Origin of the sequence: Marinobacter sp. DSM 26671 (genome assembly GCF_900112835.1) — a bacterium.
Lineage (GTDB): Bacteria > Pseudomonadota > Gammaproteobacteria > Pseudomonadales > Oleiphilaceae > Marinobacter > Marinobacter flavimaris.
Genome location: NZ_FONF01000002.1, coordinates 1 through 56805, shown reverse-complemented (window position 1 = coordinate 56805; position 56805 = coordinate 1). Strand labels below are relative to the sequence as shown.

General features: G+C 57.3%; 56 protein-coding genes (1 of these 56 only partly in view). 34 read left to right on the top strand and 22 right to left on the bottom strand.

Annotated features, from left to right (window positions below; translation table 11 throughout):
* From BM035_RS02330 to BM035_RS02270, 13 genes are all read left to right on the top strand, one after another.
* On the top strand, positions 1-2086 hold the 3' portion of the coding sequence (locus tag BM035_RS02330) for a LysM peptidoglycan-binding domain-containing protein (protein ID WP_092030163.1). It extends 32 nt beyond the left edge of the window; the window shows 2086 of its 2118 coding nt (coding positions 33-2118); the start codon falls outside the window, past its left edge; it ends in the stop codon at positions 2084-2086.
* 12 nt (positions 2087-2098) lie between these two features.
* Complete coding sequence (locus tag BM035_RS02325; protein WP_092030161.1) at positions 2099-3052, top strand: formylglycine-generating enzyme family protein; 954 nt, start codon at positions 2099-2101, stop codon at positions 3050-3052.
* A gap of 196 nt (positions 3053-3248) precedes the next feature.
* Entirely contained in the window at positions 3249-4352 is a 1104-nt protein-coding gene (locus tag BM035_RS02320) for an AI-2E family transporter (protein WP_092030379.1), read from the top strand.
* 100 nt (positions 4353-4452) lie between these two features.
* Positions 4453-5595, top strand: coding sequence for a zinc-binding dehydrogenase (locus BM035_RS02315; protein ID WP_092030159.1), 1143 nt, complete (start codon positions 4453-4455; stop codon positions 5593-5595).
* A complete protein-coding gene (locus tag BM035_RS02310) occupies positions 5595-6656 on the top strand; it encodes a proline racemase family protein (RefSeq protein WP_008175927.1) in 1062 nt (353 codons plus the stop codon). Before BM035_RS02315 ends, BM035_RS02310 begins: the two co-directional genes overlap by 1 nt.
* Before the next feature lie 172 nt (positions 6657-6828).
* A complete protein-coding gene (locus BM035_RS02305) occupies positions 6829-8478 on the top strand; it encodes an AMP-binding protein (RefSeq protein WP_008175924.1) in 1650 nt (549 codons plus the stop codon).
* A complete protein-coding gene (locus tag BM035_RS02300; RefSeq protein ID WP_008175922.1) occupies positions 8475-8891 on the top strand; it encodes a PaaI family thioesterase in 417 nt (138 codons plus the stop codon). The genes BM035_RS02305 and BM035_RS02300 overlap by 4 nt, the downstream gene beginning before the upstream one ends.
* Before the next feature lie 4 nt (positions 8892-8895).
* Positions 8896-9699, top strand: coding sequence for an alpha/beta fold hydrolase (locus BM035_RS02295; protein WP_092030157.1), 804 nt, complete (start codon positions 8896-8898; stop codon positions 9697-9699).
* A gap of 78 nt (positions 9700-9777) precedes the next feature.
* Positions 9778-10581, top strand: coding sequence for an ABC transporter ATP-binding protein (locus tag BM035_RS02290; RefSeq protein WP_008175919.1), 804 nt, complete (start codon positions 9778-9780; stop codon positions 10579-10581).
* Positions 10578-11300: an ABC transporter ATP-binding protein gene (locus BM035_RS02285; RefSeq protein WP_008175916.1), complete on the top strand. Its 723-nt coding sequence runs from the start codon at positions 10578-10580 to the stop codon at positions 11298-11300. Before BM035_RS02290 ends, BM035_RS02285 begins: the two co-directional genes overlap by 4 nt.
* 72 nt (positions 11301-11372) lie before the next feature.
* A complete protein-coding gene (locus BM035_RS02280; RefSeq protein ID WP_092030156.1) occupies positions 11373-12584 on the top strand; it encodes an ABC transporter substrate-binding protein in 1212 nt (403 codons plus the stop codon).
* A gap of 106 nt (positions 12585-12690) precedes the next feature.
* The gene (locus BM035_RS02275) at positions 12691-13578 is read left to right on the top strand and encodes a branched-chain amino acid ABC transporter permease (protein WP_041645051.1); all 888 of its coding nucleotides are present in this window, start codon (positions 12691-12693) and stop codon (positions 13576-13578) included.
* Between the two features lie 2 nt (positions 13579-13580).
* Positions 13581-14576 carry a branched-chain amino acid ABC transporter permease gene (locus BM035_RS02270; protein ID WP_008175909.1) on the top strand — a complete coding sequence of 332 codons (996 nt, stop codon included), beginning with the start codon at positions 13581-13583 and terminating at the stop codon, positions 14574-14576.
* 81 nt (positions 14577-14657) lie between these two features.
* Here BM035_RS02270 and BM035_RS02265 read toward each other — a convergent pair whose 3' ends face one another.
* Positions 14658-15185, bottom strand: coding sequence for a hypothetical protein (locus tag BM035_RS02265; protein ID WP_008175906.1), 528 nt, complete (start codon positions 15183-15185; stop codon positions 14658-14660).
* Between the two features lie 113 nt (positions 15186-15298).
* Between BM035_RS02265 and BM035_RS02260 the strand changes: the two genes are divergently transcribed.
* Complete coding sequence (locus BM035_RS02260) at positions 15299-16468, top strand: efflux RND transporter periplasmic adaptor subunit (RefSeq protein ID WP_092030154.1); 1170 nt, start codon at positions 15299-15301, stop codon at positions 16466-16468.
* The gene (locus tag BM035_RS02255; RefSeq protein WP_092030152.1) at positions 16465-19569 is read left to right on the top strand and encodes an efflux RND transporter permease subunit; all 3105 of its coding nucleotides are present in this window, start codon (positions 16465-16467) and stop codon (positions 19567-19569) included. Before BM035_RS02260 ends, BM035_RS02255 begins: the two co-directional genes overlap by 4 nt.
* 12 nt (positions 19570-19581) lie before the next feature.
* On the opposite strand, the gene BM035_RS02250 is transcribed toward BM035_RS02255, so the two are convergent.
* Both BM035_RS02250 and BM035_RS02245 read right to left on the bottom strand, forming a co-directional pair.
* Positions 19582-20355, bottom strand: coding sequence for a DODA-type extradiol aromatic ring-opening family dioxygenase (locus tag BM035_RS02250; protein WP_092030151.1), 774 nt, complete (start codon positions 20353-20355; stop codon positions 19582-19584).
* Positions 20356-20380: 25 nt separating this feature from the next.
* A complete protein-coding gene (locus BM035_RS02245; protein WP_008175901.1) occupies positions 20381-20821 on the bottom strand; it encodes a DoxX family protein in 441 nt (146 codons plus the stop codon).
* Positions 20822-20925: 104 nt separating this feature from the next.
* On the opposite strand from BM035_RS02245, the gene BM035_RS02240 reads away from it, so the two are divergent.
* Positions 20926-21816: a LysR family transcriptional regulator gene (locus tag BM035_RS02240; protein ID WP_092030149.1), complete on the top strand. Its 891-nt coding sequence runs from the start codon at positions 20926-20928 to the stop codon at positions 21814-21816.
* 24 nt (positions 21817-21840) lie between these two features.
* Here the strand turns inward: BM035_RS02240 and BM035_RS02235 are convergent, their stop codons facing one another.
* The 5 genes from BM035_RS02235 to BM035_RS02215 form a co-directional block, all read right to left on the bottom strand.
* A complete protein-coding gene (locus BM035_RS02235) occupies positions 21841-22668 on the bottom strand; it encodes an ABC transporter permease subunit (RefSeq protein ID WP_062785375.1) in 828 nt (275 codons plus the stop codon).
* Positions 22661-23590 carry an ABC transporter permease subunit gene (locus BM035_RS02230; protein ID WP_053114714.1) on the bottom strand — a complete coding sequence of 310 codons (930 nt, stop codon included), beginning with the start codon at positions 23588-23590 and terminating at the stop codon, positions 22661-22663. Before BM035_RS02230 ends, BM035_RS02235 begins: the two co-directional genes overlap by 8 nt.
* 4 nt (positions 23591-23594) lie before the next feature.
* On the bottom strand, positions 23595-24713 hold the full coding sequence (gene potA, locus BM035_RS02225) for a polyamine ABC transporter ATP-binding protein (protein ID WP_053114715.1): 1119 nt from the start codon (positions 24711-24713) through the stop codon (positions 23595-23597).
* Between the two features lie 3 nt (positions 24714-24716).
* Complete coding sequence (locus BM035_RS02220) at positions 24717-25823, bottom strand: polyamine ABC transporter substrate-binding protein (protein ID WP_092030148.1); 1107 nt, start codon at positions 25821-25823, stop codon at positions 24717-24719.
* 302 nt (positions 25824-26125) lie between these two features.
* Complete coding sequence (locus BM035_RS02215; RefSeq protein ID WP_092030146.1) at positions 26126-26452, bottom strand: hypothetical protein; 327 nt, start codon at positions 26450-26452, stop codon at positions 26126-26128.
* Between the two features lie 255 nt (positions 26453-26707).
* Between BM035_RS02215 and BM035_RS02210 the strand changes: the two genes are divergently transcribed.
* Positions 26708-28072 carry a glutamine synthetase family protein gene (locus BM035_RS02210; protein ID WP_092030145.1) on the top strand — a complete coding sequence of 455 codons (1365 nt, stop codon included), beginning with the start codon at positions 26708-26710 and terminating at the stop codon, positions 28070-28072.
* 74 nt (positions 28073-28146) lie between these two features.
* Here the strand turns inward: BM035_RS02210 and BM035_RS02205 are convergent, their stop codons facing one another.
* The gene (locus BM035_RS02205) at positions 28147-29664 is read right to left on the bottom strand and encodes an aldehyde dehydrogenase (protein WP_092030143.1); all 1518 of its coding nucleotides are present in this window, start codon (positions 29662-29664) and stop codon (positions 28147-28149) included.
* A 181-nt stretch (positions 29665-29845) separates the two neighbouring features.
* On the opposite strand from BM035_RS02205, the gene BM035_RS02200 reads away from it, so the two are divergent.
* The 4 genes from BM035_RS02200 (at position 29846) to BM035_RS02185 (ending at position 34604) form a co-directional block, all read left to right on the top strand.
* The gene (locus tag BM035_RS02200; protein ID WP_092030142.1) at positions 29846-31129 is read left to right on the top strand and encodes an NAD(P)/FAD-dependent oxidoreductase; all 1284 of its coding nucleotides are present in this window, start codon (positions 29846-29848) and stop codon (positions 31127-31129) included.
* A 303-nt stretch (positions 31130-31432) separates the two neighbouring features.
* Positions 31433-32956, top strand: coding sequence for a fibronectin type III domain-containing protein (locus BM035_RS02195; protein WP_092030141.1), 1524 nt, complete (start codon positions 31433-31435; stop codon positions 32954-32956).
* An 89-nt stretch (positions 32957-33045) separates the two neighbouring features.
* Complete coding sequence (locus BM035_RS02190; RefSeq protein WP_008175874.1) at positions 33046-33282, top strand: hypothetical protein; 237 nt, start codon at positions 33046-33048, stop codon at positions 33280-33282.
* Positions 33279-34604, top strand: coding sequence for a sensor domain-containing protein (locus BM035_RS02185; RefSeq protein WP_092030140.1), 1326 nt, complete (start codon positions 33279-33281; stop codon positions 34602-34604). The genes BM035_RS02190 and BM035_RS02185 overlap by 4 nt, the downstream gene beginning before the upstream one ends.
* Positions 34605-34650: 46 nt before the next feature.
* On the opposite strand, the gene BM035_RS02180 is transcribed toward BM035_RS02185, so the two are convergent.
* The 9 genes from BM035_RS02180 to BM035_RS02140 all read right to left on the bottom strand — a co-directional run bounded on the left by BM035_RS02180 (position 34651) and on the right by BM035_RS02140 (position 42193).
* Positions 34651-35079, bottom strand: coding sequence for a DUF7282 domain-containing protein (locus BM035_RS02180; protein WP_092030139.1), 429 nt, complete (start codon positions 35077-35079; stop codon positions 34651-34653).
* A gap of 120 nt (positions 35080-35199) precedes the next feature.
* Positions 35200-35928, bottom strand: a complete 729-nt coding sequence (locus BM035_RS02175; protein ID WP_008175870.1) for an anti-sigma factor — start codon at positions 35926-35928, stop codon at positions 35200-35202.
* Positions 35925-36533: a sigma-70 family RNA polymerase sigma factor gene (locus BM035_RS02170; protein WP_008175868.1), complete on the bottom strand. Its 609-nt coding sequence runs from the start codon at positions 36531-36533 to the stop codon at positions 35925-35927. Before BM035_RS02170 ends, BM035_RS02175 begins: the two co-directional genes overlap by 4 nt.
* Positions 36534-36638: 105 nt before the next feature.
* On the bottom strand, positions 36639-37499 hold the full coding sequence (locus tag BM035_RS02165; RefSeq protein WP_008175867.1) for a LysR family transcriptional regulator: 861 nt from the start codon (positions 37497-37499) through the stop codon (positions 36639-36641).
* Complete coding sequence (locus tag BM035_RS02160) at positions 37493-38503, bottom strand: phosphonate dehydrogenase (RefSeq protein WP_008175866.1); 1011 nt, start codon at positions 38501-38503, stop codon at positions 37493-37495. The genes BM035_RS02165 and BM035_RS02160 overlap by 7 nt, the downstream gene beginning before the upstream one ends.
* 9 nt (positions 38504-38512) lie before the next feature.
* Entirely contained in the window at positions 38513-39343 is an 831-nt protein-coding gene (gene phnE, locus BM035_RS02155; RefSeq protein WP_008175865.1) for a phosphonate ABC transporter, permease protein PhnE, read from the bottom strand.
* A gap of 8 nt (positions 39344-39351) precedes the next feature.
* On the bottom strand, positions 39352-40215 hold the full coding sequence (gene phnD, locus BM035_RS02150) for a phosphate/phosphite/phosphonate ABC transporter substrate-binding protein (protein WP_008175864.1): 864 nt from the start codon (positions 40213-40215) through the stop codon (positions 39352-39354).
* Positions 40212-41051, bottom strand: coding sequence for a phosphonate ABC transporter ATP-binding protein (phnC, locus tag BM035_RS02145; protein WP_008175863.1), 840 nt, complete (start codon positions 41049-41051; stop codon positions 40212-40214). Before phnC ends, phnD begins: the two co-directional genes overlap by 4 nt.
* Positions 41052-41179: 128 nt before the next feature.
* Positions 41180-42193 (bottom strand): AraC family transcriptional regulator, encoded by a 1014-nt coding sequence (locus tag BM035_RS02140; protein ID WP_092030138.1) that lies wholly within the window; start codon positions 42191-42193, stop codon positions 41180-41182.
* A gap of 88 nt (positions 42194-42281) precedes the next feature.
* On the opposite strand from BM035_RS02140, the gene BM035_RS02135 reads away from it, so the two are divergent.
* The 3 genes from BM035_RS02135 to BM035_RS02125 are packed head-to-tail and all read left to right on the top strand — an operon-like array spanning position 42282 to position 46749.
* On the top strand, positions 42282-43895 hold the full coding sequence (locus BM035_RS02135) for an FAD-dependent oxidoreductase (RefSeq protein ID WP_092030137.1): 1614 nt from the start codon (positions 42282-42284) through the stop codon (positions 43893-43895).
* Positions 43896-43900: 5 nt separating this feature from the next.
* A complete protein-coding gene (locus BM035_RS02130; protein WP_175497331.1) occupies positions 43901-45094 on the top strand; it encodes an L-lactate dehydrogenase in 1194 nt (397 codons plus the stop codon).
* Entirely contained in the window at positions 45091-46749 is a 1659-nt protein-coding gene (locus tag BM035_RS02125) for an acetolactate synthase large subunit (RefSeq protein ID WP_092030136.1), read from the top strand. The genes BM035_RS02130 and BM035_RS02125 overlap by 4 nt, the downstream gene beginning before the upstream one ends.
* Positions 46750-46764: 15 nt before the next feature.
* Here the strand turns inward: BM035_RS02125 and BM035_RS02120 are convergent, their stop codons facing one another.
* From BM035_RS02120 to BM035_RS02110, 3 genes are all read right to left on the bottom strand, one after another.
* Positions 46765-47490 carry an SGNH/GDSL hydrolase family protein gene (locus tag BM035_RS02120; protein ID WP_092030135.1) on the bottom strand — a complete coding sequence of 242 codons (726 nt, stop codon included), beginning with the start codon at positions 47488-47490 and terminating at the stop codon, positions 46765-46767.
* Between the two features lie 24 nt (positions 47491-47514).
* Positions 47515-47847, bottom strand: coding sequence for a DMT family transporter (locus BM035_RS02115; RefSeq protein WP_092030134.1), 333 nt, complete (start codon positions 47845-47847; stop codon positions 47515-47517).
* Positions 47848-47944: 97 nt separating this feature from the next.
* Positions 47945-48970: a DUF2235 domain-containing protein gene (locus BM035_RS02110; protein ID WP_092030133.1), complete on the bottom strand. Its 1026-nt coding sequence runs from the start codon at positions 48968-48970 to the stop codon at positions 47945-47947.
* Positions 48971-49440: 470 nt separating this feature from the next.
* Between BM035_RS02110 and BM035_RS02105 the strand changes: the two genes are divergently transcribed.
* The 6 genes from BM035_RS02105 (at position 49441) to BM035_RS02080 (ending at position 53040) form a co-directional block, all read left to right on the top strand.
* A complete protein-coding gene (locus BM035_RS02105) occupies positions 49441-50130 on the top strand; it encodes a VIT1/CCC1 transporter family protein (protein ID WP_092030132.1) in 690 nt (229 codons plus the stop codon).
* Positions 50131-50237: 107 nt separating this feature from the next.
* Positions 50238-50813: a cytochrome b/b6 domain-containing protein gene (locus tag BM035_RS02100; protein ID WP_092030131.1), complete on the top strand. Its 576-nt coding sequence runs from the start codon at positions 50238-50240 to the stop codon at positions 50811-50813.
* 105 nt (positions 50814-50918) lie between these two features.
* Entirely contained in the window at positions 50919-51695 is a 777-nt protein-coding gene (locus tag BM035_RS02095) for a hypothetical protein (RefSeq protein WP_092030129.1), read from the top strand.
* A gap of 100 nt (positions 51696-51795) precedes the next feature.
* Positions 51796-52128, top strand: coding sequence for a hypothetical protein (locus tag BM035_RS02090; RefSeq protein ID WP_092030128.1), 333 nt, complete (start codon positions 51796-51798; stop codon positions 52126-52128).
* 215 nt (positions 52129-52343) lie between these two features.
* A complete protein-coding gene (locus BM035_RS02085; RefSeq protein ID WP_092030126.1) occupies positions 52344-52715 on the top strand; it encodes a hypothetical protein in 372 nt (123 codons plus the stop codon).
* Between the two features lie 76 nt (positions 52716-52791).
* Positions 52792-53040 (top strand): DUF1272 domain-containing protein, encoded by a 249-nt coding sequence (locus BM035_RS02080; protein WP_092030125.1) that lies wholly within the window; start codon positions 52792-52794, stop codon positions 53038-53040.
* Between the two features lie 36 nt (positions 53041-53076).
* Here the strand turns inward: BM035_RS02080 and BM035_RS02075 are convergent, their stop codons facing one another.
* Complete coding sequence (locus BM035_RS02075; protein ID WP_092030123.1) at positions 53077-54273, bottom strand: MFS transporter; 1197 nt, start codon at positions 54271-54273, stop codon at positions 53077-53079.
* A gap of 119 nt (positions 54274-54392) precedes the next feature.
* On the opposite strand from BM035_RS02075, the gene BM035_RS02070 reads away from it, so the two are divergent.
* The 4 genes from BM035_RS02070 to BM035_RS02055 form a co-directional block, all read left to right on the top strand.
* On the top strand, positions 54393-54851 hold the full coding sequence (locus BM035_RS02070; protein ID WP_092030122.1) for a hypothetical protein: 459 nt from the start codon (positions 54393-54395) through the stop codon (positions 54849-54851).
* On the top strand, positions 54832-55257 hold the full coding sequence (locus tag BM035_RS02065; RefSeq protein WP_254775354.1) for a GFA family protein: 426 nt from the start codon (positions 54832-54834) through the stop codon (positions 55255-55257). The genes BM035_RS02070 and BM035_RS02065 overlap by 20 nt, the downstream gene beginning before the upstream one ends.
* Positions 55254-56468, top strand: a complete 1215-nt coding sequence (locus BM035_RS02060) for a serine hydrolase domain-containing protein (protein WP_092030119.1) — start codon at positions 55254-55256, stop codon at positions 56466-56468. Before BM035_RS02065 ends, BM035_RS02060 begins: the two co-directional genes overlap by 4 nt.
* Before the next feature lie 83 nt (positions 56469-56551).
* A partial coding sequence (locus BM035_RS02055) for a transposase (protein WP_139216015.1) occupies positions 56552-56805 on the top strand: 254 nt, incomplete at its 3' end.

Here is a 56805-nt window from a genome sequence, read left to right as displayed (position 1 = left end):
CACCCTCAGTGCGATTGCACAAAGGCATCAAACAACCCTGAGCAGCCTGATGCGGCTGAATCCTGCAATTGAGAACCCGGATCGTATCTTCCCCGGACAGCTGCTCAAGCTGCCAGCGGCCAACGAGGCTGATTTCTCCAACTGCGAAGTGGGATCTATTGCTCAGGAGCCTCCCTGTTCCGAAGAAATCGTGGAAGTTGTTCATGTAACCGGGTCTGACGAACTGATTCTTCTGACTGAGGCAGAATTGGCGGATTGGGTCGAAGAAGAGGAGTTTGTTTGTGGTCCCATCACTGAATTTTACGGGAAGCTTGACGGGCTTGATGAGGGTGAAACCGACTCTGAACTGGGCGTGAGTGAGGGCGAAGGGCGCTTGCTGTCGGAAGTACAGGAGGAGAAAGAACGGCTGATAGACGAACTTGAGGCGCGCTCAGTCCTGACCAACGACATGCAATCCATTCCACCGATTACTGAAATAAAGCGGTTGGCCGGCAATAAGCACGTCACATTTGTTCGCTCTGACAAGATCGCGAACCACCCTCGCCGGTATTCGATGGCATCGCGAGACAGGGAGCGCAGTAAGGGTTGGCTAACCGAGAACGGCGTTGATCCGGCTAAGCTACGAGATGCTATCCGAAGCGAACTTAACATCAAGTTCAACGCAACCCTCTGGGAGCCGGATAAAAATGGCGCGCTGATGACGACGTTGAACAAGTTTTACGATGAGGCATCCTGGTCCATCTGGGGAGACGCGGAAGCCAGGCGGGAAGCGGTCGATGAAATCGGGTTTGATGCCTCCGCAGAAGCACAGTTCATGCGCTTTGCTGCCGGTGCGGCAGCTTCGGGTGAATTTGATCCGCGCAAGGGGAAAGTGCATTTCCAGGCGAAAGCGGAAGCGCAGTATGCCCTGGCGCAGGGCAAGGTTGGTGTTGAGCAGGCGTTTCCGGTGAATAACCGGTCCGAAATCCGGATTCCTTATCGGGTTGGAGGCTGGGATGGCGAGCGCAAGATCGCGTCGCTCGGCCATTTCCAGGCAGCGATCAACGCCTCGCTGACCGGGTTCGCCGGCGCCTCGGCTCTTATTGCTGGAAATGTTCACGTGTCCACCAAGGACGGCCTCCCCACTCTGAAGGGCATTGCTTCGAGGAATAACGGGCAGAAGGCGGGTGCTGAGGCTGGGGTATTCGCAGGCATTCGTGGCGGATGTGAGGTGGCAGGTGAGCTGCGTTGGAAAGACGTACTGACCGAGAAGCGAGAGTGGGAAAGGCTTTGTAGGGTAGGTAAGAAGGTCGAGGCAGCGTTGGGGGCTGGGGCAGAGGCCGAACTCAGGCTGTTATTCAGCCCGGAGACTGGCAAATTTTATTTAAACGCACACGCTGGGCTTGTGCTAGGCGTGGGGCCATCCGGAAGCTTTCTCTTGGAGATCGAGACTCAGAAAGTCATTCGGATGCTCCATTTCGTCTACAACGCACTAATGGACGTGGACTTCAGATATTTAGAACTCTTTGATTCGAATAGCTCCGCCTTTAAGTGGTACCAGCGAATTAGTCTGTATGCCCTTGGTAGGGGACTGTCTGCCGCTGGGGCAGCGGAAGAATTTGCCAACTCCATGGCGACTGAGATCGTTCGATTTGTCGAGTCGTTTTTCGTAAACCGTGCTCGTGAGGAGCGTGGCCATGAATTGGCTTACAACGTGGTCGTCGATTTAGCGTTGGCCGAGGACTCTGTGTTCAGGCATTCCCCTCCTGAAGTAAAAGGGGCTGTATTGGACAATATTCTTTATGACTGGTGGGTGACCCCTAATTTGTGGGGTGCAGATGACATCAAAATTATGGCTGTTAAGCAGATAATGGAAACCTTTCAGGGTTGGCGCGATTTCGAGGAAACCGTTATGCGAATGAACCCTGAAGGTTTTGCGAGGCATGAGGAGTTTGAGTCGAATGTTGATCGACTTTTTGCATTCATTGGAAAAAACAAAGCGGATCAGCGCATGTTCATACTTGGGCTTCAAGGCCAAAGGGCAATTGCGGGAAGGCCCGTGAAAATGGATCCTTTCGACGTCTGCCGTATTTGTAGGATTGGCTAGGGAAAACCGCATATGGTTCTGAATAAAGGTTTGCAGCTGGGGTTGGTGGTGCTCGCAACCTCATTAACTGCTTGTGAGAGGTTTGGTAATGGCTCGGCCGATGCGGTTTCACGAGTCAAGCAAAAAGCGATTGAAAATCTGGTCTTTGTTGAGGGAGGTACTTTTAAGTTGGGTGATGTAGGACACCCGAATGGTTCGCCTTATGTAGTTTTAACGGATCACGCTCGGCCTGCTGTCGATGTCAGCGTCGACAGCTACTCCATATCCAAGTACGAGACAACTTGGGGAGAAATGCGCGTCTATTATGAGAAAGTTGGACACATCTCCTTGTATGAGGGGTCTGGGTATGACGAGAAATTTATCGCCCCACCAAGTGAAGATCCCTTGTCTCCTTATTTTCATCTTAAACCTGCCAGAACACCAAATTACTATGAGGCAGAAGGGTACTGCGCCTGGTTAAGCGATCAAACCGGTTTACCCTTTGCTTTGCCAACGGAAGCTCAATGGGAATACGCTGCCCGAAGCCGTGGCAAGGAAGTGCCTTATGCAACTGGTACTGGGGAAGCGAATCCTGATACGTACTTGCAGAGACCCGTGCAATACATTGATCCGAGCATACCTCCATCTGGAAACATGCTCAGCCACGATTTTAATGTGATGGAGCGTCGTCCCGTAGGCTCCTATCCGCCGAATTCAATTGGTATTCATGATATGACTGGCAACGTCGCTGAATGGACTCAGGATTGGTTTAAACCGGATTTTTATACGGAGGCCAGCTTTGATAACCCAAGAGGGCCAAAGAACCCTCTCGACCCAGCAAAACCTCAGAAGACTGTTCGAGACTGGGCTGGAATGGGGGGGAGCTTTGGCGGGGGCGATACTGTTTTTGCGAGAAGCGGAGGATCTGTTGACTCGGGGAGTATAGGCTTCCGCTGCGTCGTCAATCATCCTGAGCCGATAAACTAGGGAATGACAGGAATCCGTCAAAAAAATCGAAGTGCCGAGCTTACATTTCGTTTTCGAAACTTCGGTTTTTGCTTCAAGTGAACCCCGCGTAACCCTCTCCCGGGTGCGCTCGCGCTATGGTGAAGGTAGACTGACCGTTTTTAACACTGGCCTGGAGTTACCGGGCCAGCTTTTTTCACGGTATACAGGCTTCATCATGGAAGACCAATCCACAAATAAGGAACCGGCGGGTGAGAACAAGCGCCTGCTGATTTCATCGGATCTTGCCACGCCGATATACGGTTTGTTCGGTCTCGGTATTCTGTACACCCTGTACGTTGCTCATCAGATTGTCCTGCCCATTATTCTTGCCGTTATGACGAGCTTGCTGCTCTCGCCCCTGGTCAAGAAGGCGTACGTTAAGTGGCGGGTTCCCCGGATGATCAGCTCCCTGGTGTTTGTGCTTCTGGTGCTCGCCGGCATCGTCGGCATTACACTGGCCGTCGCGACGCCTGCCCTCAAGTGGGTTGAGGAAGTGCCCCAGGGGATATCGAGGCTGCTGGTGGGCGAGAGCGAAATCAGTCGCCAGATCGCCAGGGTCTCCGAGTCTGCGGAACAGGTTGAAAAGTCCGTTGAGGAGCTCTCGGAGTCAGAAAGGCAACAGCCAACGACGGTTGTTCTGCAGACGGATTCATGGCGCAACCAGTTGATGACCAAAGCCCGGAACGGCATCGCTGGCCTGGCTTTGGCACTGGCATTAACCTATTTCCTGTTGGTGAGCGGTGATCGTCTGATCAAGAACTTTGTCCGTCAGTTGCCCATTGATCAGCGGAAAACCGTGCTTAGGATTACCCACGATTCTCAGCATCAGATTGCCCAGTACCTGGGCGTTCTCGGCCTGAGTAATCTGGCCGTCGGCACCACAACGGGTCTGATCTGCTGGGCCGTCGGGCTGCCGGATCCGGCTGTGTGGGGGCTGGTCGCCGGGCTGGCGCGGTTCATTCCCTATTTGGGCAATATTCTCTCGATCTCGTTGCTGACCATCGTGTCTGTGGTCAGTCTGGACGAGCTCTGGATGATGGCTGTCGCGCCCCTGGGATTCCTGGGGCTGACCACGCTTGTCGGACTGTTTATTGAGCCCTGGATTCATGGCTTTCGTATGGCCATCAATCCGGTGATCATCTTCGTCTCGATCTTCTTCTGGGGCTGGCTCTGGGGGCCGGTGGGCGTGCTACTGGCGGTGCCTCTGATGACGGTCATCCAGGTGGTACTCAAACAGATTCCCAAGCTGCGTCCTATCTATAAAGTGATTGCCCGGTAGTCTGATAATGGATACCCGCAACACGCACTGACACGCCCGGTAAACTCACCTATCCTCTTTGAATACCCGAAATTCAGCAAACAGGGAGGATCGTCAGCCCATGATCCCGAACACCATGAAAGCCATGGTTCTTACCGGTCACGGTGATGTCGATAAACTGGAGTACCAAGATGTGCCTGTTCCTGCGCCCGGAGCCGGCCAGGTGCTTGTTCAGGTTACGGCAACGGCGAAGAACAACACCGACCGCAAGGCACGGGAAGGGCTGTATCCCACCAAAAAAGGCGAAATGACATCCTTCCAGATGGGCGGCAAGCCCACGCTGGTTTTTCCGCGGATTCAGGGGGCCGACATCGCCGGGCGTGTCGTGGCTGTTGGTGACGGTGTGGATGAGTCCCGCATTGGAGAACGGGGCCTTCTGGATTTCAACATCTACGCCAATGACCGCCGAGACATCAATCTCACGCCCGATTACTACGGCCACGGTGCCGACGGCGGTTACGCGGAATACGTAGCGCTGCCGGCTGACCAGTTCCATCACATACCCAATGCCGAACTGGCGGATGCCGAAGTGGCGTCCATGGGCATGTGTTCCTACCAGACCGCCATGCACATGCTTACCTCGGCCAACATCAAGGCCGGAGAGCGGGTCCTGGTGACCGGCGCGAGCGGGGGCGTTGGCACGGCCCTGATCCAGCTTTGCCGAATTATGGGGGCTATTCCCTATGCTCTCAGTAAACAGGACAAAGCGGCAGCGCTGTTGGAACTGGGCGCCGAGGCGGTGCTGGATCGCTCCGATATGGACAGCTTTGTAGATCGGGTGAAAGCGGAAACCGGAGGCAAGCCCATTAATGCGGTGATGGATCTGGTGGGCGGAGAGATGACCGATGTGTTCATCGATACCATGATCTTCGATATGAACGCCCGCAGCACCTACCCGCGCCTGAGTATTGCAGGGGCCAGTGGCGGCAACATCAGCGAAATCCTGTGGACCCGGATCTACCTCTACCAGGTACAGATTTTCGGGGTATCTCATGGCACCCGCGAAGAGGCAGAACAACTGATGGCCTGGATCCGGGGAGGGCAACTGAAACCGGTTCTGCACGGTGCGTTTCGGCTCTCTGACCTGCACCGGGCAGAAGAATATTTTGTGAACCGGGGTAGCAATTATCTCGGCAAGATCGTGATCGTTCCCGACTCACAATGGGAAGAACACGGCCAACCCTGGTCACTGGAGAGCGCTTGATGAAACCGGAACTGACCATTCAGTTGATGGATACCCATGCCGGCGGTGATGTCAGCCGGATCGTGACCGGTGGCATTGATCTGTTGCCCGGCGATACCGTGCGAGCGCAGATGGAGTACCTGCGGGATGACGCCGACGGTCTACGCCGGCTTTTGCTGGAAGAGCCCTACGGGATACCGGAAATGTCTGTGGATCTGTTGGTGCCGCCCACGGATCCGCGAGCTGCCGCCGGTTACATCATCATGGAAGTCATGGGCTACCCTATCTACTCGGGCTCCAACACCATCTGCACGGCTACTGCGGTGCTGGAAGCGGGCATTGTGCCCAAACAGGAAGGCCAGCAGAGTTTTATACTGGAATCGCCCGCCGGACTGGTCCAGATTGAGGCGACGGTGCACGACGGAGTGGTAGAAGCCATCACCTGTGAGGGTCTGCCCAGCTATATCCACACCTACAAGGCCACCATCGACGTGCCTTCGCTGGGCGAGATTACCTACAGTGTTGCATACAGCGGCGGCTTTTATGCGCTGGTGGATGCAGCCAGCATGGGCTTCGATCTGACCCTGGACGAAGAACGCAAACTCGCAGAAACCGCCCACGCCATTGTCGAGGCGATTCAGGCAGAGCGGGGCTTTTCCCATTATACGCTTGGCGACGTAGGGCCACTGCCGTTCCTGCACTTCATGGGCCCTGTGGAACATGTGGCAGAGGGCTATTACCGGTCCCGCTCGGCAACCTATGTGCATCCCGGGGTGATCTGTCGGAGCACAACGGGCACTGGCACGTCCGCCCGTCTGGCGTTGATGAACTACGAAGGCAGTATCAAGCCGGGCGACAAGCTGGAAACCGTTTCCCTCAGAGAGACGGGTTTTATCGGTGAATTCACTTCGGTTGAGGAAGAGGGTGAGTACCAGGTGATCAAAAACAGCATCACCGGCAAGGGTTATGTCATTGCCCGCTCCGACATCGTGGTCAATTGCGATGATCCCATGGTGGAATGCGACTCCCTGCACCACATACTTTCAAGCCGCCATCCCGGGAAGATTACGCCGAAATCCTGATTTTCGTGTTTGATCCCTTCAAGGGTGCGGCAGGCCTGTCGCACCCGCTTTTCCTGCTCATAAAGCCACACAGATTTCTTCCTTTTTGGTCTAAAGTTTACCTTTACGTAAAGTGAAGCCTGTGCTAAACCTTGACCCGTGCTTTCAATGATAAAAACAACAGGAGTTGAGAATGAGCCTTCCGGAATATACCGACGTTTACAACAACTTCGATCCTGCTGCTCTGGAAGCGGACATCCTGGATGGACGTCTGGATAGCGGGCTCAATGTCTGTCACGAAATCTGCGACAAATGGGCAGATGACCCGAGTCGGGTTGCGCTTTACTACGAAACCGAAGATGGCGGTGACGGCACTCTGACTTTCGCCGAGCTGAAAGAGGCCTCTGCGCGTTTTGCCAATTATCTGAAATCCCAGGGCATCGGAAAGGGCGACCGGGTGGCTGCACTCCTGCCGCGCACTCCGGAGCTGCTGATCGTTATCGCCGGAACCCTGCGTGCTGGTGCCGTGTATCAGCCGCTGTTCACGGCCTTTGGTTCCGGGGCCATTGAGTACCGGTTCGAGCGAGCCAGCACCAAGCTGGTGGTGACCAACCCGGAGAACTATCCCAAGCTGAACGACGTCAAGGTCTGCCCGCCGATTGTGGGTGTAAACGCCAGTGAGATTGGCGCGGACATCCCTGACTTCGAAGAGACCCTGGCGGCCCAGTCGAGCGATTTCGAGCCTGTCATGATCAAGGGCGACGATCCATTCCTGCAGATGTTCACTTCTGGCACCGTGGGTAAGTCCAAGGGGGTTGCGGTACCGGCCAAAGCGCTGCTGGCGTTCTACGTTTATATGAAATACGCCATTGATCTGCAGGATGGTGACAGGTTCTGGAACGTGGCCGATCCCGGTTGGGCCTACGGTCTTTACTATGCCGTGGTTGGGCCGCTGCTGATGGGCCACGCCACGCACTTCAACCCGGGTGGTTTTACCCCGGAATCCACCTACGACATGATCCGCAAGTACAAGATCACCAACCTGGCTGCGGCGCCTACGGCTTACCGTTTGCTCAAGGCAAACGATCACGTGCTGCCGGAAGGCGAGAACCTGGGCCTTCGGGTTGCCAGCAGTGCCGGCGAGCCTCTGAACCCGGAAGTGGTGAACTGGATTCGCAACCGTCACTACTGCCCGGTTAAAGATCATTACGGCCAGACCGAGACTGGCATGACCTGCTGCAACTTCCACGGTCTGGCGCATCCGGTCCGTGAAGGCTCCATGGGCTATGCCTCTCCTGGCCACAAGGTGGTCGCGCTGAACGAGAAAAACGAGGTTGTAGGCGAGGGTGAAGTTGGTCAGCTGGCGGTTGACGTAAAAGCGTCCCCGCTTTTCCACTTCGACGGTTACACCTGGGGTGAAAAGGACCCGTTCGTTAACGGCTACTACCTCACCGGTGACATGGTCATCAACCACGGCAATGGCAACTTCTCCTTCAGTGGCAGGGATGATGACATCATCACCACGGCCGGCTACCGGGTGGGACCGGCAGACGTCGAGAGCACACTGCTCGAGCACGCCGCTGTGGCGGAGTCCGGCGTTGTCGGCAAGCCGGACGAAAAGCGCGGTTCCATCATCAAGGCTTATGTGGTGATCAAGGGCGATTACGCTCTTGGAGACGAACAGGCCCTGAAAGACGAACTGCAGGAGTTGGTTCGTCGCAGGCTCTCGACCCACGCCTTCCCCCGGGAGATTGAGTTTGTCGATGAGCTGCCGAAGACTCCCAGCGGCAAGATCCAGCGGTTTGTCCTGCGTAATCAGGCCAAGGAAGAAATCGGCGCATGATCATTACGTTCGAAGAGCTGCAGGCCTTCCTTGACGAGCAGTTTCCGCAGGGGGAGGCCTACGGCACCCTGCAGAAGCTCGGGGATGGCTGGGCAGAAATGAAACTGGAAGTGGATGAGGCGCATCTCAGGCCCGGGGGCACCGTCTCCGGGCCGGCCATGATGGGGCTGGCGGATGTCACCCTTTATGCGGCGCTGTTGAGCAAGATTGGCCTTGTTCCCCTGGCGGTGACCACCAATCTGAACATTAATTTTCTGCGCAAGCCGGTGGCGCATCAGCCCATCTGGGCCCGTGCCACCATGCTGAAAGTCGGCCGTACCATGGGCGTGGGCGAAGTGTTCGTTTACTCGGAAGGTGCCGAAGAGCCGGTTGCTCACTCCACCATGACCTATTCAATTCCGCCAAACCGGTAATCCCATGCAGATTCGTGACATGATGGTGCCGGTAGGCGACGGTATTGAGCTGGAAGTCAGGCGAATCCAGCACGCGGAACCGAAAGGGCCGGTGCTGGTTTTTCTCCACGAGTCCCTGGGCAGCATCGCCTTGTGGCGTAAGTTTCCGGAGAAGCTCGCGAAAGCAACCGGCTGCGACGCGCTGATCTACAATCGTCAGGGCTATGGCCATTCTTCCGATGAAGAGCTCCCGCGCCCACACGATTACCTTGAGGCAGCTGGCGAACAGTGGTTGCCCCGTCTCCTGGACAAGCTCGAAATCAGGGATGTGGTGCTGATAGGGCACAGCGACGGTGGTTCCATTGCCCTCGTGACTGCCGGCACCATGGGGGGGCGTGTAAAGGCGCTGGCGACCATGGCGGCGCACATCTATGCCGATCACCTGACCCTCGCTGGTATCGAGGAAATGGCCGTACGTTACAGGGAGACGGATATCCGGGATCGTTTGGCGCGCTATCACGGCAACCGGACTGACGATCTTTTCAACGCCTGGCAGACAGTCTGGCGTGACGAAGGGTTTCAGGCGGCGATGGATTTCAGTCGCTGGCTGGCGGCAATTGAATGTCCGGCTATTATCATTCAGGGAGAAAACGACGAATACGGAGTGCCGGAGCAGGTCACGGATATCGTTGCCGGCATCGGACCAAAGGCCCGCGGCGTTCTTCTCGAGGATGCGGGGCACTCGCCACACCTGGAAAAGCAGGACCAGGTAGTAGAACTCCTATACGACTTTTTGCGTAGCGAGAGTGTACTTAAAAACTGCAATTAAGTGTTGACGTTTACGTATACGTCAATCTAATCTGGTAGTCAGATAAAACGCACAACAATAACAAAGGTAGATTGGCTCATGAGTGAACAGTACGTTCTGGAGACCCGTAACCTTGTCAAAGAATTCAAGGGCTTTGTTGCAGTCGACGACGTGAACCTGAAGGTCCAGAAAGGCCACATTCACGCCCTGATCGGCCCCAATGGTGCCGGCAAGACCACGGTCTTCAATCTGCTCACCAAATTCCTGATCCCGACCCGGGGCCAGATCCTGTTCAAGGATCAGGACATCACCACCATGAAGTCCGCCGCCATCGCCCGCCAGGGCATTGTTCGCTCGTTTCAGATCTCAGCCGTATTCCCCCACATGACCGCGCTGGAGAACATCCGGGTGGCCTTGCAGACGTTCGAGGGCACCTCCTTCAGTTTCTGGAAATCCGGTAACTCCCTGCACAAGCTCAACCAGCGTTGCATGGAGCTCCTGGACGCCGTGGGCCTGGCTGAATTCGCCAACACCACCACGGTTGAGTTGGCGTACGGGCGCAAACGGGCGTTGGAACTGGCCACCACGCTTGCCATGGAGCCCCAACTTTTGTTGCTGGACGAGCCAACCCAGGGCATGGGTTCGGAAGACGTTGATCGCGTTGTGGAACTGGTACGCAAGGCTGCCGAGGGGCGAACTGTCCTGATGGTTGAACACAACCTCAGCGTAGTCAGCAAACTCTGTGATCGCATCACCGTACTGGCTCAGGGCGCTGTTCTGACCGAAGGCGATTACGCGACGGTTTCCGGCGATCCACGGGTTCGCGAGGTGTATATGGGCAGTGATGGTAGCGGCGAGCGCGGCACCACCGCCGACAATGATCAGGCGGAGGCAGCGCAATGACCACGAAATCCGACCGCGAGTACGAACAGCTGCGACTGTCCGGATTGCACGCCTTTTACGGCGAATCTCACATCCTCCACGGCATCGACATGGTGGTGAACCGCGGGGAACTGGTGACTTTGTTGGGTCGCAATGGCGCGGGCCGTAGCACAACGCTCAAAGCCATCATGAATATGGTTGGCCGGCGCACCGGCTCCATTATGATCAATGGTGAGGAGACAATGTCCTGTGCACCTCATCATATTGCCAGGTTGGGTGTCGGGTATTGCCCCGAACATCGGGGCATTTTTTCCTCACTCAGTGTCCAGGAAAACCTGACACTACCGCCAGTTGTGCGTAGCGGCGGCATGAGCCTGGAAGAAATCTACAACATGTTCCCCAACCTTTATGAACGTCGCTTCAGCCAGGGCACCAAGCTGTCCGGCGGCGAACAGCAGATGCTGGCCATGGCGCGTATTCTGCGCACCGGCGCCAACATGCTGTTGCTGGACGAGATCACAGAGGGCCTGGCCCCGGTTATTGTAGAAAAGCTGGGAGAGGTCCTGATTGCCCTGAAAAACAAGGGCTTGACCATTGTCCTGGTTGAACAGAATTTCCACTTCGCAGCACCGTTAGCCGACCGTCATTACGTTGTTGAGCACGGTCAGATTGTGGAAGAAGTCAGCGCCAACGAACTGAGTGCAAAACAGTCGGTGCTGGATGGCTATTTGGGGGTCTGATCCCGGATAGGACGAGAGCAAGAAAAGTAACAACAACCCGAACCAACGCAAGACAGTAGCGGAGATACAACAATGACAATGATGAAAAAGCTTCTGACATCAGCCGTTGCATCAGCCATGATGGTAGGCGGAGCCCAGGCGGCCATTTCCAACGACACGGTCAAGATCGGTTATCTGGCGGACATGTCCGGCACCTACCGTGACCTGGCAGGACCAAACGGTCTGAAAGCTCTGGAAATGGCCATCGCTGATTTTGGTGGTAACGTCAATGGCGCCAAGATTGAAGTGGTGAGCGCCGATGACCGTAACAGCCCGGATACCTCATCCAGCACCGTACGTCGCTGGGTTGAGAACGAGGATGTCGATCTCGTAGCCGGTATGGTGGCTTCCTCTGTTTCCATCGCCGTGAGCAAGATTCTGGAAGAGCACGATCGCCTCGGTATCATTTCCGGTTCAGCGGCTTCCAGCATCACCAACGAGCACTGTACCCCGAACCACATCCACTACGTTTACGACACCTATCCGCTGGCCAACGGCACCGCCAGTGCGGTCGTCAAAGAAGGTGGCAAAACCTGGTACATGCTGACTGCCGATTACGCTTTCGGTCATGCCTTGGAAGGCGACGTGACTCGCGTGGTCGAAGCCAACGGTGGTGAAATCATCGGTTCAGTGCGTCATCCGTTCCCCACTCAGGACTTCTCATCGTTCATCCTGCAGGCTCAGGCATCCGGTGCTGATGTTATCGGTCTGGCAAACGCCGGCGCCGACACCACTAACGCCATCACCACCGCCAGTGAGTTCGGCGTAACCCAGTCCGGCCAGACTCTGGCGGCACTGCTGCTGTTCCTGACTGACGTGCATGCGCTTGGCGCTCAGACGGCCCAGGGTATCCAGCTCACCACCGGTTGGTACTGGGACATGAACGATGAAACCCGTGAGTGGTCTGATCGCTTCATGGAAGAAACCGGCGTGCGTCCGACTATGGTTCACGCTGGCATCTACTCCAGCGCCATGCAGTACCTGAAAGCCGTAGAGGCCACCGGTTCTGACGATGCCCAGACTGTGCGCAAGCAGATGATGGACACTCCGATCAACGACATGTTTGCCAAGAACGGCAAGATCCGCGTTGACGGCCGCATGGTGCACGATATGTACCTGGCGGAAGTGAAGACCCCGGCCGAGTCCAAGAACGAGTGGGATCTGTACAAGATTCTGCGGACCATCCCGGCCGAAGAGTCCTACCGTCCGCTCTCCGAGAGCAAGTGCAAGCTGGTCAATAACTAAAAGCGACCGTTATGGGTTCGTCCTGCAACAGGGCAGGGCGAACCCATGAAAACGGAAAAGAATAAAGCCAAAAAACAATCCCTGTGCTGCTTCTGGAGTTAGCCCAATGTCCATGATTTTCGGCGTCCCTTTAGCTGTGCTATCCGGCCAGCTCCTGATCGGAATAATCAACGGCGCCTTTTACGCCCTTCTGAGCCTTGGGCTCGCGGTCATCTTCGGTCTGCTGAAGATCATCAATTTTGCCCATGGCGCCATGTATATGCTCGGCGCCATGACCACCGTCCTGATGTTCGACTATCTGGGCGTGAATTACTGGGTCGCCTTATTGCTGGCGCCACTTCTGGTTGGTGCCTTCGGTGTCGCCATTGAATATTTTCTGCTGCGTCGCATTGCGGGGCAGGACCATATCTACAGTCTGCTGCTGACGTTCGGCGTCGCGCTGATCATCTCGGGTGTTCTGGTGAACTGGTTCGGGGTTTCCGGGCTACGCTATACCATGCCGGACATGTTCAAGGGTGGCGTAAACCTCGGCTTCATGTTCATGCCGTACTACCGGGCCTGGGTCATCGTAGCGGCACTGGTCGTCTGCTTTGCAACCTGGTTCGTGATTGAGAAAACCAAGCTGGGCGCCTACCTGCGGGCCGGCACGGAAGACTCTCAATTGATGCAGGGTTTTGGCATTAACGTGCCGCTTCTGATTAGCCTCACCTACGGGTTTGGTGTTGCGCTGGCAGCCTTTGCAGGTGTTCTGGCCGCGCCCATCTACTCGGTGACACCGGTCATGGGGTCGGCCACACTGATTACGGTCTTCGCCGTGGTGGTTATCGGCGGTATGGGCTCCATCGGCGGCGCCATCATCACCGGTATTCTGATGGGCGTGATTGAAGGGCTCACCAAAACCTTCTACCCGCCGGCATCCTCGGCGATCATCTTCCTGGTCATGGTTCTGGTTCTTATGTTCCGGCCCAGTGGCTTGTTCGGTAAGGAGGCATAACCATGAATCAGCCAGTCAATTCCGCCGACATTCACAAGGCTATCGTTCAGGAACAGGCCGCTCAGGATCGCAAAAAGATGATGCTGAACGGTGTCCTGCTGCTCCTCCTGCTGGCGGCACCGTTCATGATCTATCCGGTCTTCCTCATGAAGATCCTGTGCTTCGCGCTGTTTGCGGTGGCGTTCAACCTTCTGTTCGGCTTCACCGGCCTGTTGTCATTTGGCCACGCAGCCTTCCTGGCCACAGGGGGCTACACCACCGGTTACCTGCTCAGTAATTACAGCGGGCTAAGCACCGAGATGGGCATCATCGCCGGTACGCTGGCGGCCACAGTGCTTGGTACTGGCTTTGCGTTGCTGTCGATTCGTCGCCAGGGTATCTATTTCGCGATGGTAACCCTCGCGCTTGCCCAGCTTGTGTTCTTCTTCTTCGTCCAGTCTGAATTCACGGGTGGTGAAGACGGTATGCACGGCATTCCCCGTGGCGAGTTGTTGGGCTTCATCAATCTTGAAGACAACCTGAACATGTATTACTTCGTCCTGGCGGTGTTCATCGCCTGCTACCTGTTGGTACAGCGTATCGTCGGTAGTCCGTTCGGCCAGGTGCTGAAGGCGATCAAGCAGAACGAACCCCGTGCCGTCTCCCTGGGCTACAACGTCGATCGCTACAAGGTGCTCGCGTTCGTCATCTCGGCGGCCCTGGCCGGTCTGGCCGGTTCCATGAAGTCTGTGGTGTTCCAGCTTGCCTCCCTCAACGATGCCCACTGGCATATGTCGGGCGAGGTCATCCTGATGACTCTGGTTGGTGGTATGGGAACACTGTTGGGCCCGGTGGTTGGTGCCACCTTCGTGGTGAACATCGAGTACCAGTTGTCCCAGGGTGCCCTGCGTGACTGGGTGGACCCAATCCTCGGCGGGATTTTCGTCCTGACGGTACTGGCATTCCGTAGCGGTATCGTGGGAGAGATCCAGAAGTTCGTGAAAAAGAACCTGGGCTGACGCCTGCTTTAGCTCGGAAAACAAAAAGGGCCACCTCTGGGGGTGGCCCTTTTTGTTGTTCAACTGGCAGGGTTTCTCGGGTTAGAACTCCGCCAAACGACTGGGTGTACCCACATACACATAAACCGCTGAATCGCCGCGGAAGGCCACCTTGTGAACCGATACATTCGGTTTCCCAGCCTCAGCCGCGCTGAACCGGGTGACCATTCCTGCATTCATCCCATCCCTCGTTCTTTCCCCTTCAGTGCTTGACCAGCTATCACCCAGGCACTGCCCCATCCAGTTTACAGCCGTGTTGTACCTGGTGGTCGCCACCTCGTCGTTGGGAGTATTGCCGGAGCAGACGTAGGCGCTGTCGTTATTGGCCCAGCTCCAGACTTCGCAGTGTCCGCGGATTATCTGTTCTTTGGCATTGTAGACAGTTACCGAGCTGAAACTATTGGAGCTGCCACGGTAAGCCTCAAAACCAGAGGGGTAATCAGCAACGATGCCTTTCAGTGAGGCGCAGGGATCGTCAACGCCCAGTGACAGCGTGTTCTGAATTGAGCATCCCGCCAGGGAAAGCCCGATGATGACGGAAGTAAATTTTACGGTTTTGGGGATTTTCATTGAGTGGATCTCTGAAACGAACGATTCAGGGAAATATAGCAAAGATTCGACTAATCTTATTTTCGACTTGATTGAACCCCGCCAAGAGACTGCCATTTCAGGGAAGACAGACGATGGAAGGCTATAAGAAATTCCGCATTGCCGTAGTTTCAGTGTGTGCAGGTTTGTTGTTGGCAGGCTGTTCCGAGCCTAAGGAGCCAAAGCAAACCAGTCCCGTTGCCGTTTCCGTGGTGGTACTTGAGGCCAGTGAAATCCGGCCTTCCCGGGAGTTTGTTGCCAGAACGGCCGCTTCCGCCAAAGCGGATATCACGCCGCGCATAGAAGCGGAAATCCGGGAAATTCTTTTTACCGAGGGCGCGAAAGTCAGCCAGGGCGAGCTCCTGATCCGGCTTGAGGACACTCGCGCAAGCGCTGATCTCCAACAAGCTGATGCTGAACTGGCTGCGGCCCGCGCCGAAGTGGATTCTGCGAGCCGAAATCTGAAACGAGGGGAAGAAGTGTCGGAGAAAGGCTTCCTGTCGGCTGCGGACCTGGACAAACTCAAAGACCGCTTCAGCGCAGCTGAAAGCCGCCTCCAGGCTGCCCAGGCGGCCGTTCAGAAGGCAGGAAGTAACCTCGAGTACGCTGAAATACGAGCACCCTTTGATGGCTGGATCGGCCGCCTGAACTATGACGTAGGAGCCGTGGTCAGTCCCTCTTCTGGAGCAATAACCTCTATCCAGGTGACCGACCCTGTCTACGTCGAATTCCAGATCAACGAGGCTGACTTTATCAACTTCCGCCGCCGGGGAGCGGAATCTGCTCAAGCGCTATCCAGATCCCTGGGGCTTTATCTTACCCTGCCAGACGGCGAACGCTATGAGCAGGCTGGTGTGCTGGATTTCGCCGACGTGCAGACGGACGCCAGCACCGGCACCGTTGCGATGCGAGCGGTCTTTCCCAATCCCGACGCGGTGCTCGTGCCGGGCCTCTACGTAACGCTCCGGGTTGAGGGGCAGTCGGGAGAGCCGCAGGTGCTCGTTCCTCAAGTGGCGGTTCAGGAAACCATTGAAGGCAAGTTTGTTCTGGTGGTTGATGACCAGAACCAGGTTGCCCAGCATTTTATCCAGACCGGCTCCCGGGAGGGCGCGCTGCTGGTCGTTAGTTCAGGTCTCGAAGCCGGTGACCGGGTGATTGTCGAGGGCCTGCAGAAAGTGCGACCCGGGGTTACGGTCAGTCCCGTTGAAAAACAGATTGATCAGCAAACCGGAGCGCTCATCCAGATGGGTGGGGCTGGCCAATGATCAGCCGGGTTTTTATTCATCGACCGAAGTTTGCGTTTGTTATTTCCATCCTGATCACCCTGGCCGGGTTGCTGGCGTTACGCATTCTGCCGGTCAACATGTATCCGGACATGGCCCCGCCCCAGATCCAGGTGAACGCCTCGCTTCCCGGCGCCAGTTCCCAAGTGGTGGAGGAGGCGGTTATCCGGCCGGTAGAGCAGCAGCTGAACGGCGTGGAGGGCATGATCTATATCGAATCCACCGCGTCCAGCGATGGCACGGCCAAAATCACCCTTACCTTCGAGAGCGGCACCGATACAGACATTGCCCAGGTAAACGTCCAGAACCGCGTTGCCCTGGCGGAACCGTTTTTGCCCGATGAAGTCCGTCGACAGGGCGTGGTGGTCAGCAAGCAGGCTGGAAACATGCTGATGGGTATCAACCTGACCTCCGAGCGACCGGATCTCGACGGCGTCTTCCTCAGCAACTACGCCTCCAATAACCTTGTTGAAGCACTTGGTCGGGTGCCAGGGGTAGGGTCGGCGGAAGTGATGGGCGCGAAAGACTACAGCATGCGAGTCTGGCTGGATCCCCGCCGGATGGCCTCCCTGGATGTGACCGTCGCCGAGGTTGCCGCTGCGCTCCGGGAGCAGAACCAGATTGTCGCGGCCGGCAAACTCGGCCAGCCGCCCGTGCCTGCGGGCCAGCAGTTTGTCTACAGCATTCAGACCCGGGAGCGCCTGTCAGATCCCGACGAGTTCGCCCAGACCATTCTCCGCTCAAGGCCCGATGGCGGTTTTGTGCGCCTGAAAGACGTGGGGCGTATCGAGCTGGGTTCCCGTTCTTACACGTCCACCGCGAAACTGAACAATCAGGACACCGCATTCCTGGTGATATATCAACTGCCCGATGCCAATGCGCTGGAGGTCGCGGAGCGGGTAAAGGCCCTGGTTGAAGAGGCCTCAGGCAGTTTTCCGGCGGGCGTGAATTACACCGTCCTGTACGACACCACCGAATTCATCAGCCGCTCCATCAGTGAAGTCATCGTTACCCTGTTCCAGGCCGTCGGCCTGGTGATCCTGGTGGTATTCCTGTTCCTGCAAAACTGGCGTGCCACGCTGATTCCGAGTATTGCCATCCCGGTCTCCCTGATCGGGACCTTTGCGGTTATGTCAGTGCTTGGCTATTCCATCAACACCATCACGCTGTTCGGGCTGGTGCTGGCGATCGGCATCGTGGTGGATGACGCCATTGTGGTTATCGAGAATGTGGAGCGCATCCTTGCGGAAGAGAAGCTGCCCATCCGTGAGGCGGTCACCAAGGCGATGGCGGAAGTCACAGGGCCGGTAATTGCCACCACGCTGGTATTGCTGGCGGTTTTCGTGCCCGTTGCGTTCATGCCCGGAATAACCGGCAAGCTTTACCAGCAGTTTTCGGTCACCATTTCGGTGGCTGTGATCATCTCCTCAATCAATGCGCTCACACTGAGCCCGGCCCTGTGTGTTGCGCTGCTTGGCAGGAGCGGGGAAAAGGCCATTGGCTGGCTCCGGCCGTTCGAAGTGGCGATCACGCGGACTACCAGTGGCTATTCGAAGCTGGTTGTGCAGCTCCTGCGCAAAGGGGCGCTCGTTGGCGTTGCCCTGGTGGTGATTCTGGTTGCCGGTGCCGGCCTGTTCAAATCAGTGCCTTCGGCGTTCGTGCCGCCGGAAGATCAGGGCTTCCTGTTCGTGGATGTGCAGTTGCCCGATGCTGCTTCCCTGGAGCGCACGGAAGCCGTGCTAACCAAAGTAACGGACATGGTTCTGGAAGACCCGGCAGTAACTGACTTCATTACGGTATCCGGCTTCTCGCTGCTGGGTGGCGCATCCTCAAACAATGGCCTTGGCATTGTGATGCTGAAAGACTGGGAAGAACGGGAAGATGCCAGTCTGGGTCTGGGGGCGGTCATTCCCAGACTGTATTCCAGGCTCTGGACAATCCCCGAGGCACAGGTGATGGTCTTCAATCCGCCTCCGATCCCCGGGCTGGGAACCTCATCCGGCTTCGACTTCCGCCTTCAGGATAATCAGGGCAGGGACGTCTCGGAGCTGGCGCAGGTTATGAATGGCCTCATCTACGAGGCCAACCAGAGTGAAGCGCTTTCCCGGGTATACAGCACCTACCGCGCGAACATTCCGCAGTACCTGCTGGAAGTCGAGAGGAACAAGGCCAAGGCTCTGGGTATTGAGCTTTCCGATATCTTCTCTACCCTGCAGACCCAGCTTGGCTCGCTTTACGTGAACGACTTTACCCGTTTCGGCAAGAACTACCGTGTGCTTCTGCAGGCCGAAGGCGAGTTCCGACAGCGCCCCGAAGACCTCTCCCATTACTTTGTCCGCAACCGGGATGGCGACATGGTGCCGCTGACCACGCTGGCCTCGCTCAAACCCGTGCTCGGGCCCTCAAGCATCCAGCATTTTAACCTGAAGCGCTCGGTAACCATCTCCGGGGAGGCGGCGCCGGGTTTTGCCAGTGGCGACGCCATTGCGACCATGGAAGAGCTGTCACAGAGCCTGCCTCAGGGGTATGAGTTCAGTTGGGCCGGCCAGAGCCTGCAAGAGATTCAGGCGGGTAATCTGGCGGGGGTGATCTTCCTGCTGGCCCTGGTGTTTGTGTACCTGTTCCTGGTGGCGCAATACGAGAGCTGGACCCTCCCGGTGGCGGTGCTCGGTGCCGTGCCATTGGCCCTTGCCGGCGCCATGGCCGGGCTCTGGCTGGTGGGGCTGGCGAACAACATCTACGCCCAGGTGGGCCTGGTATTGCTGATCGGGCTCTCCACCAAAACCGCCATTCTGATTGTGGAGTTCGCCATGCAGTTGCGCCAGTCGGGACTGTCGACTGCCGAGGCGGCCCAGAAAGCGGCGGTACTGCGTTTCCGGGCGGTATTGATGACCGCTCTGTCGTTCGTGCTTGGCGTACTACCGTTGGTCTTTGCCAGTGGCGCCGGGGCTGCAAGCCGGGTAAGCCTCGGTATTACGGTTCTCAGTGGCATGGTTGCCGCCACCGTTCTGGGCACATTGCTGGTCCCGGTATTTTACAAATGGATCCAGTCTGTTCGGGACCGCCGCCAACCGGCAGCGTAGTTCGCTGACCGTTCAGGCTGGGTGCTGAAAAACGAAGGCATCCATGGCCAGAACACCGTGTTCGATGCCGCCATCAATCAGCACGCCGGGTTGCTGCTCCCCGGCTGCACCGGCGGCCACCAGCAAAGGTAGAAAATGCTCGGTGGTTGGGTGCGCCCGCTTGGCATGGGGGGCCTCCTCCAACGCTGCTATCAGTTGCTGATGGTCGCCGTCCTGCACTTTGGCACGGACCCAATCCGTGAATTCCCTCGCATACCCGGATGCGTTCGGGTCACCCCAGCGAACCTCGCACAGATTGTGGGTAAGGCTGCCTGATCCGATGATGAGCACACCATCATGCTCGAGCGGCTGCAGGGCCTGGCCCAACCGCCAGGCAGACGCAGGCCCAAGATCCGTTGGCATCGAAACCTGGAATACCGGAACCGAATGATCAGGGAACAGGTGCATCATTGGCACCCAGGCCCCGTGATCCAGCCCCCGGGTCTCGTCAGCACTGGCCTTCCAGCCCCCTGCCTCCAACAACGCCAGAGCAGTTCGCGCAAGTTTCGGATGGCCTGGTGCCGGATAGTCGAGGTTATAGAGTTCGGGTGGAAAACCCCGAAAATCGTGAATCGTCTCGGGTGTTTCCGAGACGCCTACCCGGATTTCTTCCGTCATCCAGTGTGGTGAAACCACCAGCACAGCTGCGGGCCGGGTCAGGCGTTTGCCCAGCTCTGTCAGGGCCGGGCCAGCAAGGCCCGGCTCCAGCGCAAAGGTGGGAGCGCCGTGGGAAACAAACAGACTCATGATTTGCTCCTCCGGGTTGCGGTGGTTATCGGGCTGCAATCGCGCGGTCAATGGACGCGCGGCCTGCGCCGCTGAATACCAGGGATACCGATACGGCCAGCAAGGCCAGGCCAAACTCGTAACCATTGTTACTCATGAACAGGCCGTTGCCGATATGAACGCTGAAAATGGCGATCAGCATGGCGAATGCCAGTACCGCGCTGGCGGGGCGAACCAGCAGGCCGATGATCAGAGCCAGGCCACCAAAGAATTCCGCACCGCCGGCCAACAAGGCCATCAGGTAGCCGGGACTCAGCCCGATGGAATCCATCCATTGTCCTGTGCCTTCCAGGCCATAGCCGCCAAACCAGGCAAACAGTTTCTGGGCGCCATGAGCGGCGAAAATGATACCGACGGGAATTCGAAGGGCCAGAGCGCCCCAGCCTGCGTCAGTGGCGATCAGTTTGTTCAGGAATGCGTTGTTCATGATGAATCTCCTTGGGTGTGTTGTGAGCATGTGGGTACTTTACAAATATCAATAAAAGGGATAAACGTGGCTTTAATGAATTAACTGTTCCGGAAAATGAAACAATGGATCGATTGCTGGAGATGCAGACGTTCTGCACCGTGGTTGAGGCGGGGAGCTTTGTGGCTGCGTCGGAGAATCTGGGGATGTCCAAGGCCGCTGTCTCGCGTTATGTCAGCGAGCTGGAAACCCGTCTAGGGGTTCGGCTGTTGCAGCGGACCACCCGCCGGCTGTCGCTGACGGGAGAAGGGGAGGTGTTCTATGTCCGATGCCGGGAGTTACTGGCTGGCGTTGAGGAGGCCGAAGCTGAAATCACCTCCCGCAATGATGTCGCACGGGGCACGTTACGAGTGAATGCGCCGGTCAGCTTCGGAATCAGCCACCTGGCGCCTTTGTGGGGAGAGTTTCACGCCCGCTACCCGGATGTGGAGCTGTCAATCGACCTTTCAGACCGGCTGGTAGACATCGTCGAGGAAGGCTTTGATCTGGCCATCCGGATTGCCACACTGCAAAGCTCTACACTGGTCAGCCGACGGATAACCTCCACCCGGCTGATGGCTTGCGCCTCGCCGGATTACATTGCCACTCACGGCTCCCTAGCGAAACCGGCAGACCTGTTCAGCCACAGAGTTATCGGCTACAGCAACTTCACGACCGGCAATGACTGGCCTTTTGAAGGCCCCGATGGCGCAATAAGCGTGCGGGTAAGACCATGGATGTACGCCAATAATGGCGAAACCTGCTGCGGCGCTGCCGTGGCCGGCCAGGGCATCGTGCTGCAGCCCGGCTTTCTGGTTCATAAAGACCTGGAAGCCGGGCGGCTGGTGGAGCTGATGCCAGAGTATCGCTCCACCGAGCTGGGCGTTTACGCCGTCTATCCCACCCGCAAGTTCGTCACACCCAAAGTCCGTGCGCTGGTTGACTACCTTGTCTCTGCCTTTCCCGATGCCCTGTGAGGGCGCGAGCGGGGCTTCCGGACGCTAGGCGTCCGGTGTCTGCAGCCGTTTGCGTTCCGCCCGGCGCATCAGATACCAGGCGATAAATGCAATCAGCGATACAGCCACGATGATCAGGGTGGCCAGCGCGTTGATCTTCGGCGAAACCCCCATCCGCACGGAGGAAAACACCACCATCGGCAGTGTTGTTGCACCCGGCCCGGAAACGAAGCTGGCAATCACCAGATCATCCAGCGACAGAGTGAACGCCAGCAGCCAGCCAGATACGAGCGCTGGAGCAATCACTGGCAGTGTAATCACGAAGAAGGTCTTCAGTGGCGTACAGCCCAGGTCCATGGCCGCCTCCTCAATGGAGCGGTCCACTTCCTGCAACCGGGCCGATACCACCACCGCCACATAGGCACTGCAGAAGGTGGTGTGGGCGATCCAGATGGTGGCCATGCCACGGTCCACCGGCCAGCCAATGGTCTGGGCCATCTGCACGAACAACAGCAGCAGCGACAGGCCCGTGATCACCTCTGGCATAACCAGTGGCGCGGTAATCATGCTGGACAGTAGCGTGCGCCCGCGCATCTTCTTGAACCGGGTGATCACGAACGCACATAGCGTCCCCAGACACACCGCCATGCTGGCGGAGTAGAAGGCAATTCGCAGGCTCATCCACACAGCAGAGAGGATCTGTTCATCCCGGAACAGCTCGCCGTACCAGTGGGTGGAAAATCCGGCCCAAACCGACACCAGCCGGGACGCGTTGAACGAATACACGATCAGCACAAACATCGGCAGATACAGGAACAACAGGCCGAGAACCAGCATCACTTTCGAGAAACTGAACGAACGCGATTTAACCATGCTTTTCCATCTCCCGGGCCTGGAACCGATGGAACAGCACGATCGGCACCAGCAGTAACAACAGCATCACGATCGCGAGGGCAGACGCCACCGGCCAGTCGCGGTTGTTGAAGAACTCCTCCCACAACACCTTGCCGATCATCAGCGTATCCGGCCCGCCCAGCAGTTCCGGGATCACGAACTCGCCCACCGCGGGAATAAACACCAGCATGGAACCGGCCAGAATGCCGGCCTTCGACAGGGGCAGGGTAATGGCCCAGAAGGTGGTCAGGCTGCGGCAGCCCAGGTCTGATGCCGCCTCCAGCAGCCGCACATCCAACTTCACCAGGTTGGTGTAAATGGGCAGCACCATGAACGGCAGGTAGGCATAGACAATGCCCAGCACCACCGCGAAGTTGGTGTTCAGCATCTTGAGCGGCTGATCGATAAAACCCAGCCACATCAGAAAACTGTTCAGAAGCCCCTGATTGCCGAGGATGCCCATCCACGCATAAACCCGGATCAGGAACGAGGTCCAGGAGGGCAGCATTACCATCAACAGCAACACCAGTTGCCAGTGTTTTGGAGCCCGGGCCATGGCATAGGCCATGGGGTAGCCAATGAGCAGGCACACCACCGTTGCCAGGAATGCTGTCTTCACCGACCCCCAATAGGCGGCGAAATACAGGCTATCTGAAAGAAGGAACAGGTAATTGCCAATGTTCACCACCACCGACAGGGTGTTGTCCACCCACCGGAATACGGGCTCGTAAGGGGGGATGGCCATGACCGCCGAGGTCAGGCTGATCTTCAGCACCAGCGCAAAAGGCAGGAGGAAGAACAGCAGCAGCCACAGGAACGGGATACCGAACACCACCCGGCGATTAAACAGCACTGCACGCACCCGCTCGGTCAGAGGGGTGGGTAAAAGCTTCCGTCTCATTGGCTCAGTTCCAGAGCAGGATGGGGCTGGAGGCTTCCCAGGATACGAATACCCTGTCGCCCCAGGTTGGCCGCTCGCCACGGCGTTCCACGTTCGCCATGGTCGCCTGAACGCGTTTGCCGCTGGCCAGCTTTACGTAGTAGGACGTGATGTCGCCCAGATAGGCGATGTTGTCCACCGTTCCGCAGCTCCAGTTGTGCTCGCCGTCCGGTTTGTCCGGGGTCAGGTAGATCTTCTCTGGGCGAAGGGCTACCAGTGTTGCGGTACTTTCCGCCGGCGTGGTCACGCCGCGATCAATAAAAACCGGGGCATCCAGCAGGTCGCTGGTCAAAGTAACGCTGTCGGCCTCGTCTTCCCGGATGTGGGCCTCGAAAATGTTCACCGAGCCAATAAACTCTGCCGTCATGCGGCTGTTCGGGCTCTCATAGATGTCGATGGGCGAGCCGATCTGGGCAATCCGGCCCTGCGCCATGATGGCGATGCGGCTGGCCATGGTCATGGCCTCTTCCTGGTCGTGGGTCACCATCAGGCAGGTGGCGCCCACGTTTTCCAGAATTTCCACCAGTTCCAGCTGCATTTCGGTACGCAGCTTTTTGTCCAGGGCGCCCATGGGCTCGTCCAGCAACAGCAGCTTGGGACGTTTGGCCAGTGAGCGGGCCAGGGCAACGCGTTGCTGCTGACCACCGGAAAGCTGCTGGGGTTTGCGCCGGGCATAGGGTTCCATCTTGACCAGCTTCAGCATGGCGGCCACCCGGTCGCGAATTTCGCTTTTCGGCAACTTGTCCTGTTTCAGGCCCATGGCAATGTTCTGCTCCACCGTCATATGGGGGAACAGAGCATAGGACTGGAACATCATGTTGGTCGGGCGCAGGAACGGGGGCAGAGCTGTAACGTCCTGGCCGTCGAGCATGATGGAGCCGGCGTTGGGCGTTTCAAAACCTGCGAGCATGCGCAGCAGGGTGGACTTGCCGGAACCGGAACCACCCAGAAGGGCAAAGATCTCGCCCTTGTGGATGTCCAGGTTCACATTGTCCACGGCCAGCGTGCCATCAAAGCTTTTGGAGATGCCCCGAATGCTGAGTAACACCTCCGCTTGCGCGGAGGTGTTGTTGCCGTTTTCCACCGCTTAACGACCAGACTTCACGTTGGTCCAGGTGCGGGTCATCAGACGCTGGGCGTCCTGAGGCCGGCCTTCCATGATGTACAGCTTCTTCATCACCTCATCGGTGGGGTAGATGCTGGTATCGCTCAGAATCTCCGGATCAACGAATTCGTTGGCCGGCTTGTTAGGGTTGGCGTACCACACATAGTTGGTCACGTCCGCGATGATTTCCGGACGCATCAGGAAGTTCATCAACTTGTGGGCGTTCTCAACGTTCGGTGCGCCGGCCGGGATGGTCATCATGTCGAACCACAGGACTGCACCTTCTTTGGGAATGGTGTAGCGGATCACGTTGCCGTTCTCGGCTTCCTCGGCGCGTGCGGCGGCCTGCAGGATGTCGCCGGAGTAACCGGCAGCCACACACAGGTCACCGTTGGCCAGGTCAGCAATGTAACGCGACGAATGGAAGTAGGTGATGTTCGGGCGAATGGCCTTGATCACCTCGCCGCCTTTCCTGATGTCGTCGGCGTTGTTGCTGTTCGGGTCCAGGCCAATGTAGGCCATGGCAGCACGAACCATTTCCTCGCCGGAATCCAGCATGGCAATACCGCAGCCGCCGGCGGCAAGCTTGCCGGTGACTTCAGGATCGAATACCAGGGCCCAGGAATCGGTGGGAGCGCTGTCACCCAGGATTTCCTGGATACGGCCTTCGTTATAGCCATAGCCGTTGGTGCCCCAGAGATAAGGCAGAGCAAACTGGCTACCCGGGTCAACCTTTTCCAGATCGTCCATCAGATCCGGGTTGAGGTTGCTCATGTTCGGCAGCTTGCTGTGGTCCAGCGCTACGAAGGCGTTGGCAGAAATCTGCTTGGCCACATAGTGGTTGGACGGCACAACAAGATCGTAGCCGGAACGACCGGAAAGCAGGGCGGCTTCGAGGATCTCGTTACTGTCGTAAACGTCGTAGATCACCTTGATGCCGGTTTCTTCCGTGAACTTCGCCAGGGTGTCCTCGGCGATGTAATCGGACCAGTTGTAGACACGCACTTCCTCGGCGGCAAACGCGGAAGAGGCACACAGAGACAACGCAACAGAGGCGGCCAGCGCCTGTGGCTTACACAACTTCAACATTGGATGATGTCCCTCACTCAAAAGGGATAAATACAAAACGTGCAGGACGCACGCGGTGTTGTGCAGGTCTGCTGAGGGTGGCCGCAGGTGGCTGTTGTCCCGGGAAGAACCGGTCGCCGCCTTTTGACTCCTTTAAGGCTTGTCCTGGAAACGGCGGTGGGGAACCTGCCGAATTCTCGCGATATTTATCATGAGATCGCGGAATGCGCTACGGAAATTTTTGCTGACCGATTCGGAGTTATGCGTATGCTGCGCGCGCTTTGCTTCAGAACAAAGGCGCGTTCGGGGTATTCCTATTCAAATCAGTCTTGTATGCAGACTTCCTGGCTCCGTGCAGACAGGCTCCGCCATTTCTCTGTGTCGCTGTCACGTACCCGCTCCAGGTAACGAATAACATCCAGGAAATGCTTCCGGGTCGCACCCATGGCCTGGGCTTCTTTACGGTGCATGCCGGAGAGATAACGTAATGCCTGATATTCCTCAGAGCCTTTATCCGCAGACTCGCTGATAACAGCCAGGTGGGAAGAGCAGAAAATGTGGGCGTTGCGTTTATTGAAGTCGACCGCCTCAGCCCAACTGCCGGCGCTGAAGGTGGCTAGAATCAGGGTCAGGCCTGCGAGAGTTTTCATGGAACGTGGCTCCCTTGCGTGGCGGTAAGTGGCTGCGCTGCTCGGTATGCAACCTCTGCATGCTATCACATCGGGAAAGGACGGTTTTCTCGGGACCGGCTTTGGGCAGCTGTCGTCTTAATTGCCCGGAATCCGGGCAAAATACGGTATGTGCGTATCTTGCCAAATGCTCAGGAAACCGGGATAAAGGAGTGTTGAAACCCCTGCGCCGGCTCCTCGGCACCAGGCCTGTTTGCGTTGTGGATGGCTTCCCTTATGGCTTCTGGTTCTTCGAGTGCCGACTCGTTCCTTCAGGCACACCCCGAACTGCAGTTTGTTGATCTGCTGATCCCGGATATGAATGGCATTGTTCGCGGCAAGCGGGTAGACCCGTCTGCTTTGGCGAAGGTGTTTGAACGCGGTGTGGCTATGCCGGCGTCCATCTTTGCCCTGAACATTCAGGGCACTACGGTGGAAGAAACCGGCCTCGGCCTGGATATTGGCGAGGCAGACCGCGTCTGTCTGCCCATTGAAAATACCCTCACTATGGAACCCTGGCAGAAGCGGCCCACTGCGCAACTTCTGTTGACCATGTATGAGCTGGATCGCGAGACACCGTTTTTCGCAGATCCGCGGGTGGTCTTGCAGAACATCATGAAGCGCTTCGAGGAACTGGGTCTGACTACTGTGGCGGCCTTTGAGCTGGAGTTTTACCTGATTGATCAGGAAAACCTCGCCGGTCGCCCTCAGCCACCCAAATCACCCCTCTCTGGCAAACGCCCTGCGGGCACGCAGGCCTATTCCATTGATGATCTGGACGAATACGCAGAATTCCTGGCGGACGTGCTGGATGCCGCCCATGAGCAGGAATTGCCGGCGGATGCGCTGGTAGCCGAGTCCGCGCCCGGGCAGTTTGAGGTCAACCTGCACTACGTGGATGACGCCGTGCAGGCGTGCGACCACGCCACTCTGCTGAAGCGTCTGATCAAGAACATGGCCTACGACCATGAAATGGACACCACGTTCATGGCCAAGCCCTATCACAACCAGGCCGGCAGTGGCATGCACCTGCACGTGAGCCTGGTGGATGGCGAAGGCCGTAACGTGTTTGCCGGCGACGCCGAGCAGCCAAACGACATGTTGCGATGGGCCGTGGGTGGATTGGTCGCCACCATGAACGACGCCATGGCCTTGTTCTGCCCCAATATCAATTCCTACCGCCGGTTCAGCCCGGAGTACTACGTTCCCAGCGCCGCCACCTGGGGCGTGGACAACCGCACTGCGTCGCTGCGTCTGCCGGGCGGTGATCCGGAGGCCCTGCGAATCGAACACCGGGTCGCCGGTGCCGATGCCAACCCGTATCTTCTGATGGCTGCGGTGCTGGCGGGCATTCACTACGGCATCTCCAACAGGATAGAGCCACCCCCCGTCACCGTGGGTAATGCCCATGAACAGCACGAAGCCTCATTGGTGAATAACTTGCGGGATGCCTTGCGGGAGCTGGGGCAATCGAAAGTGATGGCCGATTATCTCGGCAGCCAGTTTCTGGATGTGTTCGTCGCCTGCAAGGAGCATGAACTGAACGAATTCGAGATGACCATCTCCGATCTCGAATATCTCTGGTACCTGCACACGGTCTGATCAATTCCGGGATGAAAAACGGCGCCTTGAAGGCGCCGTTTTTCATTTGCCGGACTGCGACGAACTATTCCGAACTACTCCAGCACCAGCCAGGTGGCCTTCAGTTCCGTGTACTTGTCGAAGGCGTGCACAGATTTGTCGCGGCCGTTGCCGGACTGCTTGAAGCCACCGAAGGGTGCGGTCATATCGCCGCCGTCATAGTGGTTAATCCACACGCTGCCGGCTCGCAGGGCCTTGGCTACCTTATGGGCGGTATTGATATTGGAGGTCCACACCGCCGCAGCCAGGCCGTAGATGGAATCGTTGGCAATGGCAACGGCTTCGTCTGCAGTATCGAACCCGATGACAGAAAGCACCGGCCCGAAGATTTCCTCCGAGGCAATGCGCATCTGGTTATTCACCCCGTCAAACACCGTGGGTTGAACAAACAGGCCGCCCGTGTTTTCCAGAATCCGCTGCCCACCTTCCACCAGGCGTGCGCCCTCAGACTGCCCGATGCCGATGTAGTCGATGATCCGATCAAGCTGGGCCTGATCCACGATCGCGCCACAGGTAGTCGCCGGGTCCAGCGGATGGCCGGGGCGCCAGGTTTTCAGGGCCTCGCATATCAGCCTTACAAACTCGGCACGAATGCTGTTCTCGACCAGCAGGCGACTGCCGGCAGTGCACACTTCGCCCTGATTGAAGGCAATGGCACTTGCCGCCTCGGCAGCGGCCTTTTTCAGGTCTGGCGCATCGGCAAAGACAATGTTGGGGCTCTTGCCACCGGCCTCCAGCCATACCCGTTTCATGTTGGATTGGCCGGCGTAGATCATCAGCTGCTTGGCCACATTCGTGGACCCGGTAAACACCAGGCAGTCCACGTCCATGTGCAGCGCCAGGGCCTTGCCCACGGTGTGACCATAGCCTGGAAGCACATTGAAAACGCCGGCGGGAACGCCCGCTTCCCCGGCCAGGGCGGCCAGGCGAATGGCGCTCAGGGGCGATTTCTCGGAGGGTTTCAGTATGACGGAATTACCAGTGGCCAGGGCCGGGGCAATTTTCCAGGCCGCCATAATCATCGGGAAGTTCCAGGGTACGATGGCCGCCACCACCCCCATCGGCTCACGGGAGATCATGCCGATCTGGTTGTGAGGCGTGGGTGCAATTTCGCCGTACACCTTGTCGATGGCCTCGGCGGTCCAGCGGATTGCCCGGGCGGTGGCCGGCACATCCACATTTCTGGCGTGGTTGATGGGTTTACCCATGTCCAGGGTTTCCAGCAGGGCAAGCTCGTCGCCGTGGACTTCGATAAGCTCAGCGAACCGGAGCAGCACCGCCTTGCGTTTTGCCGGTGCCAGCTGGCTCCAGATGCCCGCCTCAGAGGCGGCCCTTGCAGCCATGACGGCCTGGTCGGCATCGCTCTGATCGCAACTGGCAATAGAGGCCAGCTCGCGGCCGTCAATCGGGCTGACCGAGGTAAACGTCTCGCCGTTGGCCGCCCATTGATAGGCGCCGTTCAGATAGGCGCGGCCCTCCAGAGTGAGGTTTGTGGCCAGGGCCTGCCATTCGGCCTGGCTGGTCGGTGTGGAAGAGCTGACGGGTTGATTCATGGACGCCTCGCAGGCTGTAGAGTTGAGCAATCATAGCAGCACTTTTATCCCCAGGCGCCGCCCGCGATATAGGTATAAGAACGTGTCTTTCCGAACGCGCGGCGCTGGCATAGACTTCCTGCGGCGCGCATCGTTGCAGCCTGATCCTGAACGTCTCTATCACCTTTTCTGGCGTCACATAATGATCGAGTATCCCCCGGTTCCCTCGTATTACGCAGCTTCCGCCAATTCGGCCCCTGTGCGCCCGGCGCTGCGAGGGTCTTGCGAGGCCGATGTTTGCGTCGTCGGTGCCGGCTACACCGGCCTTTCGACAGCGCTGTTCCTGGCGGAAGCTGGCTTCAGGGTGGTGGTTCTGGAGGCAGCGACGGTCGGCTGGGGTGCTTCGGGGCGCAATGGCGGCCAGATCGTTAACAGCTTCAGCCGGGATCTGGACAGCATCGAAAGACAGACCTCTCAAGACCACCTGAAACTGCTGTCCGAGATGGCCTTTGAGGGCAGCCAGATCATTCGCCAGCGGGTGAAGAGTTACGGCATTCGGTGCGACCTGAAAGAAGGCGGTATTTTCGCAGCGCTCAATCCAAAGCAGCTCAGGCACCTGGAGTCTCAGCAAGCGCTGTGGCGCCGGTTCGGTTACGACCAACTGGAACTGTTGGATAGGAGTGCCATCCGTTCCCGGGTTGGCACGGAACGGTATGTCGGCGGCGCCATTGATCACACCGGCGGCCACATTCATCCGCTCAATCTGGCTCTCGGCGAAGCCGCGGCCCTCGAGTCGCGTGGCGGCGTGATTCACGAGCACTCCACGGTAGCGAGCATCGCCCCCGGTAAAACCGTAACCGTTAAAACCGACATGGGCGAGGTGAGGGCGCAAACGGTTGTCCTGGCGGGCAACGCCTATCTTGGCGGCCTGGTGCCGGAGCTTGGGGCCAAATCCATGCCCTGCGGCTCGCAGATTATTGCTACCGAGCCGTTGGAGGAGGCCGTTGCCAGGCAGTTGCTGCCGAACGACAACTGCGTCGAAGACTGCAACTACCTCCTGGACTACTTCCGGCTGTCGGGTGACAACCGCCTGATCTACGGCGGCGGTGTGGTCTACGGCGCCCGCGACCCGGCGAACATCGAACGGCTGATTCGTCCGAATATGCTGAAAACCTTCCCGCAACTGGCGAATGTGAAGATCGATTACGCCTGGACCGGCAATTTCCTGCTGACCCTGTCGCGCCTGCCACAGCTCGGGCGCTTGCACGAGAACGTGTTCTACTCCCAGGGTTGCTCCGGCCATGGGGTTACCTTCACACACGTGGCAGGCAAGGCATTGGCACTGGCAATCCAGGATCAGGCGGAACGGTTTGATGCGTTCGCCAGCCTGCCGCATTACCCGTTCCCGGGTGGGCGCGCCTTCCGGGTGCCGTTGACGGCGATGGGAGCCTGGTACTATGCGCTGCGGGACAGGTTGGGCGTTTGAGTCCCCGGAAAACTGTGAAACAGTACCCGTTTCATCAACGTTTAAATTTGTAATCAGTCGGCCCGCTATTCGCTCCCGGCCCGCAGCCGGGATTCAATCAAATTTTGGAAAATCTTTTTAAAACAATGCCCTATATATAGAAGTCCGGGCTCCATGCTGTAACCTTCCATCACAACGTGTATCCCTCCGTAAACGCCAATTTTCTGACGTAATCCCGCCGAAAAATCCGGAACTGCGCCGCATATAACCGAAAACTGCCGCTGTAAGATTCGCTCAAATTCGTCAAATAATTGGTGCGAAACAATGTCACATTGCGGCAAAAAACTAACGAAGCAAGGACTGCTGATTTTACCTGCGGTCGTTCTGCTTTCGGGCTGCGGTCTGGACATTTCAGGTGACGAAGACACCGCCACACAGTCCTCGGTCACTGCCGAGCCGACGGTCCAGATTGCCGGCGCAGCGGTCAAGGGCGTCATCCAGCAGGGGCTGGTTGTTGCCAACCGCCTGATTGCGGACAAGGACGGTATTTACGCGCCCCAACGCCAGGCAGCGAAGCCGGTGTTGACGGCAGACGACGGCAGTTACGAGTGGCAGCTCCGCGGCAAGGCCGAGGGCTGGGCGCTGGTTGAGCTCACCGCTGATGGTGGTACCCGCATGATCTGCGACGTTGTTCCCCAGTGCGATCAGGCTGGCGGCGCGGCTGTGGCGTTTGGACAGAGCATGCCCCTTGATAGCAATTTCAGCTTACGTGGTGCTGGCGACCTGCGCATGGAAACCGTAAACCTCACGCCACTGACCCACTTGGCTGTAACTCTGGCGGAGCGCAGTGGTGACGGTCTTTCACCGGTTGCCATTTCCAATGCCTACACCACAGTCGAAACCTGGTTCGGCCTTCCGGCTGGCGCCCTGCGTCTGACACCGCCGGATCTCACCAATCTGGATGAGATGACCGGCGTATCCGCTGACGCCATTCAGGTGGCGATTGCCAACGCGGCGTTCCTGGCACTGGTCAACGATAACGCCCAATGGGATTCGATTTCTGATGTGTTGGCTGATGTCAGCTCGCAGGTGAGTGCCAACGGCCAGATCAGCGTTATGGGCGATGGAACCAACGTGGCACTGGCGGATCTGGTTAGCGCCGCCGCATTGCAATCTTCCGAGCTTCAGAATGCAGTGGATTCAAGCGTCATTAGCCAGAGATTGGCCGTTGTTGAACACCGCAATGTACAGCGCTTCAAAACCATTGCCGATGTTAACGAAGAAAGTAATACCGACGTTGCAGATTCCGGTGATACCACCGACGGAACCACTGGCGGCGATGAAACCGCTGGAACTGATTCCGGCAGCACCACTGACACCTCAACCGATACCAGCATCGATACCTCGACCGATACCTCAACAGGTTCAACCGACGAGCAGGTTGCCGGTACAACTGAGCCCGATACGTCAGGTGACTCGACGTCAGGCGGTGATACAACCACCGACGAAACCGTAGCGGACACAGGAACAGACACTGAAACCAGCGAGCCCGTCACCGAGACGACGCCTGAGGAAACCGCTCCTGCAAACACAGCACTGCTGAGCTGGACCGCGCCGCTGACCCGCGAAAATGGCGACAGCCTGGCCATGGGTGAAATTGCAGGCTTCGAGGTGGTCTACGGCACCAGCGCTGAAAACCTCGACCAGAGCCTGGCCATTGGTGACGCCTCCGTCGACGAGCTGCTGGTTGATGAGCTGACTGAAGGCACCTGGTACTTTGCTATCCGTACCCTGGACACCGATGGTAATCGCAGCCGGCTGTCTGAAGTGGTCTATAAACAGATCTGATTTGGCGGTAAAAGGCAGCGACCCCCACTGGGGGCTTCGCTGCCAGCCTGCTACTATGTGCTGGTCCATTGCTCCATACCAGGTACATCATGGCCGGTTCAGACTACTCTCGCACTCTCCTTGAAGTGATCCCTGACGCCAGAGACGGCCTTACCCGCACTGAAAGAATCATTCTTTACGTCCTGCATGAAACTCAGAAGGAGCTGAAGGGCCGCAATGTCCCGACCGCCATGCTGTATGGCAGGGTGCTGGAATATGTGGACATGAGCGAGGCGGATCTTCATCTCTATCTGGACCGCCTGGGCGTAAAGGGAGACGGGATGTGACCATCGATTTCAGTCCTCTCTATCCCAAGCTGGTCAATCTCATACTCGACACGATCTTTGTGGTGGACGAGTCTGGCCAAATCGTTTTCGTCAGCGAAGCGTGCCAGCGGTTGCTCGGTTACTCGCCTTCGGAAATGATCGGAACACCGCTGCTGAACTACATTCACCCGGAAGACCAGGAGCGCACGCTGGCTGCTGCCCGCAGGGTAATGAGTGGGCACACTCACACGGACTTCGAAAATCGCTACCTGCACAGGGATGGTCATGCCGTGCATATCCTGTGGTCGGCTCGCTGGTCTGAGGAAGACCGTCTCCGGATTGCGGTGGCTCGGGATGTCACCGCTTTGCGACGGGGCGACCAGACCCGCAACGCGCTCTACCGGATCTCCGAAGCAGCTCACGAGGCAGAGACACTCCGCGATTTGTGCGATGGTGTTCATTCAATTATTGGTGAGCTTTTCCCCGAGTCCGATCTCTACCTAGGTTTCAATCAGTCGCACTCCGGTCGGCTCAGCTTGCCCGACTGGCGCACGAAGAGCGGTTGGGTCGACTGGCAGGTGGCCCCGGGATCGGCTCTTGAAGACGTCATCCACACCCGAAAATCGTCTATGGCAGTGCGGAATCCGGCGCATCCGGGCTTGGGGATGCACCCCAAAACCGGCTCGGAAGTTGCCAACTGGCTGGGGGTGCCTCTGGTTTTTCATGAGTCCACCATGGGCGTCCTGGTTATTGAGCGTGGTACGGCGGCCGTGTCCTTTGATGAGGCCGAAAAGTCGCTTCTGGAGTTCGTGGCAACCCAGGTTGCGATGGTTGTAGAGCGCAAGCGTTCGGAAGAAAACCTCCGATTCCTGGCGCACCACGACGGGCTTACCGGGTTAACCAATCGTTCCCTGTTCTACGATCGCCTGGAAACCGCGCTGCGATCAGCCAGCCGGAACGAGGGGCGGCTGGCGCTGCTGTACCTCGATGTGAATGACTTCAAGCAGATTAACGATACGCTGGGTCATGAAGCCGGCGATGAACTGTTGATCGAGATGGCCCAGAGGCTCAGGGACTGCACCCGTGGGACAGATACCGTCGCACGGATGGGCGGTGATGAGTTTACTGTTCTGCTCACTGATGTTCATGGGCGTGAGTCAGTTGAGAATGCCATAGCCAAGATTCGCGAAATTTTGAGCTTGCCGGTTGCCATCGGTGGCAAAACGGTTCGCGTTTGCTGCAGTATCGGTTCGGCCGTGTATCCGGAGGATGGTGAAACCGCCCGGCTGTTGTTCAGCAAGGCCGACGCGGCCATGTACGCGAGCAAGCGCCAATCAGAGTAGCGCTGGCTGCATGCGCCAGATGTGCAGGCAGCCAGACCGTGGGCGATTATTTCGCGGTAATAGTCGACATCACCAGCTTGCCGTCCTTTTTGATCGGGCCGTCTTCCTTGGCGCCCAGGGTGTATTCAAAAATACCCGTTTTCATCCCGCCGTCTTCGCTGTGAACCATCAGCATCAGCATGTCACCGGATTGCACTTCCTCGGTCAGGATGGCGGCGACGTCCATGTTCATACCTTTGCGCAACGGCGCGTGGGCGACAACAGGGCCCGGCTTCATGGATTCGTCGGTGCGGTGAACCACCAGCCACCCATTCTGCTCGGCAACCACCTTTCTGGCGGATACAACGCCGTTGGCAACAGACTGATCGTTGGTCCAGACACCGGCCTTGTGTTCAGCGGCCAATGCAGAACCGGCTGCGAAAGCGCCGGAAACGAGGGCGGCCAGAAGTGCGGAAGTTTTTGCGTGCTTGTTCATTGCGTTCTCCTGAGTGTCAGTGTTTCCCGCCCGTTGGGTTGTTTTTGGGCGGGTTAACTGCAGCTACGGGAGCCGATGCGCAAAGTTTCAGGCACGGAAGATTTTTTTGGCACCTGCCTATTAATTGTTTCCGTCGGTGGGGTAGAGGTAACCGTGAATCGCCGGTCCCGTGGGCTGTCCGGTGGGTGAGCCGCCTTCGGGCTCGACGCTGATGCCGAACGTGGCCTCCTTGAGCAGGGCAGGGTCGTAATTGCTCAACGCCCCTTCATCCAGCGCGAAATCGTTGCCCAGAACGCCCACGGAGCGGGGGTTTGGACCCAGCTCGTCGGCCTTGATCCACAACTGATAGGATTTTCCGGGTCTTGGCTCGGCAGTTACCGGCCGGATGTTGAGCCGTTGCTCCTTCAGGTCCACCGTCAGCAGGAAGGCCGGCTGCTCATCGTTGTTCTGGAAAACCGCAACAAACGACTGGGCTTGAGGCTCGGGCTGCGGCTGGAACGCCAGAATGGCCACGAGAACCAGGGCGGCCGCCGAGGCAATCGCCGTGCTCCAGCGCCAGCGGTTCAGCTGGCTGCGCAGCGCAACCACGTTTGACGTTTCGGCAGCCTCGCGAGGCGTCGATTCCACTCGGTCCAGAGCCTTCTCGATTTTTGCGAACAACGCCGGTGAGGGCTGAACGGGCTCGGTTTCCTCGGCCAGCTTACCCAGGCGCTCTTCCCATTGCAGAATCAGCGCATCTACCTCCGGGTCCTCATTGCGCCGGCTTTCAAGATAGGCCCGCTCCGAGGCTGGCAATGTGCCCAGAACGAACTCTGCAACCAGCATGTCCAGGTCGTCGCGTTCAGTCATGATTCGAGGCACCTTTTGAGCTGTTTCAATGCGCGGTGAAGCCAGGTCTTTACCGTGTTGACCGGCTGTTCAAACTGGCTTGCCAGGTCCTCCCGGGACCATCCGTTAAGGTAGGCCAGGCGCACCATGTCCTGTCGGTCTTTTTCCAGTTGGTCGATGCAGTGATTCAGTTGATTTGCCGCCCGCTGGTCTTCCAGCTGTTCCTGAGCTGATGTCTGCCGGCCTGGCATCTCATCCAGCTCGTCGCTGTTCGTGGTGCGTCCGGCGGGGTGTTTGCGCAGCTCATCAATGGCACCGTTACGGGCAATCGACACCAGCCAGGTAATCGGCGAAGATTTGCCGTCCTGAAACTGCTCGGCTTTTTGCCAGATTTTGAGATAACTGTCCTGGATAACATCGTCTGCCCACCCTCTGTCTCTGAGGATACGCAACACGGTGCCCAGAAGTTTCGGGGCAGTTGCCTGGTAGAGGAGGGCGAAAGCCTGGCGGTCTTTTTGAGCGACGCGGTGAATCAGCCGGGCAACACGCTCAGGGCCATCGGATGGCGACTGCGGGCCGGTTCCTGCGCTGGCATTGTCTGGGAGCTGATGGGAGTCAGGCTTCATGGGGCCTCGGGCTTTGGTGTCTGATCAGCAGGTTACTGGTTGGTCCGTTGTTGCTCAACATGAAATTGCAGTCTGGCTAACACTCGGTGTGAGCTATTCGTTTGCTCAGTGGCACAGTTGGCTGAGGAATGCAGAGACTGGCGGATGATTGGCCAAGGCATTCGGGTAGACCACCATGAGTTCCTTTTCCAACCCAGGGTTACTAACGGGGATGGCTCGTAGCGAGCCCGCCTGGACTTCCTCCCTTACCGTCGCTTCCAACACCAGCGATATACCCAGTCCAACCTTGACTGCCTGTTTGACAGCCTCTGTGCTCCCTAGTTGCATAGACACCTTCGGAAACGGTCCCTCGTCACCAAAGAAGTTTGCCAGTAGCCGGCCTGTGCCTGTGCCAGGCTCTCCGCCAAGCAGCGTCATTTCTGCGAGGGTGTCCCGATCTATGCTTTGAAGATCTGCGCATGGGTGATCGGGTGGAACAATCAGTACCATCTGTTCTCGCCGCCAATCCTGCGCCAGAAATCCGGGTTTAGGCTGCCACCACTCCATTATGGCTATGTCGAGTTCACCGATCGTTAGTTGCCGGGCAATTGAGGGGTTATTATCAATTACGAGGTCCACGTCGGGCGAGGCTTTATCGTCCCTGAAGGCCCGAAGATAGGGCTGGAGCATATATATGCCAATGTTTGAGCTCGCCCCTATCCGAACGCCGGCCCCCCGAACCGCTTCACGGGCATGTTTGTCGAGGCGCAATATACTGTTTGCGAATGGTACCAGTGCCAAAGCTGCCCTGGTGGGCTCGCAGCCTGATCTTCCCCTTCGAATCAACAACACATCCAGGTCTTGTTCCAGTTTCTGGATATGCTGGGAGAGAGTGGGTTGGGCGATTCCAAGATTCTCTGCAGCGGCCTGAAAACTCTGATGCTGGACCAACGCGATAAAGCTCTTGAGCCAGACCGGATTCAGCATGGAGAGTCCTCACGTAATGACGGAGAATTGATCGCATCCCGCGGCCGTTCACCCCGTAATGCCTGCAGAATGTTCTCGGCCGCCCGTTGCTCAATGGCCAGCCTTACACTTTGTACGGCCGAGCCGATGTGAGCGGTAAATAATGTGTTCGGATGGGCAAGTAACTCCGGACTGATTTCATGCGGACGATCCGTTCGTGCCCAGTCCTCCATTTCGAATACATCGGCGGCGTAACCACCCAACTGTCCGGAGGCCAGTGCCGCCAGTACGGCGTTCTCATCGACCACAGAACCCCTGCATGGGTTGATCAGATAGGCACCCCGCTTCATCAGTGCCAGGCGTATAGGGTTTATGGTGTGAAAGGTATGCTCGTTCAGTGCCAGCGCCAGTATTACGATATCGGATTGGGCGAGAAGCTCTTCCAGTCCTGTATGCGCCAGCCCCAAATTCCTCTCTTCATCAGAGGGCAAGCCCTCGGGCTCTGAGTAGAGCAGGTTCGCACCCCATCCCTGCAGACGGACAGCTATGGCCTTGCCAATGGCACCCATTCCAACAATGCCAATGGTAGCGCCCTCAATTCCCAGCCCATAGAACTTCGGCTGCCACCCTCTGAACTCTCCGGAACGAACAAATTCGTCCGCTGCCTTTACCTGCCGGGTAAGGCCAACGGTGAGTCCGATGGTCAGTTCTGCGGTGGGTACGGTTAAAAGATCCGGCACGAATGAAAGCCACACCCCATGGCGAGTGCAGGCGTCCACATCGAAGTTGTCGTAACCTTTCAGGGCTGCGCCCACGATCTTCAGGTTCGGGCAATCCGCCAGAAACTCATCGCCGATCCTGTCCGGCATGAAGGCCATCACGGCATCGGCTGTGGCTACCCTGGCCTTCACCGAATCTGGCGGGAGCGTGCGGTTTGACTGATTGGTTACAAGCTCACAATGTGGTTCGAGGGCAGCCAGGACTTCATCGTGTACCCGGTGAGTTATCACAACTCTTGGTTTCATTCGTTTTCCTTACTTGAATTTCTTACGGAGGAAGCCGCTCAGGCTGTCGACAATCGTGACCATCAGGAGGATAACAATCAGGATGGCACTGACTTCCTGGTACTGCATGATGCGCAGTGAGCCCATGAGTTCGAAACCGATACCCCCTGCTCCCACCATGCCCATAACGGTCGAGGCGCGGAAGTTGTACTCCCAGCGGTAGATGGATACATCTGCGAACTGCGGCAGAACCTGGGGCAGAACTGCGTGCCAGAGAACCTGTAGGCGAGTCGCTCCGGCGGCATCGGCTGCTTCCACCGGGGCTTCGTCCACATGTTCAATGGCTTCTGCAAAGAATTTGCCGACCATCCCAATAGAGTGAAGGCCGAGGGCAAGAACGCCCGGTAGCGCGCCAAAGCCGACGGCAGCGACGAAGATAATCCCCATGATCAGTTCGGGAACTGACCGCAGGCCATTCAGAATGGTGCGTGTTATGTGGAAAACAGCCGGGTGTGGCGACGTATTCCGTGCAGCAAGGAAAGCCAGTGGTACCGAAGCGGCAACCGCAATTGCAGTGCCGGCAATGCTCATGGCGAGGGTGTCGACAAGTGGCGAAACCCAGTTCATGACATTGGTAAAGTCGGGCGGCAGAGATTCACCCAACAGGACGCCAATCGCTGGCATGCCATTGGCCAGGGTTTTGAAATCGAGCAGGCCCACGTACCAGCTGGCAATGAGAATCACCGCAAGGACCAGACCTGTCTGCAGGAGTTTTTTCCGCCAGCCCCGGGCATGCTCATCCAGCACCGGAGCTGACGGAGCCGGCGACAGAGTCGCCGGTTCCGTCGGGGTATAACTCATGGATTTCCTCACATCTTGGCAAAGTCGAGGTTCAGGAGGCTGCCCATGCGCCGGATTACGTCGTAATCCGAATCGGAGATAGCAGCAAAGCCTTCAGCCTTGAGGTTGCTCAGGATTTCCTTGTCGTCGATGCTGATGAAGGCATTTCGAACCTTTTCTTTCAGCTCCGGGGCGAGATTTGAGCGCATGGCCCAGGGATACTGGGGGAATTCGCCGCTATATCCGAGAACCTTCACGTTATTGCGGTCAATCAGGCCACGATCCATCACATGCTGGAAAATTACCTCGGACAGGCCGCCGGCTTCTGCGTTGCCATTTGCCACATTCACTGCCACAGAGTCGTGGGACCCTACGAAATGTGCCTCATAGTCACGGCCGGCTTCCAGGCCCGCAGATTCCATCAGGACAGTTTTGGGAATCAGGTGGCTCGATGTAGAGGCCCGATCACCGTAGGCCATCTTCTTGCCCTTGATGTCAGCATAGGATTCAACCCCGGCGTCTGCGTTGGCAATGATGATGGAGCGGTACGTTGGCTTGCCGTCCACAATCATGGCTGCAAAGGGTTCGATGTCGCTCTTGCTCTTGGCCATCACGTAGGACAGAGGGCCGAAGTAGGCCAGGTCGATACGTCCGAAGCGCATGGCTTCAATCATTGATGAATAATCGGTAGTCACGATCAGCTCAACTTCCTTGCCAAGCGTGCTTTCCAGATAGTCTTTTAGTGGTTGATTGCGTTTGATCAGTTCAGAGGCGTTTTCATCGGGCAGGAGAGCAACTTTCAGAAGATCAGGGTCTGGATCCGCTGCGAGTGCCTGCGAATTCAATCCTGTCACCAGGCAGAGTGCTATCAAGAGGTTCATTAACGCTTTCATCGGGCTATCTCCAGTTTCTTCGGTTGGGGGTTAACGGGTTTGGTGGCGGGAACCGGGACGGTTCGGGGTTTGGTTTCGTAGTTTCCGTGGTAGATCTCATTCAGGTGGTGTTGCTTCAAGTCTGCAGGTGGTGCATCGAACACAATCCTGGCATTCGCCAGGCCGATGATTCGGTCTGCAAAGCGTTGGGCGTATTCCAGCTGATGCAGTGAAATAACAGCGGTAATACCGTCTTCCTGGCAGATATCGCGCAGTAACCCCAGTACCTTTTCCGACGTCGCCGGATCCAGACTGGCAACGGGTTCATCCGCGAGGATCATTGAGGGCTGTTGTGCAAGTGCGCGCGCGATGCCAACTCGTTGTTGCTGGCCTCCAGACAGCTGGTCAATCCTGGCCAGGGCTTTGTCGGCAAGTCCAACGCGTTCAAGGCAGTGAAGGGCAAGTTCAAGATCGCGCCTGGGCATTGGTAACAGGCTGCGCCAGGTGCTGTGATAGGCAAGCCTGCCCGTCAGTACGTTCTGGAGTGCAGTGTGGCGCTCAATTAACTGATGGTGCTGGAACACCATGGCAGTGCGGCTTCGGTGCAGCCGAACGGTTCTGCGGTTATCAAGGTCACCAAATTCCGCCGAAACGACCTTGCCAGCCGTTGGCTGCACCAGGTGGTTGAGTGACCTCAGAAGCGTGGATTTGCCCGCACCGGAAAGGCCGAGCAGGACCGTAAATTCGCCCTTGTTGAAATCAACGGTGGTTGGCCGTAGAGCAAGGACATTGCCGGGGTAAGTCACCCCCATGTCCTCAATGCGAAGCATCATGTCGGGGTATGAAGCAGGCGTCATTGGATCACCTTTTGCAATGAATAAGCTCGCTTGATTGCGACTTACAATGCAACGCTAATCCTGAGAGGTGACAATGCAGTGTCAGTGACGTGACACCTTAGTGACCATTTGCGCCGGCCGAAGAAGAATTACGAAGTCAGGTTTTCCTGCTTGCGCCACCGCACCGGTGGCATGCCCGTCCAACGCCGGAATGCCCTGTAAAACGTGCTTACCTCGGCAAACCCGAGCGCTTCGGCGATTTCAGGTAGGGAAGCGCTGAAATCAACGACCGCCTGCAGGGCTTTTTCACGGCGCACGTCGTCGACCAGCCCGTCAAAGGTCTGGCCCTGTTCCCGGAGCCGCCGGGCCAGGCTGCGTTCGCTGATGCCCAGGGCTTCGGCTGCGTCTGCCCGGCGGGGCAGAACCGGGCCTATCCGGGCAGTGAGCCATCTTCGTATTTCTGGCACTGAGGCACTGTTGATGGAGAGGGCGGCAAGGCGGGCATTGGTGTAGCGCTCGTGCACCTGGGCAAGCTGGGGGTCCGCCTGGGGCAGGGGCTGGTCCAGAACGGCGTTGTCGATCTGAACACCGCTGAACGCCTGCTCGAACTCCACCGGGCAATTGAATACGGTCTGGTAACCGGCCAACGGCCCCAACCGGGGCTGGCTGAACTGCACCCGGGATGGTTGCATCCGGGTGCCGGTAACCCAGCTTCCGAACCCCACCACCGACGCCAGCACCGCTTCGATCTGGTGCGGGCTGAAGGCCAGCCGGCCCTGCCTGGGATGGTAAACCAGCCAGGTGGCTGTGTTGCCGGCAACAATCTGGAACCGCCCGCCATCGGAGATCAGCCGCTGGAAACGCTGCACCATCACAATGGCCTCCCGCAGGGTTGCGGCAGATTGCAGCGCAAAACCCACGCCACTGATGCTCATCGGGGAGAACTCCGCTCCCACCTTCAAACCAAAGCCCGGGTCGCCGGTGCAGCGTTCGGCGGCGTGCCAGAGTCGGGTAATATCGTCGATCGGCCAGCGCTCCAGTTCGCAGGCGGCTTCCGGAATGCCGGCTTCTGCCAGCAGTTGGTTGGCGTTTAAAGACAGTCTCTCGGCAGCACCGATGACGGTGTTAACCCATCCAATGGAAACCGTGGCCTCTAACGTCAATTTTGTTGGCCTCTGAAGTCAATTTTAAAGCCATGGTACCGGTATATCTTTAAAGCTGACAACTCATTGCGATCGGGTCGGATGCGATATGGCCAAGGTGATTTCCTCAGACATTCTGGTGGTCGGCGGCGGGCTGGCCGGTATTGTCGCCGCTCTGGAAGGATTGCGCGCCGGCAAGTCCGTAACCCTGGCAGACCGGGACACCGAAGAACGGATGGGTGGCCTGGCGCTTTGGGCCTTTGGTGGCATGATGCTGGTGGGTACGCCGCTGCAGAAGCGCATGAAAATTGCCGACACACCGGAGATTGCCCTGGAAGACTGGCTCAGCTTTGGCGAGCTGGCCCCCGACGATGAATTGCCCCTGCAATGGGCCCGTTACTACGTGGAGCATTCACGCTCCGAGGTCTACGACTGGCTCAGCAACGAAGGCATCAAGTTCCTGCCCGCCGTGAACTGGGTTGAGCGCGGCCGTTTCGGCGATGGTAATCGTTTGCCCCGTTACCATGTGGTGTGGGGCACCGCCCGGGAACTGGTCCGCTGCCTGATGACCGCGCTGCACCGGGAGAACACCAGCGGCAAGCTCACGCTGCTGCACCAGCATCGCATTACCGAACTGGACCACGAAGCGGGAAAGGTCAGCGGCGCCCTGGCCATCAACGAAGCCACCGGTGAGGAAGTCCGCTTCGCGGCGTCGGCCGTGGTTCTGGCCACTGGCGGCATCAACGGCAGCCACAAGGAATGCCGCGCCAACTGGCCGGTGGATCGCCCGCAGCCCACCCGCATGTTGAATGGGGCCCACCCCTATGCCGATGGCCGCATGCATCACTGGGTGGCCGACACCCTCGGAGGCCGGATTACCCACGCTGGCGAAATGTGGAATTACGCGGCCGGTTTTCCGCATCCGTACCCCCACTTTCCGGGCCACGGCCTGTCCACCATTCCCTGTAAATCCGCCCTGTGGTTGAACCATCGGGGCGAACGGATTGGCCCGGAACCCCTGGTGACCGGCTTCGATACCCACTGGCTGTGCCAGCGCGTGGCCGAGCAGGAAAAGCCCTGGACCTGGCACCTGCTTAACTGGCGCATCGCCGCCAAGGAATTTGCCATCTCGGGCGCCGAGCATAATGCCCGCATCCGGGATAAACAGTTCCCCCAGTTTGTGAAAGAGCTGTTGCTGGGCAACCACGCCCTGATTCGGCAGATGCGGCATGAAAGCCGGGCCTTCCTGGTGGCCGACAGCCTGACGGATCTGGCCGGCAAGATGAACGCGCTGACCTGCTCCAACGACATCAACCCGGCAACACTCAAGGCTACCGCGGATGCCTTTGATGCCAACTTCGCGGCAGGCACCAGCCTCCACGACGACCCCCAGATCCGGATGATCCAGCATGCCCGGGAATGGAAGCCGGATCGCCTGCGCACCTGCAAGCCGGCCCCGTTGCAGAAATCCGGCGCCGGCCCCTTTATCGCCATCCGAATGCAGCTGATTACCCGCAAGAGCCTGGGTGGCCTGCAAACTGATCTGCAGAGCCGCGTCCTCACCGCCCAGGGCGCACCCGTTGAAGGTCTCTACTGTGTGGGCGAGGCTGCAGGCTTTGGTGGCGGTGGTGCCAACGGCAAGCGCTCCCTGGAAGGTACCTTCCTGCCGGGATGCATCATGACGGCCCGGGCAGCGGTGCGCTCCATTGTGGCGGGGGGCTAACCGCCATGACGCTGAAGCTAAGCTACCCGGCCACCGCTGAAGACTACCGTGCAAGGGCCCGCGCCCGGTTGCCCCGGTTCCTGTTTGATTACCTGGACGGCGGCGCAACAGACGAACAGACCCTCCGGGCCAATGAAACTGAATGGGACGGCATAAAGCTGCGCCAGCGGGTATTGATTGATGTCGATCAGGTGGATACCACAAGCACCCTGGCCGGCGAGACCTGTGACATGCCCGTGGTGCTCGCGCCGCTCGGGCTGGCCGGCATGATGGCCCGGCGTGGTGAAGTGCAGGCGGCCCGCAGCGCAGAAGCAGCCGGCATCCCGTTTACCCTCTCCACCGTGGGCATCTGCCCGGTGGAAGAAGTGCAGACCTCCGTTTCCAGGGCGGCCTGGTTCCAGCTCTACATGATTCGTGACCGGGCCCGCATCGAAGCCCTGCTGGATAAAGCCTGGGCTGCCGGCTGCCGCACACTGGTGTTTACCGTCGACCTGCCGCAACCGGGCATGCGCCATCGCGACTTCCGCAATGGCCTCTCCAGCTCCGGCGCCCGCGCGAAGGCCCTGAAGGCCGTTCAACTGCTATCCCGCCCGGGCTGGCTCTGGGATGTGGCCGTGCGCGGCGGCCCCCTGAACTTTGGCAACCTCAGTGACGTGGTGCCGAATGCCGGGGATCTCGACGCGTTCAAGGCCTGGATTGATGCCCAGTTTGATCCCACCGTGACCTGGGCCGACATTGAATGGCTGCGCCGCCACTGGAAAGGTACCCTGCTGCTGAAAGGCATACTGGATGGGGAAGACGCTCGCCAGGCGGTGAACGTGGGGGCAGACGGCATCATCGTCTCTAACCACGGCGGCCGTCAGCTGGACGGCGTCGCCTCCGGCGCAAGCAAACTGCCGGAAATTGTGGCCGCTGTGGGATCAGAAACCGAACTGCTCGTGGATGGCGGTATTCGCAGTGGCGTGGATATTTTCCGGGCCCTGGCTCTCGGTGCCCGGGGCGTGATGATCGGCCGCCCCTGGGCCTGGGCTCTGGCCGGCGGCGGTGAGGCCGGGCTGAAAAACCTGCTGGCCAGTCTGCAGCAGGAGCTGCGCCTGGCCATGACCCTCACCGGCGTTACCCGAATTGCCGACATCGGCACAGACCAACTGGATAGAAACTCAAACCCTGAACCCGGAAAGCTTGGAGAACAACAATGACAAACGGCGCACAAGCCCTGATGAAAACCCTGGTGGATGCCGGTGTTGAGGTCTGCTTCAGCAACCCCGGTACCAGCGAAATGCACTTTGTGGCCGCCCTGGATGACGAGCCCAAAATGCGGGCGGTTCTTGCCCTGTTCGAGGGTGTGGCCACCGGCGCCGCTGACGGCTACGCCCGCATGGCCGACAAACCCGCCGCCACCCTGTTGCACCTGGGCTGCGGGCTGGGCAACGGCCTGGCCAACCTGCACAACGCCCGCAAGGGCAAGGTGCCGGTGCTGAACATTGTTGGCGACCACGCCACCTACCACGTGAAATACGATGCCCAGCTGCAGTCTGATATCGAGACCGTTGCCCGCAACGTGTCCCCGGGGTTTGTACGCACGGCCAAGAGTACCGAAACGTTGTGCCAGGATGCCGCCGAAGCCATTGCCGCTGCCCGCAGCGCGCCCGGGCAGGTTGCCACGCTGATATTGCCGGCGGATGTGTCCTGGGGTGAGGGCGGTGTGCCAAGCGCGCCTGTGGCACCGCCGACGCCCGAGCCGGCAGACGATGCCACAGTTGAAGCCATTGCCAAGGCCATCCGTTCCGGCAAGAAAACCGCCCTGCTGATGGGTGGCCATTCCCTGCGCGAACCGAGCATGCTGGCGGCCGCCAAACTGGCCGCACACAGTGGCGTGACCCTGCTGGCGGAAACCTTCCCAACCCGCATTGAGCGGGGCGCCGGCCTGCCTTACATCGAACGCCTGGCCTACCTGGCCGAACTGGCTACGGTGCAACTGACGGACGTGGAACAACTGATTCTGGTGGACGCCAAGGCGCCGGTCTCCTTCTTCGCCTATCCCGGCAAGAAGAGCTACCTGGTGCCGGACACCTGCCAGGTACATACCCTGGTGGCGCCCGACCAGGACATCCTGGCCAGCCTGAACAAGCTCAACGACGCCGTTGGCGCCAGCCAGGCCGAACCGAAGCTGCAACCAGCGAAACGGCCGGGCCGGCCACGGGGCAAGCTCACCGCCGAGAAAGTCTGCAAAGCGGTGGGTGAACTGATGCCCGAGAACGCCATCATCGTGGACGAGGGCATCACCTCCAGCCTGATGCTCTCGGTAATGACCGCCGGCGCGCCCCGCCACGACATGATCACCCTCACCGGTGGCGCCATCGGCCAGGGCCTGCCCAATGCCGTGGGTGCCGCCGTGGCCTGCCCGGACCGGCCGGTTATCGCACTGATCGGTGATGGCACTGCCATGTACACCATTCAGGCCCTGTGGACCATGGCCCGGGAACAGCTGAACGTAACCTCCATCATCTTCAACAACGCCTCTTACTCCGTGCTCAACATCGAACTGGAGCGGGTAGGTGCGGAAGAAGCCGGGGAGAAAGCCAAATCCCAGCTGGACCTGCGCGGCCCGGTGATCAACTTCGCGGAAATGGCCAACGGCATGGGCGTTCACGCTGTGCGGGTGCACACCGCCGAGGAAATGGCAAAAGCCCTGGAATACGCCCAGAGAATGCCGGGACCACACCTCATTGAAGCCGTGATCCCGGAATCCCTGAGCGGGGTCAAGCGCAGGATACTGCCGTGGATGCTGCGCTCATTGCCCAGCCTGCCGCTTTCGGTTTCCAAGGCGCTGAAGCGCAAGCTGGCGCCGTGAGGCAGGAAGGAAGGGTTAGCCTGGCCGGTTGGTGGGGCTGACCCTGTCTGCCAGTGCCTCGGCAATATAGCGGTATCCCTTCTGGCCGGGGTGATAGCCATCCCTGGCCAGAAGCTCAGGATCGGTGACCACCGGGTAGTTCACGTAACGGAAGTCTCCGGGAAGCTGGCGCGCCAGCCGGATATAGAGGTTATCCAGCTGCCGGGCCCGCCACCCCATCACATGCCGAAGCGGCGAGGGCAGCGCCGTGAACAGATGCATCGGCGGCACGCTCAGAAGCAGAATAGGCCCTGAATACCGTGGCGCCAGCAATTGGCGCAATGCCCGCAACTGCTGGCGGAAACGAAAGCGGGGCGTGAAGCCCGTGGTGTCGTTCACCCCCATGCTCAACAGCACCACATCTGCCTCTGGCAACTCGGCGGTTTCAAGCTTTTGAATCAACGCTCCAAGCCTTATGCCGTTGACCCCGAAGGTATGCCAGGCAATGGTCTGGTCGGTGCGCTCGTGAATCTCCTTTGCCAATTGGCTGGCCAGGCCCTGATCGTGGGTTTCAACACCCACGCCGGCCGCCGTGGATTCGCCAATCACAAGAACTCGCCTGGCGGGAGTGCCTTCGCCATATTGGCCGCACGGAGCGCCTCCGGCCTCCGGCAACCTGGGCGTTGTGCGGCGCGCCTGTTTGCCCTGGTAGAGTAGCACCGGAAAGAGCAGGGTAGTGGTCAGCCAAAAGGGGAGATGCATGGGTGCTCCGGTTTTATTGCTTGGTTAGTGAGCGACTGATTTGGAAAACAGATTGATCACTGCAACCCCGGTGATGATCAGCGCCATACCAATCAAAGTGGCGGCATCCAGAGCCTGCCCGTAAATCAGCCAGCCGATCAGTGCCACCAGCACAACGCCCATCCCCGCCCAGATGGCATAGGCCACGCCTACGGGAATTTCCTTCAGGGTCAGCGAGAGGAAGTAAAAGGCAATTGTATAGCCGGCAATCACCAGCAGGCTGGGCCAGAGTTTGGTGAACCCTTCACTGGCTTTCAGGCCGGTGGTGGCTATCACTTCCGCTACGATGGCAACGCCCAGAAAAATCCAGCTCTTCACAACTTACAGCCCCCATTGGTGAACAACCGCCCGGCACGACCGAACGGTACTCTGTGGCTGCGGAGTCTATCAAAAACCAGGCCGATAACGCGCGGACTCATCCCGGCCAGAGCGGTGGCCATTGGCCGTGGAGCTTGTTGTACTGCTCGATCGGCTCGCTACGGTAGCCGCCAGCATAGCGCTCTTTCACGCTGGGATGCACCCAGGTGCGGTTGGTCTCAGGCGGCGGAATCTCGCGTACCAGCTTGCCCAGCAACTTGTACTTGCCCTTGTACTCATTGTGCTGATCGGCGTTGGCGTGGGTTACGGCGGGCAGGGAATCGTTGAACACCAGGGCGTGTTTTTGCGCTTCCTCTTTCAACCACAGCAGGGGGATATCCGCCAGGGTGCGGCCCTGTTTGTCTGGCTCGTAACCGCCGCCGACGTCCGAGTGCACCCCGGCAAACCAGACCTGGGCCAGATCGGTGCCGTCTCGCGGGTCCCAGAGCGTGGGTTCGAAATCCTCCCGCTGCTCGTCTAGCGAAAGCGCGTGGCGGGCGACGCGAATGTTGCTGCCGATCTTACAATCGTAGAACAGGTCCCGATCCTTGATCAGGCCGAAAAAAGTGAATGGCAGGCCCAGGGCGCCCACGGTATCCCACACCCCGACAAACCGGATCGGCGTGCGCTGTTCCAGCGAATATTTCGCCTTCCAGGTCATGGAGTGGTCGCCGTTGGCTTTGTGCTTCTTGGTTTTGTAGAGCTTGAAGGCCTCCTCGATCCGGCTGCCGTGTTCTTTTCGCAGAATGCTGCAGTTGTTGATCATTCCGCAAAGACTTCGGGCCGTGTAGGCACCGCGGCTGAACCCGAACAGGAAAATCTCGTCGCCGGGCTCGTAGTTGTGCACCAGAAACCGGTAGCCGTCCATCACGTTCTTCTCCAGCCCGTAACCGGTGGCGCCGGCGCGGAGTGAATCGTGGTAGGAGCCAATGCCCCAGTCGTAGAACACCACCTGCTCCACCCCGTTACCGTCGGTAGGCCGGATGGCGCGGGCAAATTGCAGAACGTTGGTGGGAAAGTCCTCACCCAGGATTTCTTCCGGGCGATTCCAGGTGCCATCGAAGCAGACAGCAATGCGTTTCATGGGAGTGACCTCCTGTCGTGTTGTTTCCCTGTGCCCCGCCTGTCGAAAGGGGAGCAGCCTTGCCCACCGCCCGGCGTATGGAGACGACCGGTACATCCTGTTTGGTGGATCTAGGTGAGTATCTCAGGTATGCAAGTGAGAGGGTAGTGTCGAGGCGCCGGGTGCTGGAGTTATACGCATGCGTTCGCAAAACTCCAGATGCCAAATGAGAAATGTCGGTAACTATCTGATAGGGTTGGAAAGATGGAAAAGACTGGGTGGAGTTATACGCCCTCGGTAGGAGCTGGAGTGGCTCAAAAGAGGGCGTATAACTCCGTCGGTAACCATGGTAATTGGTGTTCAAGATGCTGTTTTTACGAGAGAAATCCGATTTTTCTTGAGCGCGTTTGAATGGAGTTTTACGAACGGGTGATATACGAACGCGTTCGTATAATTAGCTGTTAGCTGCAATACAATCATTGGGAAATAATATGAGCCATAAAGAAATCCATAGATCACATCGTGTAGGGTGGTTACGTGCAGCAGTACTTGGCGCAAATGACGGAATAGTTTCAACTGCGAGTCTTATTATTGGTGTTGCAGCTGCAAGTACTACCCATGATAGTATTCTTCTAGCTGGTGTTGCTGGTTTAGTGGCAGGTGCTATGTCTATGGCTGCAGGAGAGTATGTATCTGTCAGCTCTCAGTCAGATACTGAAAATGCAGATCTCACACTTGAGAAGAAATCCTTAGAAGAAGATTTTGAGTTTGAAAAAAATGAACTTGCGAAAATATATGAAGGAAGAGGTGTTGATCCATTACTAGCACAGCAAGTAGCTGACCAGCTTATGGAGCATGACGCTCTAGGAGCGCATGCTAGAGATGAAATAGGCATCTCAGAGAATGGGAATGCTCGGCCAGTTCAAGCCGCATTTTCTTCAGCAGGCACCTTCACAATTGGTGCTGCACTTCCATTGGTGATTGCTTGGGTTGTACCAGTTAACTTACTCATTCTTCTTGTTGCAGTATCCTCTCTGCTTTTTCTTGCCCTTCTTGGCGGTATTGCGGCGCGTGCAGGTGGCGCACCAATAACTGTCGGTGCTATCAGAGTTACGTTCTGGGGTACGCTCGCAATGGCACTAACAGCAGGAGTAGGTCGAATATTTGGCGTGATAGCATAATGCCGAATTTGGTATTAGCACTCATGTTTTTAGATACAGCTAATACAGCTGTTAGCAGTAAAATATTCAGAGACATTTTTATTTAAAGAAAAGCTAAGGCGATTGATATGCTTAAAACAATTCGGAACTATTTTACGGTAAAGCTCACACCATTAATACGTTATCTGCACTATTCAATACTGCTCTTGGTATTACTCCAAATAATCTTGAGTAACTTTATTGAAATTAACGATGAAGGAGTAATAGGCCAAAATTTAATTGAAAATTATAGTACGTGGGCACATATAAGCATAGGCTTGTTGCTTGTAGTGCTTGCTCTTGCATTTACAATGATTGAACTATCGAAACATGGATTATCATATTTTTATCCTTACCTATCAGGTGACATTACTCAAATAACATCAGATCTAAGAAAATTGAAATCATTACAAATTCCAGATGCATCACCAAAAGGACTCGCAGCTGTAATTCAAGGGCTCGGTATAGGTGCGTTATTATTAGTTGTATTATCGGGCGCGACTTGGTTTATATTATGGTCGTACAATCCTACGCAAGCTAGTGATGCCAAGGAATTTCACGAAATATTTACCGGATTAATAGAAGTCTATGTGATTGGTCACGGAGGTATGGGCTTAATACATATTTATATTACTTACAAAGAACAAAAAGCTGCTAACAAATAGCTCCAGCGGACAATTTAAAGCGGCACTTGTTTTGCATTCGCAAAAACGTACCACTTTAAATTGCCGCTGAGCAAAACGTTAGCTTTCAAGGGAGTTCTGACAAGTATGGAATTTTCGGATAATCAGAAGGTTTTGGTTGAGGACTCGCTATATAGTGAGTACGACCTGTCCGATGTCAGTGATGAAGACGTTTCCAAGTTGGTGAGGACAGGCTCAGTAGATGCGTACTGCCCAAACTGTAAGTGTCAGAGTGTTTTCAAGATACAGGGGCCTGATTACTACCTAGCCGATGAAGAAACCAAAAAGATTACTAAATTTGGGCTTATTACGGTACACGGCAAATGTGTTCGCCAAGACTCGGACCGCCCTCTAGGGAAATGTGACCACGATCTTTACGTTCTCTTCTACCGCTCTAGCAGTGACCTGACAAAAGTCGGCCAATTCCCATCCAAGGCTGATATGGATTTTGGCGCGCTAGATGAAGCACACAAAGAACTATCAACACACTTCCGCAGAGAGTTAGGAACCGCAATTGGTTTGTATTCTCATGGCGTGGGTATTGGTGCTTTTGTCTATCTTCGACGAATTTTTGAGCAGCTTGTAGAGGAAGCTCGGCAAGTGGCCAAAGAGGCTGGAGAGCTGGACGAAGAAGTGTACGACCGTTCCAAAATGGTCGATAAAATAAAGCTTCTTTCAGGCCACTTACCTTCTCGGCTAGTTCGATCAGCTCACATGTACGGCATTTTGAGCAAGGGGATTCACGAGCTATCCGAAGAGGAGTGTAAAGCAAAGTTTGTTCTAATCCGGCAAGCTATTCATCTGATTCTGAGTCAGCGTCATGAAGAGCGGGAATACGCCAAAATCCTTAGTGCTTTGCAATAGGTTGAGCATAGCTAACCAGTAGCGCCAGTCGGACCGTTTTGTTCCGCTGCGCTCCACAAACCGGCCGCTGCGCACGGCGTTAAGCATTAGGGAAATCGGCATGATCAACAGGGCAGTTTTAATTCTTTTACTTTTATTATCAGGATCAGCTCTCGCTGAGGAAAAACCGCCTGAGCTTTGGTCATCGTTTAAAGACCTGAGCAAATCCAAAGAGGCTTGCGAAATACAAAGCTCATATGCCCTGCAAGTCCTGGGGCTAGAGAATCAGGTTGAGAATGAGTACGGAATATACGGGAACGTAAAGTCGAACCGTGTTGTAGTTAAATGCATAGAATTATCACCTAACCAAAGCAAACTCATGGTTGCGGTTGCTGGCTACAATAGGGATTCGGTTGAGCTTGTGAGAAATAAAATTATTGTTTCAATTCAGTAGTATAGAGCTTATAACAAGGCGCAGCAGTTCGCGGCCGATGTCCGCCGGGCGCCACTGTCGTGGCGCCGCTGTGCTTCGGCGTTAATTTTCAAAGACAGGGATAAGTCCATGCATCAAGAAGATCTGAAACGTTTACGAGAAAGCTGGCATGCGGCTTTTTTCGCAAGTGACATCGAGCGCCTTGCTCGGCGCGAGCATCAATCAAGGAGTCAGTTTTGAGAGCGGGAATCTTCATCGTATTTATTCCTCTGCTGGTTGGATGTGCAACCTATGAACAACCCATCCCTGCAGCACCAGGCACAGGCGAAATCGTCGAGTCGTCTTTTGAAAAAAAGGCCGTTGGTGAGGCTTCACTCATGACGAATCAGGCGCTGAAGTCATACCGCGAGGGATATGTCCATGCCACCGAGCACAAGGCTTTTGCTCAATCAGATGTGGGAGCCTGGTCTTGGAAGTCAAATAGAACCTCAATCAAGTACGCGATAGAGAACTCGTTGATAGATTGTCAGAAAAATAACAAAAAACACGAAGCTGAATATCCGTGCAAGATTATTAATATTGACGGGAAATGGGTCGGGGAGCGCTAGATCAGATATAGTTTCTCATCACTGCACGACAAAGCCGCGCATGCTGGCGGCGTGATGAATCAGCAGGGAGAACTCGATGCTCGAATTAAGACCCAATTGCGAGTGCTGCAACAAGGATTTGCCACCGGACTCCAGTGAGGCTGTCATCTGCACATTCGAATGCACGTTCTGCCAATCGTGCGCCTCGGGTATTTTGGATAACCAATGCCCCAACTGTGGTGGTAATTTCTCGCCCCGTCCGATTCGCCCTGCGTCACTGCTTGGTAAATATCCGGCGTCAACCAAACGTGTGCTTAGGGCCGGTGGTTGCAGCGCCAATTCATAACCAGTCGCAGTAGTACGCGGCCGTTTGCCGGCCTCATCACGCCTCTACCCGTTCCCGCCGAATCAACAGTACCAATGCCAGCGCCGCCAGTGACCCCATAACAGCGGCGAAACTGATTCCGGTTGTGGTCAGGCTGGTCACGGTTGCCATCACGCCCAGGCCGATCACCGGCACCGAGATCGCGATATAGGCCACAACAAAGAAGGCGGACGTTACGGCGGCCTTCTCCGCAATCGGGCTGGCCGAGGCGATGGCGCCCATGCCGGCCCGGAATGAAATACCCTGGCCCATGCCGGCAATCACGGCGCCGGTTATGAATAGTGCGAGGGATTGGGTATAGATGCCCATTGCTATCGGAATTACCCCGAGCATCAGAGACACACAGCCCAGAGGAAGGCGCAGCCGCAGCGGCAGGGCACCTTGCAGGAACTGGCCCAGGGTTGAGGCGATGAAAATACTGCCGGCAACAACACCGATCAGCAACCGGTTGTCATAGCCCAGCACCTTACCCATCATCGCCGGGGCGATGGAGGTGAAGAACCCGCACATGGCGAAGCCCGCAAATCCGGCAATGGCGGCGGGAATGAATACACCGCGAACTTCCGGTGGCACGCTCAGGCGCTGGACGGTCAGTTTTGGGCGAGCGGGTTTCGAGACGGTCTCCGGGGCTGCCCAGACGCAGCACACGGCCAGCAGGGCCATGGCGGAGTGCACCAGAAAGGTCAGGTGCAGTGGCCACGGCAGATACTCGGAGAGGGCGCCGGCAAGCATTGGGCCGAGGCCAAGCCCGCCCATGTTGGCCGCCGTAGCAAAGAAGGTTGCCTTGTCCCGCCAGTGGGGTGGTGCCAATTCAAGCACGGCCACGGTGGCCGTGCCGGTAAAGATCCCCGCAGACAGACCGGACAGCACCCGGCCGGTGAGTATCATTCCCAGCCCATTGGCCTGCCAGAACACCAGGTCGCTGATAATGGAACAAGCCAGGCCCGCGAACAGCATTGGCCGCCGGCCTATCTGATCAGACCAGCGCCCCGTCATGACCAGTGCGGCGATCACACCAAAGGCATAGGCGGCAAAGATGATGGTGATCATCAGATCGGAAAAGCCGAACCTGTCCTGGTAGATAGGGTAGAGCGGTGTCGGCATGGTGGTGCCGATCATGGTCACACTGAAGGTAAAGGCCGCGCCCAGGAATATGAGTAGCGGAAGCCATGGGTGCTGCTTGGAGGGGGCCATGCCAGAGTTCCAATGAACGGTTACTGAAAGGTCGATTACACTATCAGATGCGTTGGGCGGAATCGAAGCATCCTACCCACCAGGGCAATCGTCCAGCTTTAATCACGAAAGGAGAGAGCGTGCATCAATCAGCCGCCAAGTGGATTGCGTCGCTACTGAGAGACAGGAATATTCCCTTCCTGGTTTGTGGCGGGCTCGCCGTAAGGGCATATGGCTCCCAACGCGATCTGCATGACATTGATCTCTTTGTCCCTGGGGAGCACTTTTTGTCTGTGGTCCAAGCAGGGCAGCCGTTTATATCCAAAGCGGCTGCCCACCGCCAGGAGGAGGGCTGGAATCTGACTTACGTCCAGTTCAAATATGAGGGCGTCAAAGTGGAGGTAGGTAAAGCTGACGGTGCACAAATCTTCGATGCGCAGAATAGAGCGTGGGTTGCGCTAAACATCGATTTTTCTCGATACGAGACCGTGCATTTACTCGGCCTTGAGCTTCCCTTGATGCTGAAGAAAGACCTTATCTGGTATAAATCCGTACTCTCAAGGCCGGTAGATATCGAGGATGTCCTGGCTATTCGGTAACAACGATAGAGAAACACCGATGACTGTTCATTCTGGTTCCTGCCTTTGCGGCACCGTGACATTTGGGATTGAAGGCGATTTCGAGAGCTTTTACCTGTGCCATTGCCAGCACTGCCAAAAGGATACGGGGTCTGCGCATGCAGCAAATCTGTTTTCACAAACCGGCAAGTTGACGTGGTTGGCCGGTGAGGATGCCGTGACGTCCTACACGCTTCCGGGTACTCGCCACAGCAAGAGTTTTTGTAAGCTGTGTGGTTCCGCACTGCCAGGCACCCAGCTTGAAGGTTTGCTTGTGGTTCCAGCAGGGTGTCTGGACACTGACGTCTCCATAAAGCCAACGGCGCATATTTTCACGGCGAGCAGGGCAGCCTGGGATGAGGCGCTTGAAGAGGTACCCGTGCAATGACGGAGCTCACACAGGTGGCAGGCCTGTCTACGGAACATCTTCCAAACATAGAACGTCACCTTGACCGCTGCTATCTCCAGCCCGGGAAGTTACCCGGCGCGCTGACGCTGGTCGCCCGGCGAGGGGAGATTGCCTATGTGAAAGCCCAGGGGCTGATGGACGTGGAACGCAACAAGCCGGTCCGCCGGGATACGGTGTTCCGCATCTATTCCATGACCAAGCCGATTACGTCTATCGCCATGATGCAGCTTTATGAGCAGGGGCGGTTTTTACTGGATGATCCCGTACACAAGTATATTCCTGCCTGGAGACACCAGCGGATTTATAAAAGCGGGGTTTATCCCAACTTCCTGACCACGCCTGCATCCAGCACCATGACGATTCGCGACCTGTTCACGCATATGTCAGGCCTGACTTACGGGTTCATGCAGCGCACAAATGTTGACGCTGCCTACCGCGAGCTCAAGCTGGATGGCAGCAGGAGTATGTCGCTGGAAGCCCTGGTCGATCACCTGGCAGAGCTGCCTCTGGAGTTTTCCCCGGGCACAGCCTGGAACTATTCGGTCAGCACGGATGTGCTGGGGTATCTGGTGCAGTTGCTGTCTGATAAGCCGTTTGATGAGTATCTGCGGGAGCATATTTTTGAGCCTCTGGACATGTGTGACACCGGCTTCCACGTTCGGGATGATCAGCTTGACCGCTTCGCTGCCTGTTATCAGTACCAGGCCGGTGATCAGTTCACGCTGCAGGATGACCCCGAGACGTCTCCCTTCCGGCGCAAGCCTCAGTTCATGTCCGGCGGCGGCGGGCTGGTTTCCACCATCGACGATTATTTCCACTTCGCCCAGGCCCTGTGTCAGGGTGGCGAGTTCCGGGGGCGGCGGATTATTGGTCGAAAAACTCTGGAATTCATGTGTCGTAACCATCTGCCCGGCAATCAAGACCTGCCGGGCCTGTCTGTCGGTGCATTCAGCGAGACACCGTTTGCCGGGACTGGCTTTGGTCTGGGTTTTTCGGTAAAAACGGACGTCGCCAAATCCCAGACCAACGGCTCGGTCGGTGAGTACGGTTGGGGTGGCCTTGCGAGCACCAACTTTTTTGTCGATCCCGTTGAGGAACTGGTGATGATTTTCATGACGCAACTGATTCCGTCGTCCACCTACCCCATCCGTCAGGAGCTGCGGGCGATCGTTAACGGAGCGCTGCTATGAACATGTAGTAGCCCCCATTTAAACCGGACACCTTGGTAGAAGCAAAGGCCTAGGCATAGACCTAGTGCAAAGGAGTGTCCAAGGTGGAGAGAATCGAAGTCATAACCGGAGTGCAGCGCCGTCGCCGGTATTCCGCGCAGGAGAAAGCATTCATGGTTGCAGAGTGTGAGCAGCCAGGCATGTCGGTATCGCTTGTAGCCAGGCGTCATGGTATATCAGCAAGTCTGTTGTTCCGTTGGAAGAAGCTGATGAAAGACGGTGGCATGTCCGCGATTGAATCCGGTGATGAGGTTGTAAGCGCATCCGAGGTGAAAGCCCTGAACAAGAAGGTTCGGGA

Bases quoted from the DNA above. Each gene is read 5' to 3' on its own strand.
- BM035_RS02235 (WP_062785375.1), bottom strand. From the start codon at position 22,668: ATGGTTAAATCGCGTTCGTTCAGTTTCTCGAAAGTGATGCTGGTTCTC.
- BM035_RS02250 (WP_092030151.1), bottom strand. From the start codon at position 20,355: ATGAGTCTGTTTGTTTCCCACGGCGCTCCCACCTTTGCGCTGGAGCCG.
- BM035_RS02120 (WP_092030135.1), bottom strand. From the start codon at position 47,490: ATGCATCTCCCCTTTTGGCTGACCACTACCCTGCTCTTTCCGGTGCTA.
- BM035_RS02265 (WP_008175906.1), bottom strand. From the start codon at position 15,185: ATGAAAATCCCCAAAACCGTAAAATTTACTTCCGTCATCATCGGGCTT.
- BM035_RS02215 (WP_092030146.1), bottom strand. From the start codon at position 26,452: ATGAAAACTCTCGCAGGCCTGACCCTGATTCTAGCCACCTTCAGCGCC.
- BM035_RS02325 (WP_092030161.1), top strand. From the start codon at position 2,099: ATGGTTCTGAATAAAGGTTTGCAGCTGGGGTTGGTGGTGCTCGCAACC.
- BM035_RS02280 (WP_092030156.1), top strand. From the start codon at position 11,373: ATGACAATGATGAAAAAGCTTCTGACATCAGCCGTTGCATCAGCCATG.
- BM035_RS02300 (WP_008175922.1), top strand. From the start codon at position 8,475: ATGATCATTACGTTCGAAGAGCTGCAGGCCTTCCTTGACGAGCAGTTT.
- BM035_RS02230 (WP_053114714.1), bottom strand. From the start codon at position 23,590: ATGAGACGGAAGCTTTTACCCACCCCTCTGACCGAGCGGGTGCGTGCA.
- BM035_RS02125 (WP_092030136.1), top strand. From the start codon at position 45,091: ATGACAAACGGCGCACAAGCCCTGATGAAAACCCTGGTGGATGCCGGT.
- BM035_RS02065 (WP_254775354.1), top strand. From the start codon at position 54,832: ATGTCCTGGCTATTCGGTAACAACGATAGAGAAACACCGATGACTGTT.
- phnE (WP_008175865.1), bottom strand. From the start codon at position 39,343: ATGAGTTATACCCCGACGGAACCGGCGACTCTGTCGCCGGCTCCGTCA.
- BM035_RS02180 (WP_092030139.1), bottom strand. From the start codon at position 35,079: ATGAACAAGCACGCAAAAACTTCCGCACTTCTGGCCGCCCTCGTTTCC.
- BM035_RS02275 (WP_041645051.1), top strand. From the start codon at position 12,691: ATGTCCATGATTTTCGGCGTCCCTTTAGCTGTGCTATCCGGCCAGCTC.
- BM035_RS02200 (WP_092030142.1), top strand. From the start codon at position 29,846: ATGATCGAGTATCCCCCGGTTCCCTCGTATTACGCAGCTTCCGCCAAT.
- BM035_RS02095 (WP_092030129.1), top strand. From the start codon at position 50,919: ATGGAATTTTCGGATAATCAGAAGGTTTTGGTTGAGGACTCGCTATAT.
- phnD (WP_008175864.1), bottom strand. From the start codon at position 40,215: ATGAAAGCGTTAATGAACCTCTTGATAGCACTCTGCCTGGTGACAGGA.
- BM035_RS02110 (WP_092030133.1), bottom strand. From the start codon at position 48,970: ATGAAACGCATTGCTGTCTGCTTCGATGGCACCTGGAATCGCCCGGAA.
- BM035_RS02310 (WP_008175927.1), top strand. From the start codon at position 5,595: ATGAAACCGGAACTGACCATTCAGTTGATGGATACCCATGCCGGCGGT.
- BM035_RS02105 (WP_092030132.1), top strand. From the start codon at position 49,441: ATGAGCCATAAAGAAATCCATAGATCACATCGTGTAGGGTGGTTACGT.
- BM035_RS02165 (WP_008175867.1), bottom strand. From the start codon at position 37,499: ATGCTGAATCCGGTCTGGCTCAAGAGCTTTATCGCGTTGGTCCAGCAT.
- BM035_RS02315 (WP_092030159.1), top strand. From the start codon at position 4,453: ATGATCCCGAACACCATGAAAGCCATGGTTCTTACCGGTCACGGTGAT.
- BM035_RS02255 (WP_092030152.1), top strand. From the start codon at position 16,465: ATGATCAGCCGGGTTTTTATTCATCGACCGAAGTTTGCGTTTGTTATT.
- BM035_RS02245 (WP_008175901.1), bottom strand. From the start codon at position 20,821: ATGAACAACGCATTCCTGAACAAACTGATCGCCACTGACGCAGGCTGG.
- BM035_RS02305 (WP_008175924.1), top strand. From the start codon at position 6,829: ATGAGCCTTCCGGAATATACCGACGTTTACAACAACTTCGATCCTGCT.
- BM035_RS02210 (WP_092030145.1), top strand. From the start codon at position 26,708: ATGGCTTCTGGTTCTTCGAGTGCCGACTCGTTCCTTCAGGCACACCCC.
- BM035_RS02130 (WP_175497331.1), top strand. From the start codon at position 43,901: ATGACGCTGAAGCTAAGCTACCCGGCCACCGCTGAAGACTACCGTGCA.
- BM035_RS02295 (WP_092030157.1), top strand. From the start codon at position 8,896: ATGCAGATTCGTGACATGATGGTGCCGGTAGGCGACGGTATTGAGCTG.
- BM035_RS02290 (WP_008175919.1), top strand. From the start codon at position 9,778: ATGAGTGAACAGTACGTTCTGGAGACCCGTAACCTTGTCAAAGAATTC.
- BM035_RS02190 (WP_008175874.1), top strand. From the start codon at position 33,046: ATGGCCGGTTCAGACTACTCTCGCACTCTCCTTGAAGTGATCCCTGAC.
- BM035_RS02195 (WP_092030141.1), top strand. From the start codon at position 31,433: ATGTCACATTGCGGCAAAAAACTAACGAAGCAAGGACTGCTGATTTTA.
- BM035_RS02100 (WP_092030131.1), top strand. From the start codon at position 50,238: ATGCTTAAAACAATTCGGAACTATTTTACGGTAAAGCTCACACCATTA.
- BM035_RS02240 (WP_092030149.1), top strand. From the start codon at position 20,926: ATGGATCGATTGCTGGAGATGCAGACGTTCTGCACCGTGGTTGAGGCG.
- BM035_RS02270 (WP_008175909.1), top strand. From the start codon at position 13,581: ATGAATCAGCCAGTCAATTCCGCCGACATTCACAAGGCTATCGTTCAG.
- BM035_RS02260 (WP_092030154.1), top strand. From the start codon at position 15,299: ATGGAAGGCTATAAGAAATTCCGCATTGCCGTAGTTTCAGTGTGTGCA.
- BM035_RS02175 (WP_008175870.1), bottom strand. From the start codon at position 35,928: ATGACTGAACGCGACGACCTGGACATGCTGGTTGCAGAGTTCGTTCTG.
- BM035_RS02320 (WP_092030379.1), top strand. From the start codon at position 3,249: ATGGAAGACCAATCCACAAATAAGGAACCGGCGGGTGAGAACAAGCGC.
- BM035_RS02075 (WP_092030123.1), bottom strand. From the start codon at position 54,273: ATGGCCCCCTCCAAGCAGCACCCATGGCTTCCGCTACTCATATTCCTG.
- BM035_RS02135 (WP_092030137.1), top strand. From the start codon at position 42,282: ATGGCCAAGGTGATTTCCTCAGACATTCTGGTGGTCGGCGGCGGGCTG.
- BM035_RS02205 (WP_092030143.1), bottom strand. From the start codon at position 29,664: ATGAATCAACCCGTCAGCTCTTCCACACCGACCAGCCAGGCCGAATGG.
- BM035_RS02285 (WP_008175916.1), top strand. From the start codon at position 10,578: ATGACCACGAAATCCGACCGCGAGTACGAACAGCTGCGACTGTCCGGA.
- BM035_RS02170 (WP_008175868.1), bottom strand. From the start codon at position 36,533: ATGAAGCCTGACTCCCATCAGCTCCCAGACAATGCCAGCGCAGGAACC.
- BM035_RS02080 (WP_092030125.1), top strand. From the start codon at position 52,792: ATGCTCGAATTAAGACCCAATTGCGAGTGCTGCAACAAGGATTTGCCA.
- phnC (WP_008175863.1), bottom strand. From the start codon at position 41,051: ATGACGCCTGCTTCATACCCCGACATGATGCTTCGCATTGAGGACATG.
- BM035_RS02160 (WP_008175866.1), bottom strand. From the start codon at position 38,503: ATGAAACCAAGAGTTGTGATAACTCACCGGGTACACGATGAAGTCCTG.
- BM035_RS02220 (WP_092030148.1), bottom strand. From the start codon at position 25,823: ATGTTGAAGTTGTGTAAGCCACAGGCGCTGGCCGCCTCTGTTGCGTTG.
- BM035_RS02090 (WP_092030128.1), top strand. From the start codon at position 51,796: ATGATCAACAGGGCAGTTTTAATTCTTTTACTTTTATTATCAGGATCA.
- BM035_RS02060 (WP_092030119.1), top strand. From the start codon at position 55,254: ATGACGGAGCTCACACAGGTGGCAGGCCTGTCTACGGAACATCTTCCA.